The organism is Paenibacillus xylanilyticus (assembly GCF_013359935.1).
Taxonomy (GTDB): Bacteria; Bacillota; Bacilli; order Paenibacillales; family Paenibacillaceae; genus Paenibacillus; species Paenibacillus xylanilyticus.
Window position 1 is genome coordinate 461,371 of sequence record NZ_JABMCB010000192.1, and the last position, 57,671, is coordinate 519,041.

55 protein-coding genes (2 of these 55 only partly in view) are annotated in these 57,671 nt (G+C 47.0%); 50 read left to right on the forward strand and 5 right to left on the reverse strand.

What is annotated here, in order from left to right; all coding sequences use genetic code 11:
- Both pdxR and HP552_RS21955 read left to right on the forward strand, forming a co-directional pair.
- Window positions 1-592, forward strand: partial view of a MocR-like pyridoxine biosynthesis transcription factor PdxR gene (gene pdxR / locus HP552_RS21950; RefSeq protein WP_175397505.1) — the end only. Its footprint begins 929 nt before the window's first position; only the last 592 of its 1,521 coding nucleotides appear in the window; its start codon lies off the left edge, out of view; it ends in the stop codon at window positions 590-592.
- An 86-nt stretch (window positions 593-678) separates the two neighbouring features.
- On the forward strand, window positions 679-936 hold the full coding sequence (locus tag HP552_RS21955) for a hypothetical protein (protein WP_175397506.1): 258 nt from the start codon (window positions 679-681) through the stop codon (window positions 934-936).
- Between the two features lie 114 nt (window positions 937-1,050).
- Here HP552_RS21955 and HP552_RS21960 read toward each other — a convergent pair whose 3' ends face one another.
- A complete protein-coding gene (locus tag HP552_RS21960) occupies window positions 1,051-2,925 on the reverse strand; it encodes a S8 family peptidase (protein WP_175397507.1) in 1,875 nt (624 codons plus the stop codon).
- A 285-nt stretch (window positions 2,926-3,210) separates the two neighbouring features.
- Between HP552_RS21960 and HP552_RS21965 the strand changes: the two genes are divergently transcribed.
- The 6 genes from HP552_RS21965 (at window position 3,211) to thiI (ending at window position 8,085) form a co-directional block, all read left to right on the forward strand.
- The gene (locus HP552_RS21965; protein WP_175397508.1) at window positions 3,211-3,717 is read left to right on the forward strand and encodes a YpuI family protein; all 507 of its coding nucleotides are present in this window, start codon (window positions 3,211-3,213) and stop codon (window positions 3,715-3,717) included.
- A 168-nt stretch (window positions 3,718-3,885) separates the two neighbouring features.
- Window positions 3,886-4,104 (forward strand): DUF1540 domain-containing protein, encoded by a 219-nt coding sequence (locus HP552_RS21970; RefSeq protein ID WP_095289916.1) that lies wholly within the window; start codon window positions 3,886-3,888, stop codon window positions 4,102-4,104.
- 98 nt (window positions 4,105-4,202) lie between these two features.
- Window positions 4,203-4,556 carry a hypothetical protein gene (locus tag HP552_RS21975; protein ID WP_175397618.1) on the forward strand — a complete coding sequence of 118 codons (354 nt, stop codon included), beginning with the start codon at window positions 4,203-4,205 and terminating at the stop codon, window positions 4,554-4,556.
- 224 nt (window positions 4,557-4,780) lie between these two features.
- Window positions 4,781-5,527, forward strand: a complete 747-nt coding sequence (locus tag HP552_RS21980) for a lytic transglycosylase domain-containing protein (RefSeq protein ID WP_175397509.1) — start codon at window positions 4,781-4,783, stop codon at window positions 5,525-5,527.
- A 161-nt stretch (window positions 5,528-5,688) separates the two neighbouring features.
- On the forward strand, window positions 5,689-6,837 hold the full coding sequence (locus tag HP552_RS21985) for a cysteine desulfurase family protein (protein ID WP_175397510.1): 1,149 nt from the start codon (window positions 5,689-5,691) through the stop codon (window positions 6,835-6,837).
- Window positions 6,838-6,843: 6 nt separating this feature from the next.
- A complete protein-coding gene (gene thiI / locus HP552_RS21990) occupies window positions 6,844-8,085 on the forward strand; it encodes a tRNA uracil 4-sulfurtransferase ThiI (RefSeq protein ID WP_175397511.1) in 1,242 nt (413 codons plus the stop codon).
- Between the two features lie 98 nt (window positions 8,086-8,183).
- Here the strand turns inward: thiI and HP552_RS21995 are convergent, their stop codons facing one another.
- Window positions 8,184-8,885 carry a TerC family protein gene (locus HP552_RS21995; RefSeq protein WP_175397512.1) on the reverse strand — a complete coding sequence of 234 codons (702 nt, stop codon included), beginning with the start codon at window positions 8,883-8,885 and terminating at the stop codon, window positions 8,184-8,186.
- A 105-nt stretch (window positions 8,886-8,990) separates the two neighbouring features.
- Between HP552_RS21995 and HP552_RS22000 the strand changes: the two genes are divergently transcribed.
- From HP552_RS22000 to HP552_RS22025, 6 genes are all read left to right on the forward strand, one after another.
- Window positions 8,991-9,650: a TerC family protein gene (locus HP552_RS22000; RefSeq protein ID WP_175397513.1), complete on the forward strand. Its 660-nt coding sequence runs from the start codon at window positions 8,991-8,993 to the stop codon at window positions 9,648-9,650.
- Between the two features lie 298 nt (window positions 9,651-9,948).
- Window positions 9,949-10,443, forward strand: a complete 495-nt coding sequence (locus HP552_RS22005; protein ID WP_175397514.1) for a hypothetical protein — start codon at window positions 9,949-9,951, stop codon at window positions 10,441-10,443.
- A 178-nt stretch (window positions 10,444-10,621) separates the two neighbouring features.
- A complete protein-coding gene (gene typA, locus HP552_RS22010) occupies window positions 10,622-12,463 on the forward strand; it encodes a translational GTPase TypA (protein ID WP_175397515.1) in 1,842 nt (613 codons plus the stop codon).
- Window positions 12,464-12,768: 305 nt separating this feature from the next.
- Complete coding sequence (locus tag HP552_RS22015) at window positions 12,769-13,065, forward strand: YlaH-like family protein (RefSeq protein ID WP_175397516.1); 297 nt, start codon at window positions 12,769-12,771, stop codon at window positions 13,063-13,065.
- A 91-nt stretch (window positions 13,066-13,156) separates the two neighbouring features.
- Complete coding sequence (locus tag HP552_RS22020) at window positions 13,157-14,218, forward strand: LCP family protein (protein ID WP_175397517.1); 1,062 nt, start codon at window positions 13,157-13,159, stop codon at window positions 14,216-14,218.
- A 92-nt stretch (window positions 14,219-14,310) separates the two neighbouring features.
- Entirely contained in the window at window positions 14,311-14,763 is a 453-nt protein-coding gene (locus HP552_RS22025; protein WP_175397518.1) for a pyridoxamine 5'-phosphate oxidase family protein, read from the forward strand.
- Window positions 14,764-14,770: 7 nt separating this feature from the next.
- On the opposite strand, the gene HP552_RS22030 is transcribed toward HP552_RS22025, so the two are convergent.
- Window positions 14,771-15,466: a YhcN/YlaJ family sporulation lipoprotein gene (locus tag HP552_RS22030; protein ID WP_175397519.1), complete on the reverse strand. Its 696-nt coding sequence runs from the start codon at window positions 15,464-15,466 to the stop codon at window positions 14,771-14,773.
- Between the two features lie 241 nt (window positions 15,467-15,707).
- On the opposite strand from HP552_RS22030, the gene HP552_RS22035 reads away from it, so the two are divergent.
- Both HP552_RS22035 and HP552_RS22040 read left to right on the forward strand, forming a co-directional pair.
- Entirely contained in the window at window positions 15,708-17,042 is a 1,335-nt protein-coding gene (locus HP552_RS22035; RefSeq protein ID WP_175397520.1) for a PhoH family protein, read from the forward strand.
- Window positions 17,043-17,265: 223 nt separating this feature from the next.
- Window positions 17,266-18,549, forward strand: coding sequence for an ABC transporter substrate-binding protein (locus HP552_RS22040; RefSeq protein WP_175397521.1), 1,284 nt, complete (start codon window positions 17,266-17,268; stop codon window positions 18,547-18,549).
- Here HP552_RS22040 and HP552_RS22045 read toward each other — a convergent pair.
- Both HP552_RS22045 and HP552_RS22050 read right to left on the reverse strand, forming a co-directional pair.
- Complete coding sequence (locus HP552_RS22045) at window positions 18,541-19,620, reverse strand: hypothetical protein (protein ID WP_175397522.1); 1,080 nt, start codon at window positions 19,618-19,620, stop codon at window positions 18,541-18,543. The two genes, HP552_RS22040 and HP552_RS22045, sit on opposite strands and share 9 nt — an antisense overlap.
- Before the next feature lie 199 nt (window positions 19,621-19,819).
- Window positions 19,820-20,056 carry a DUF2626 domain-containing protein gene (locus tag HP552_RS22050; RefSeq protein ID WP_095289941.1) on the reverse strand — a complete coding sequence of 79 codons (237 nt, stop codon included), beginning with the start codon at window positions 20,054-20,056 and terminating at the stop codon, window positions 19,820-19,822.
- Window positions 20,057-20,370: 314 nt separating this feature from the next.
- Here HP552_RS22050 and HP552_RS22055 point away from each other — a divergent pair, with 314 nt between their 5' ends.
- The 34 genes from HP552_RS22055 to HP552_RS22220 all read left to right on the forward strand — a co-directional run.
- On the forward strand, window positions 20,371-21,021 hold the full coding sequence (locus HP552_RS22055) for an RsfA family transcriptional regulator (RefSeq protein WP_175397523.1): 651 nt from the start codon (window positions 20,371-20,373) through the stop codon (window positions 21,019-21,021).
- Window positions 21,022-21,163: 142 nt separating this feature from the next.
- Window positions 21,164-22,126, forward strand: coding sequence for a ketopantoate reductase family protein (locus HP552_RS22060; RefSeq protein ID WP_175397524.1), 963 nt, complete (start codon window positions 21,164-21,166; stop codon window positions 22,124-22,126).
- On the forward strand, window positions 22,126-22,500 hold the full coding sequence (locus HP552_RS22065) for a DUF3397 domain-containing protein (protein ID WP_175397525.1): 375 nt from the start codon (window positions 22,126-22,128) through the stop codon (window positions 22,498-22,500). The genes HP552_RS22060 and HP552_RS22065 overlap by 1 nt, the downstream gene beginning before the upstream one ends.
- Before the next feature lie 151 nt (window positions 22,501-22,651).
- On the forward strand, window positions 22,652-24,349 hold the full coding sequence (locus tag HP552_RS22070) for a peptide ABC transporter substrate-binding protein (RefSeq protein WP_175397526.1): 1,698 nt from the start codon (window positions 22,652-22,654) through the stop codon (window positions 24,347-24,349).
- Between the two features lie 190 nt (window positions 24,350-24,539).
- Window positions 24,540-25,472: an ABC transporter permease gene (locus HP552_RS22075; protein WP_095289949.1), complete on the forward strand. Its 933-nt coding sequence runs from the start codon at window positions 24,540-24,542 to the stop codon at window positions 25,470-25,472.
- A gap of 47 nt (window positions 25,473-25,519) precedes the next feature.
- Window positions 25,520-26,401, forward strand: a complete 882-nt coding sequence (locus HP552_RS22080) for an ABC transporter permease (RefSeq protein ID WP_376768976.1) — start codon at window positions 25,520-25,522, stop codon at window positions 26,399-26,401.
- A gap of 17 nt (window positions 26,402-26,418) precedes the next feature.
- Window positions 26,419-28,188, forward strand: coding sequence for an ABC transporter ATP-binding protein (locus HP552_RS22085; RefSeq protein WP_175397528.1), 1,770 nt, complete (start codon window positions 26,419-26,421; stop codon window positions 28,186-28,188).
- A 152-nt stretch (window positions 28,189-28,340) separates the two neighbouring features.
- Complete coding sequence (gene bshC / locus HP552_RS22090; protein WP_175397529.1) at window positions 28,341-29,972, forward strand: bacillithiol biosynthesis cysteine-adding enzyme BshC; 1,632 nt, start codon at window positions 28,341-28,343, stop codon at window positions 29,970-29,972.
- A 59-nt stretch (window positions 29,973-30,031) separates the two neighbouring features.
- Window positions 30,032-31,297 carry an adenosylhomocysteinase gene (locus HP552_RS22095; RefSeq protein WP_175397530.1) on the forward strand — a complete coding sequence of 422 codons (1,266 nt, stop codon included), beginning with the start codon at window positions 30,032-30,034 and terminating at the stop codon, window positions 31,295-31,297.
- A 273-nt stretch (window positions 31,298-31,570) separates the two neighbouring features.
- Window positions 31,571-32,008: a division/cell wall cluster transcriptional repressor MraZ gene (mraZ, locus tag HP552_RS22100; RefSeq protein ID WP_017687291.1), complete on the forward strand. Its 438-nt coding sequence runs from the start codon at window positions 31,571-31,573 to the stop codon at window positions 32,006-32,008.
- 18 nt (window positions 32,009-32,026) lie between these two features.
- Complete coding sequence (rsmH, locus tag HP552_RS22105) at window positions 32,027-32,977, forward strand: 16S rRNA (cytosine(1402)-N(4))-methyltransferase RsmH (RefSeq protein ID WP_175397531.1); 951 nt, start codon at window positions 32,027-32,029, stop codon at window positions 32,975-32,977.
- 27 nt (window positions 32,978-33,004) lie between these two features.
- The gene (locus tag HP552_RS22110; protein ID WP_175397532.1) at window positions 33,005-33,433 is read left to right on the forward strand and encodes a hypothetical protein; all 429 of its coding nucleotides are present in this window, start codon (window positions 33,005-33,007) and stop codon (window positions 33,431-33,433) included.
- A 12-nt stretch (window positions 33,434-33,445) separates the two neighbouring features.
- A complete protein-coding gene (locus HP552_RS22115) occupies window positions 33,446-35,767 on the forward strand; it encodes a penicillin-binding transpeptidase domain-containing protein (RefSeq protein WP_175397533.1) in 2,322 nt (773 codons plus the stop codon).
- 92 nt (window positions 35,768-35,859) lie between these two features.
- On the forward strand, window positions 35,860-37,824 hold the full coding sequence (locus tag HP552_RS22120; protein ID WP_175397534.1) for a stage V sporulation protein D: 1,965 nt from the start codon (window positions 35,860-35,862) through the stop codon (window positions 37,822-37,824).
- 124 nt (window positions 37,825-37,948) lie between these two features.
- Complete coding sequence (locus tag HP552_RS22125; protein WP_175397535.1) at window positions 37,949-39,436, forward strand: UDP-N-acetylmuramoyl-L-alanyl-D-glutamate--2,6-diaminopimelate ligase; 1,488 nt, start codon at window positions 37,949-37,951, stop codon at window positions 39,434-39,436.
- Window positions 39,436-40,851, forward strand: coding sequence for a UDP-N-acetylmuramoyl-tripeptide--D-alanyl-D-alanine ligase (locus HP552_RS22130; protein WP_312884331.1), 1,416 nt, complete (start codon window positions 39,436-39,438; stop codon window positions 40,849-40,851). Before HP552_RS22125 ends, HP552_RS22130 begins: the two co-directional genes overlap by 1 nt.
- Window positions 40,852-40,863: 12 nt before the next feature.
- On the forward strand, window positions 40,864-41,832 hold the full coding sequence (mraY, locus tag HP552_RS22135; RefSeq protein WP_095289967.1) for a phospho-N-acetylmuramoyl-pentapeptide-transferase: 969 nt from the start codon (window positions 40,864-40,866) through the stop codon (window positions 41,830-41,832).
- A 3-nt stretch (window positions 41,833-41,835) separates the two neighbouring features.
- Window positions 41,836-43,257: a UDP-N-acetylmuramoyl-L-alanine--D-glutamate ligase gene (murD, locus tag HP552_RS22140; RefSeq protein WP_175397537.1), complete on the forward strand. Its 1,422-nt coding sequence runs from the start codon at window positions 41,836-41,838 to the stop codon at window positions 43,255-43,257.
- Window positions 43,258-43,305: 48 nt separating this feature from the next.
- Complete coding sequence (spoVE, locus tag HP552_RS22145) at window positions 43,306-44,403, forward strand: stage V sporulation protein E (RefSeq protein WP_175397538.1); 1,098 nt, start codon at window positions 43,306-43,308, stop codon at window positions 44,401-44,403.
- A 7-nt stretch (window positions 44,404-44,410) separates the two neighbouring features.
- Window positions 44,411-45,520: an undecaprenyldiphospho-muramoylpentapeptide beta-N-acetylglucosaminyltransferase gene (gene murG / locus HP552_RS22150; protein ID WP_175397539.1), complete on the forward strand. Its 1,110-nt coding sequence runs from the start codon at window positions 44,411-44,413 to the stop codon at window positions 45,518-45,520.
- A gap of 140 nt (window positions 45,521-45,660) precedes the next feature.
- Window positions 45,661-46,566: a UDP-N-acetylmuramate dehydrogenase gene (gene murB / locus HP552_RS22155; RefSeq protein ID WP_175397540.1), complete on the forward strand. Its 906-nt coding sequence runs from the start codon at window positions 45,661-45,663 to the stop codon at window positions 46,564-46,566.
- A gap of 17 nt (window positions 46,567-46,583) precedes the next feature.
- Window positions 46,584-47,867: a UDP-N-acetylglucosamine 1-carboxyvinyltransferase gene (murA, locus tag HP552_RS22160; protein ID WP_175397541.1), complete on the forward strand. Its 1,284-nt coding sequence runs from the start codon at window positions 46,584-46,586 to the stop codon at window positions 47,865-47,867.
- A 65-nt stretch (window positions 47,868-47,932) separates the two neighbouring features.
- On the forward strand, window positions 47,933-48,700 hold the full coding sequence (locus HP552_RS22165; RefSeq protein WP_175397542.1) for a cell division protein FtsQ/DivIB: 768 nt from the start codon (window positions 47,933-47,935) through the stop codon (window positions 48,698-48,700).
- 295 nt (window positions 48,701-48,995) lie between these two features.
- A complete protein-coding gene (ftsA, locus tag HP552_RS22170) occupies window positions 48,996-50,279 on the forward strand; it encodes a cell division protein FtsA (protein ID WP_175397543.1) in 1,284 nt (427 codons plus the stop codon).
- A 149-nt stretch (window positions 50,280-50,428) separates the two neighbouring features.
- Complete coding sequence (ftsZ, locus tag HP552_RS22175) at window positions 50,429-51,541, forward strand: cell division protein FtsZ (protein ID WP_175397544.1); 1,113 nt, start codon at window positions 50,429-50,431, stop codon at window positions 51,539-51,541.
- A gap of 251 nt (window positions 51,542-51,792) precedes the next feature.
- Window positions 51,793-52,773 carry a sigma-E processing peptidase SpoIIGA gene (gene spoIIGA / locus HP552_RS22180; protein WP_175397545.1) on the forward strand — a complete coding sequence of 327 codons (981 nt, stop codon included), beginning with the start codon at window positions 51,793-51,795 and terminating at the stop codon, window positions 52,771-52,773.
- Between the two features lie 11 nt (window positions 52,774-52,784).
- On the forward strand, window positions 52,785-53,507 hold the full coding sequence (gene sigE / locus HP552_RS22185) for an RNA polymerase sporulation sigma factor SigE (RefSeq protein ID WP_095289983.1): 723 nt from the start codon (window positions 52,785-52,787) through the stop codon (window positions 53,505-53,507).
- Window positions 53,508-53,618: 111 nt separating this feature from the next.
- Entirely contained in the window at window positions 53,619-54,401 is a 783-nt protein-coding gene (gene sigG / locus HP552_RS22190; protein ID WP_095289985.1) for an RNA polymerase sporulation sigma factor SigG, read from the forward strand.
- 252 nt (window positions 54,402-54,653) lie between these two features.
- Window positions 54,654-55,046, forward strand: coding sequence for a YlmC/YmxH family sporulation protein (locus HP552_RS22195; protein WP_246310997.1), 393 nt, complete (start codon window positions 54,654-54,656; stop codon window positions 55,044-55,046).
- A 51-nt stretch (window positions 55,047-55,097) separates the two neighbouring features.
- Window positions 55,098-55,997: a peptidoglycan editing factor PgeF gene (pgeF, locus tag HP552_RS22200; protein WP_175397546.1), complete on the forward strand. Its 900-nt coding sequence runs from the start codon at window positions 55,098-55,100 to the stop codon at window positions 55,995-55,997.
- Window positions 55,998-56,003: 6 nt separating this feature from the next.
- Window positions 56,004-56,705, forward strand: coding sequence for a YggS family pyridoxal phosphate-dependent enzyme (locus tag HP552_RS22205; protein ID WP_175397547.1), 702 nt, complete (start codon window positions 56,004-56,006; stop codon window positions 56,703-56,705).
- Window positions 56,696-57,163: a cell division protein SepF gene (locus HP552_RS22210; protein ID WP_175397548.1), complete on the forward strand. Its 468-nt coding sequence runs from the start codon at window positions 56,696-56,698 to the stop codon at window positions 57,161-57,163. Before HP552_RS22205 ends, HP552_RS22210 begins: the two co-directional genes overlap by 10 nt.
- A gap of 7 nt (window positions 57,164-57,170) precedes the next feature.
- Window positions 57,171-57,434 (forward strand): YggT family protein, encoded by a 264-nt coding sequence (locus HP552_RS22215; RefSeq protein ID WP_281366150.1) that lies wholly within the window; start codon window positions 57,171-57,173, stop codon window positions 57,432-57,434.
- A gap of 19 nt (window positions 57,435-57,453) precedes the next feature.
- On the forward strand, window positions 57,454-57,671 hold the 5' end (the start) of the coding sequence (locus HP552_RS22220) for a YlmH family RNA-binding protein (RefSeq protein ID WP_175397549.1). It continues 565 nt past the right edge of the window; the window shows 218 of its 783 coding nt (coding positions 1-218); it begins with the start codon at window positions 57,454-57,456; its stop codon lies off the right edge, out of view.

The window sequence follows — 57,671 nt, forward strand, 5'->3', positions numbered from 1 at the left end:
CTTCCGCGAATCTCCACCGGCATCCATTAAATCGCTGGATGGTACCGGCCATGTCGTTTATATCAAAAGTTTCAGCAAGGTGCTGTCTCCAGGCTGCCGCGTCGCCTGTGCAATCGCAGATGGAAGCGTGCTGACCCGTCTGGTGGCAGCCAAATCCACGGCAGATCTGGGAAGTCCCCTGCTTACTCAAAAAGCTCTTCAATCCTTCATTCAGCATCAGTACAGCTCATACATTCCTCGATTAAGGGAAGAATTGTACACCAGGCTCCGGGCAGCATCCGATGTTCTGGAGAAACACGGTGTGCCGGGTATGTACTGGACTTTGCCTGAAGGCGGATTGAATCTGTGGATCCAGCTGCCGGATGGTCTGGATATGCGGGAGCTGCACCGTCAGTCCCTTGATGCAGGGGTTTCTTTTCTGCCGGGATCTGCCTGTTATGTAGGTGAGACGGATACAGCGAGTCTGCGTATCTGTTTTACGGTGACGAATCTGGAGCGCTTGTGTAAAGGACTTCGGGTATTGTGCAGCGTTATTGAGAAGGTCATGCCTAGGCAGGGTGGGACAACGGCGGACAGGCTGCCGCTTATTTAATTTTCGGGAACAAGGACATACATCCAATCCACTTTCGTCCTGATGCAATACGTTATAGTATCACTTGAAAGGGAGTTGGTTTTGAAATGAACCATTACTGTCCACCGCTTTGCCCGATTGTCTGTGACCCGATCCAGGTTGTTGAGGATTACTACGTTCCGCAAATCGTACCGGTAATTCACCCGATTGAAGTTATCAAAAAAACACACTGTGTGCCGGTTCATCACCACTTGTATCCTGTTGTTGTCAAAGAAGAAGATCCTTGTTATGTATCCAGCCATAACAGCAAGAAAAAAGCCGTGAAAAAATCAGGCAAAGCCCGCACAACGTCCCGCAAACGCTAGTCGCAGCGGGTGCCCCGGGGGAATAGATAACAGGCTAAAAAGCAGCATACGCCCCGGGGCGCAGCTGCTTTTGTTTTTTTTATCAACCCAATCGAAGAATGTTAACACATTCTGCTACTTGGTATATTTTTTCATCGTGTTATCCATCTGCTGCCTCACATGCTGAGGCCAAAACTGTAAGGGTGCACTGTTGCTTGAAGCGGCTTGAAGGGCTTTGTAAACATCGACCTGGCCATAACCATAATATTTGTCGTGACCTGGATCACCAAGGTCGATGACGCTCTGACGCATCAGGTCCATGACCTCCGTATTGGTGAGATCCGGATTCAACGAACGAATTAGGCCTGCAAGTGCAGCGACATGCGGACTGGCCATCGACGTTCCGGATAAGGCAGCATATTGATTATTGGGGTAGGTGCTTGCGATGCTGGAACCCGGCGCCATCACATCCACGTAATCCCCGTAGTTGGAGTACGAAGCTTTGTTCATATCCGGATCGGTTGCAGATACTGCGAACACTTCCGGATATGCGGCAGGGTATCCAGGTCGCTCGGTGTTGTCATTGCCCGTCGCAGCAATCAGGACAATATCCCGATCAAAGGCATACTTGATGGCATCATGCAGAAATTGGGCGTCGGCATAATTACCCAGACTCATATTGATGACCTTGGCCCCATGGTCTGCTGCCCAGATAATGCCTTCGGCAACAGCATATGTGGTTCCTGATCCCGAATTGTCCAGCACCTTCACGGGGAGAACCTTGTTATACCAGCTCATTCCGGCCACGCCTTCACTGTTATTGACTATGGCGCCAATGATTCCGGCTACGTGAGTGCCGTGGCCCACATCGTCAAGTGGTTTGCTTTTAGGTTCCACGACGTTATATCCCTCCAGCAGCTTGCCCCTCAAATCTGGATGATTCAGATCTACTCCGGTATCCACTACGGCAACAATGACGTCTTCTTTCCCTTTTGTAAGGTTCCAGCCGCGATTGGTTTCGATGGCGGGGAGATTCCATTGATAATCGGAGAACAAAATATCGTTGGGAATCGTGACATCGGTTTGTTCAGCTGCGGTCTCATTGGTTAAATACATGTAGTGGGGTTCCATATACAGCGGATTCCATTTGCGTTCGAAATAGGAATGCAGCTGCTCGTAATTCATGTGTTCTGAGCGAAATACGTAGGTGTATCCCAGCTTTCGCGCGGATTGGGTACGGAGATCGGATTTAATGATCCGCATATCCCGTTCACCCGGCTCCTGCCGGAAACGAATAACGATTTCATTTTCGTAAAAATGGCTGGCATTGGCGTTATCATGTCCTGTTTTTACAGTCACCTCGTTTAAGGTATCAGGATGCACGGATTCGATTTTGAATTTGCCCTCACGCGGGTAAGGAATCATGCGCAGGTTTTTGCGCTGATGCTGTTCCACCGCGTTCAGAACGTTTTGGCTAAAGAGTGCAATCACTGCTTTTTTGCCATCCTTGGAGGGCACTCCCATCACGAAGTATTTTTCTTTGCCTAAAGGAAATGAGGAAGATTCAAAGCTTTTGCGTTTCATAACGGCTTTTTTGGCAAGGTTAAGGGAGTGCTCCAGTTTTTGCTGCTCCACCTTGCTTCCTTCACCGGAGGCTTTCGCGAAATGTTTGCTGGTGGAGCCTTTGGTATCCAGTACATCGATGGATCTGATGTGTTCGTGTGTATGCTGTACATCTTGAATGTAACGGCCAAACTCAGCATCACTCATGGTGGCGCTCTTCTCAAGCATAATGCTGAGATGCTGCTTGGCATCCATACGAGTCAATAAATCTGTTGCTTTTACATCCTGAACTTTCAGTTGCTGTTTATTCGCATGTTCCTCATGAGGAGCATCGGGCATGGCACTGGGCTCAGGTGCAGGACGGTTGGATGTCGGAAGCAGCAAGGTCAGCGCAAGCGCTCCCGCACCAGCGGCAATGGCCCAGTTTATCCATTTAGGTCTGGACATGGGGGATATAACCTCCTCTTGTATTTTGGACAGCAGTCATGAGTTCTGTATTCATCGTTGTCCTTGGCATAGTTCTATCGTTAGGAAAAGAGGTTATTTTTATGCAGGTGAAAACGGAACAGACTTCTTATATTAGGTAAGGATCGTGGCGGTTATGTAAAGGATGATTAAGGGATACCGCTCGTCATCTTTTTATGGTAGGATAGTAGCTGAGAATTCAAGGTCAGGGGACAACCACCGTGGCCGGCCTATATGTAAGGACTTATTTAAGGGGGAGCTACCTTTATGTCAGCAGCCAATGTACAGAAAACTTGTGAGTCAACTAGGGAAAAGTTAAAACCTGCTATCGATCGGATCGAACAATTTTTGAATGAAAATGCTTTGCCTGAATTGGATCAGAATCAGACGGAAGAATCAACAACCTTCTACAAAGGATTTCTTTCGGATCTCCGTCATTTGCTTGTTTTTTCTGAAGTTTCTTACGAAAAACTTGGCGTTGTGCTGCGTCGTGCCAATTTTGATGTTGATTTTGCCGAAAAGGCTCTCTATAACACGTATCACCAATGTGTAAACAGCTTTTTCTATCCGAAAAATGAATGTTATTCCGAAGATGGAAGATATGCTTATACAGGTCAGGATGCGATTCGCTTCCGTGACAAGCCGGTTCGGGCAGTACGCGATGTTATTCTTGAAATTTCCAAAACATACGAAGAACTGCGCGATGATTTGGCCTATTATGAAAGTGACTATTTGACTCAGCGTCGGATGCAGAATCAACGCAATCACGCATAAACGTAACATTTAACTTACGATACAAAATGGATGAAACCGCCAGCAATGGCGGTTTTTTAGCGTGTTTTAACTATAAAAACAAATCCGAATGCATGTCATCATCTGACATCTCGCCAGAGAATAGCCGATTTACGCTGGGGAGACAATAGAGGTCGAGGTGATAAATAAATGAGCCAAGACAAGCCAATTGTCAAATGCAGCGTGTCCAACTGTCATTTCTGGGGAGAAAACAATTTTTGCCATGCTGATGCCATCATGATTGACATTGACCAACATGCTACCCGCCGCTTGCATGAAGAATTTGCCGGGGAAACGTTTGATTCAGATCATCAGGATCATGCGCGTACTTCCTCAGCAACATGCTGTCACACATTCAAACCGAAGTGAGCAGTCATCCCTATTCATAATGGAGGTGCTTTGAAGTGAAGAATGACAACAAAGAGGATTATCCATTTCATCGATCCAAAACCGCCACTCCGGCAAATGTGAAAAAACGTGAACGTGTGGATTATCCACGACGTGAACATCGCGAGGAGTACGGCGCAGAAGTAGCTCCTCCGGCTTCCGTACGTACAGAACGCCCGGAGCGTGCTGCAGCAGCCCCCGAAAAGCATGAAGCTGACCGCGTCATGGAGTCAACCGGAAAAGTCTCCGGTTATATTGGACTTGCTTGCGGGATTGCATCCTTATTCATGTGGTCCATCGTACTTGGCCCGGCTGCAGCCGTGCTTGGTTACTATGCTTATGTGAACGGCCGTAAAACGACAGGAGCTTGGTCCATTGGACTTGGCGCACTCGCTACGATCAGTTATTTTTTCATGATTCCATTTGCCCGTTAAATTCATGTCAGCAGTTGCAAAGAATAGAATAAATTTTTTCTAAATGATCAGTATTTCTAACCTTCTGCCTTCCCGTCAATACGGGCTATGGAGAAGGTTTTTTCATATTTGCGCAAATGTGAGGATAATAATGGATTATTTTCTGAAAACAATGGAACCTTTTTGTAAAACGATGTAGAATATAGGCATAATATACGTTTATTTATACGGGAGTGGGATAACAGATGCAGATTGATCCAAGCGGGTCACGGCAATTACTGGAATTGCAATTGTCCAATGTTGCCAATCAAACGAATGTGTCAGGTGAAACGACTGGTTCATCTGTGGACTTCGCCAATATGATGGACGGGCTGTTAAGTGCGGATACAAGCAGTAGCGAGGCATCTTCTTCAACGTCCGTTGGCCTCTCCAAAAGATCAAGTGACGGCTTGTTATGGTTACAACTGGGCAGTTTGTATAACTCGGATTCCAACACTATTTCCTCCAGCAGCAGTGAGAGTGTGTCTTTATCGTCTCTTACGAACACGGGGGCCGTTGATTCTACATCATCCGTACCGACGGATTTTGAATCTTTGATCGCCTCGGCGAGTGCCAAGTATGGTGTACCTGAATCTCTGATCAAGGCTGTGATTGATACGGAATCCGGATTTAACCCCAATGTGGTATCCTCTGCCGGTGCCAAGGGTCTGATGCAATTAATGGATGGTACAGCTGCGGGACTGGGGATAAGCAATGCCTTTGACCCTGCTCAAAATATAGATGCCGGAACCAAATATCTTTCCCTTCAGCTTCAGCGTTTTGGTGGCGAAGTGAAGATGGCGCTTGCGGCTTATAATGCCGGCCCAGGGCGCGTTTCCCGTCTGGGTGTGTCCAATGACAGTGAATTGATGAGCGTACTGCACCTTCTGCCTGCCGAGACCCAGGCGTACATTTCCAAAGTGGAAAAGGCACAGTCGAAATATACGGCTTAAGTCAAAGACTATTTTTTTACAGCGAGTTGAGGAAGAGATCAATTCAGGAGCATGCATGGAAAGCCGGCCTGTTCCTGTTTGGTCTTTTTGTGTTGGGGCGGGATCGTGTTACAATGCTCACTGTAGGTTCACGAGAACATCTGAAGGAGGTCTGACCTCATTTGAAATATTTTGATTATGCAGCAACGACTCCTCCTGATTCAGACGTGGTTCGAACGATGGCTGAAATTATGGAGGCTCATTATGGCAATCCTTCATCCATTCATGGGTACGGAGAGCGAGCCGATCAACTGCTGAGACGGGCACGATCCGGTTGTGCAGCTGCCATAGGTGTTAAGCCCGAGGAGATCGTGTTCACTTCCGGAGCAACCGAGAGCAACAATCTTGCGATCAAAGGGGCAGCATTAAGATATCAGTCGCGCGGAAAACATATCATTAGCACGGCTACCGAACATGCTTCGGTATACGAAAGTTTTTTGCAATTGCAGCAGTGGGGATGGGAAGTGACCTGGGTGCCCGTGGATTCCGATGGCCGCGTTAGCGCTCAGCAGATTATGGATTCATTAAGACCGGATACGGTTCTTGTGAGCCTGATGCATGTAAACAATGAAACAGGGGTCATCCAGCCCGTTGCAGAAATCGGCAATCGTTTAAAAAGAGAAGCACCTCGCATCCTTTTTCATGTCGATGGAGTGCAGGGATTTGGCAAATTGGAGGCAAAGCCCGCATCATGGGGTGCTGATCTGTACAGCTTGTCTGCTCACAAAATCCGTGGACCCAAGGGAGCGGGGCTTCTGTATGTACGGAATGGGGTCGAGCTTACTCCCTTGTTATCTGGTGGTTCACAGGAGCAGGGCATGAGGGCTGGAACCGAAAATGTCCCCTTACTTGTAGGTATGGCGAAGGCAATGCGTCTTGCTGAAGAACGGCAGTTGGATTTTGCTAGGCGTACAACCGTGTTGAGAGATCGAATTATGGAGACTATCGAAACGATTCCAGGACTCGTCCTGAACAGCCGTAAAGATGGTGCTCCTCACATTATCCATTTTTCTTATCCCGGCATGAAGGCTGAGGTGGCGCTCCATACGCTGGAACAACTCGGAATTACCGTATCTACGCAATCGGCCTGCTCCTCCAGGTCTGCCGAGCCTAGCCGGGTATTGCTTGCGATGGGAAGAGATGCGGCTAACGCTGCAGGTGGACTGCGGATCAGTCTTGGGGATGAACATACAGAAGAAGATGTGGCCTTGCTGGAGCAGGCGCTGCATCAGATGGTGGCGCAGCTGCGCCCGTTGGAAAGGCGGATGTAAAGTCAAATGAAATACGATATGCTGCTTCTCCGTTTTGGAGAATTTATGTTAAAAGGTAAAAATCGTGCACGATTCGAGAAAACGATCATCACTCAGGTGAGAGCACTGCTTAAGCCGTACCCCGGCGCAAGCCTGCGCAAGGAATTTGGGCGATTGTACGTGGATCTCGGTGGTGAATCACACACGGAATTGATCGCAGTACTGAAACGGGTGTTTGGTGTCATGTCCATTAGCCCGGTCAAAGTAACGCCTTCAGTGCTTGAAGACATCGTGGAAACGGCTGTTGCTTTTATGGATGAGAGGGAGCATGAGTTCAAGGAAGGCACAACCTTCAAAGTGAACACCCGCCGGGTGTGGAAAGAGTTTTCGCATTCTTCACATGAAATGAATCACATGGTGGGTTCCCCGATTCTAAGAAAATTTCAACAGCTTAGCGTGGATGTACGTAACCCGGACATCGAACTGCGAGTAGAGATTCGGGATCAAGGAACGTACATTTTCAATGAAGTGATTCCTGCCGTTGGCGGGTTCCCTCTCGGTACAAATGGCAAAGCAATGATGCTGCTGTCCGGTGGAATTGACAGTCCTGTTGCAGCCTGGGCTTCCATGCGTCGTGGACTGGAAGTGGAATGTGTACACTTTTACAGTTACCCGTTCACCAGCCAGCGTGCGAAGGAGAAGGTAATCGACCTTGCCCGAGCCTTGGCTGATCATGCAGGTACAATAAAGCTGCACCTGGTTCCTTTTACAGAGATTCAAACGGCTTTTACCCAGTTGGGACAGGACAATCTCATCATTACACTGATGCGTCGCTCCATGCTGCGAATTGCAACGAAGCTGGCTGAACGTGAGCGTGCCCTTGCAATTATTACCGGAGATAGTCTTGGACAAGTGGCAAGCCAGACGCTGCCTAGCATGAATGTCATTGGGCGTGCCACGGAACTTCCGCTTCTGCGCCCTCTGGTGATGATGGACAAACAGGAAATTATTACACTGTCCAAACAGATTGGGACATATGATATCTCGATTCTGCCTTACGAGGATTGCTGCACCCTGTTTGTGCCGAAATCACCTACCACGAACCCGAACCTTCGCATCGTGGATAAAATAGAAGCGACAATGAGCCAACTTCCTGAATGGATAGAGAAAGCTGTGGCTCAGACGGAAACCATCGTTCTTCATGCAGGTGAATCAGCCCCTGCAACCGATGAGAACAAAGAGAACGAGATCAAGGAAGACTGGTTCTGATGATCTGATGATGGTGGATGACATAATAAGGACTATGTTACCTTAAATGGAAAAAGGACTAGCCGATGGAAAATCGGTCAGTCCTTTTTGTTTGGTGCCTATGAGTATGAACGCTGCTGTTCCCCGCTGCGTCTATTGTTGCTTGAGCGTTTACGGTATCCTGCAAACACCACACCTGCAACGACCAGAACGATAAACAGAATGCGCAGTGCGGGATGCTCGGTGAAGAATGGCACAAGTCGGTGTTCCTCGGTAATCATGTGTGAGGCGGTATAACCAAGTACAATAGCCCCAACATAAATAATCCATGGGAAGTGATTGATCAGCTTGATGAATAGGGTACTTCCCCATACGATAATCGGGACACTGATCAGAAGTCCGATGATAACAAGCACCAAATGCTGTTCAGCCGCGCCTGCCACCGCAATGACATTGTCCAGTCCCATGGCGGCATCTGCAATAACGATAGTCCGTACAGCAACCCATAGGGAGCTGCCTGCCTTGATATCATTATGCTCCTCACCCTGGTCGGCCAATAACTTATAGGCAATCCAGATCAGCAAGATGCCACCAACCAGCAGCAGCCAAGGTACCTTGAGCAGCCAAAGTACAACGACTGTGGCTACAATCCGGATCACTAGGGCGCCTGCTGTCCCGTAGAGAATCGCCTTTTTCTGCACGGAAGGGTGCAAATTACGTGCTGCAAGACCAATAACGATTGCATTATCGCCAGCCAGCATGAGATCAATAAATACAATTTTCAACAAAGCAAGCCAAAAAACAGCGCTAAATAGCTCCATATGCTGTCACTCCTTCTATATGTCCGAACCCTAAAAAGCTTGTTCAATCGTTAAGAATAGCATGGACAACTTTGACATACAAGTAAGAGTGGGGGGAGGAGAAGCATGGATACATTGTGGCTGTTGACGGAAATTTTAATGATCAATCTGGTTTTGAGTGGAGATAATGCGGTAGTTATTGCTCTCGCGAGTAAGGATCTGCCTGAAAGGCAGCGCAAGCAAGCCGTATGGTGGGGGGCTTTTGGTGCCGTCGTACTTCGATGTGTGTTGACATTTGCAGCGGTGTTAATGCTGGGGATTCCCTTCATACAGGCAGCCGGTGGGATATTGCTTTTCTGGATTGCCGTGAAACTCCTGCTTCAAAATGAAGATGAAGTACATATTCGGGAAGCTTCCACGACTTGGAAAGCGGTTCAGACGATTTTGATTGCTGATTTTGTAATGAGTTTGGACAACGTACTTGCCATTGCAGCATTGGCTGAAGGGGACTTGGCACTTATCGTCATCGGAATTGCGATTAGCATTCCCATTGTGGTGTGGGGGAGTGGTTTAATCGTCGGTTTGCTGAAGCGATTTCCGATACTGGTGTTTGCCGGTTCAGGAATTTTGGCCTTCACAGCGGGAGAAATGGTGATGAGCGATCCGAAGCTGGGTCAATGGCTCGGCAGCTTGGCGGCTGAAGCCCACACTCTCCTTCCGGTAGCGATGGCGGGTCTTGTCATTGCGGTCGGAGGAGCGCATAAGTTTGTAAGGCGGAATGTATAAACTGGTGGTCTGGGTAGGCAGCAGAATAACAGCATACAGTGGAGGACAACCGTCTGCCGAGGGCGGTTTTTTTGTTGAATTCAATCGTACCATGTTGTAAAAATTGGTGGATGAGGGATGATCCAGCCCCCTTGGGGTAATACATGATAGAACTGTGACGAAATGCGACATCAAGTATAGTTTTTTGCAAAAACATGGGCTACACTAGAGGCAGGATTACGAAAGCTGGTCATCATGAAAAGACTAATTTGTTTAGCTTACAACCTACATAGCCAAATGATATAAGAGGTGAGTGCAGATGAACATGAGAAATGAAAAAGCGATCGGAATATTTATTGTGGCCGCAGGTATATTTATTTTGCTTGGCAAACTTGGGGTGTTTGGCTTTATTGGACGTCATTTCTGGCCTTTGCTTATTTTGCTGCCGGGAATTGCTCTCCACGCCCTGTATTATGCAAGAATATCCCCCGCCTGGTCGCTTTTTCCGGCAGGGATGTTAACCGTATATGGCATTTTATTCGGCATTACGAACACATGGGGTGGAGGGCTGATGAGCAGCCTGTGGCCTGCCTTGTTGCTGGGAATTGCCGTTGGTTTGCTGGAATATGGGCTCGCAGAACGCCATAGACCCGAGTTCGTGTTGCCAGCAGCATTGGCTATTGGCGCTCTGTCCATTGTATTGTTCGGTTTCACCTTGCTTCACACCGGAATTATCTATGTGTTAGCTGTCCTTCTCATTTTGGGCGGGATCTGGCTGCTGCTTGGACGAGGGCGTCCACGGAGGGGCTGGTAACATTCCCAGATGTTCCTCCAAGCGAAATATCTTGATTTTTAGCTATGATCAACTATAATATAAGGGATAAAGACATGCGTCGGGATATCACCGACGCTTATTTTGGGTGAGTAACCTGCAGAAAAGCGGGAAGTTTAGTAGATAAGAATTGAAATTGGAAAGGATATGGATACAAACCATGCATTCAAGAGAACACATTCGCAATATTGCGATTATTGCCCACGTCGACCACGGGAAAACAACGCTAGTCGACAAGTTGCTCCAGCAATCCGGTACTTTCCGTGATCACGAAACGGTACAGGAGCGCGCAATGGACTCCAACGATCTGGAGCGTGAACGCGGTATTACGATTTTGGCCAAAAACACGGCTATTACCTATAAAGACTATCTGATCAACATTGTAGATACACCAGGACACGCCGACTTCGGTGGTGAAGTAGAACGTATCATGAAAATGGTTGACGGCGTATTGCTCGTTGTTGATGCTTATGAGGGCTGTATGCCACAAACGAAGTTCGTACTTCGTAAAGCACTGGAGCACAACCTGACTCCGATCGTTATTGTAAACAAAATTGACCGTCCAGCGGCTCGTCCGGCTGAGGTTATTGATGAAGTACTTGACCTGTTTATCGAACTGGGTGCCAGCGATGAACAACTTGAATTCCCTGTCGTATATGCTTCCGCATTGAACGGAACATCCAGCATGGAAGACGATCCTGCCAAACAAGATGACAACATGATGGCGATCTACGATACCATCGTAAGTCATATCCCTCATCCAACAGAGAACGTTGAAGAGCCACTTCAATTCCTCGTTACGCTGATGGACTATAATGAATACCTCGGACGTATTGCTATCGGTCGTGTAAACCGCGGTGTGATTCGTCAAGGCCAATCCGTTACTGTTATTATGCGTGATGGCAAAAGCAAAACAGCTCGTATCGAGAAACTGTTTGGTTTCCAAGGTCTGAAACGTGTTGAGACAGAGGAAGCTGGCGCAGGTGACATCGTTGCGATCGCGGGTATTAAGGATATCAACATTGGTGAAACGATTGCTGACCCGAACAACCCTGAGGCTTTGCCGGTTCTGAAAATTGATGAGCCAACACTGCAAATGACATTCCTCGTAAACAACAGTCCATTCGCAGGCCGTGAAGGTAAATGGGTAACTTCCCGTAAACTGCGCGAGCGTTTGTTGAAAGAATTGGAAACTGACGTATCCCTTCGTGTTGAAGAAACAGAGAGCCCAGATGCATTTATCGTTTCCGGACGTGGTGAGCTTCACCTCGGTATCCTGATTGAAAATATGCGTCGTGAAGGATATGAGCTTCAAGTATCCAAACCAGAAGTTATCGTCAAAGAAATTGACGGTAAGAAAATGGAACCTCTTGAGCGCTTGTTGATTGATATCCCTGAAGAAAGCATGGGTTCCGTCATGGAGAGCCTGGGCGCACGTAAAGCAGAAATGGTGAACATGGTTAACTCGGGTAGCGGTCAAGTACGTCTGGAGTTCCTGATTCCTGCACGTGGTCTGATTGGATACAGCACCAACTTCCTGACATTGACTCGTGGTTATGGTGTAATGAACCATGCATTTGACAGCTACGCTCCAGTAGTATCCGGTCAAGTGGGTGGACGTCACCAAGGTGTACTGATCTCAACTGAAACGGGTACATCTACGTTCTATGGAATGATGGGTGTTGAGGATCGTGGTACACTCTTCCTTGAGCCTGGAACAGAAATTTACGAAGGTATGATTGTTGGTGAGCATACACGAGACAATGATATCGTTGTCAATATCTGCAAAGAAAAACAATTGACTAACGTTCGTTCTTCAGGTAAAGATGATACGGTTAAAATTAAAACTCCGATTATCTTCTCGTTGGAACAGGCGCTTGAATATCTGAATGAAGATGAATATTGTGAGATTACTCCAAAATCTATTCGTCTTCGTAAGAAGATCCTGAACAAATCCGAACGTGAGCGTGCAGAGAAACAACGTAAAATGGCTGCAAAATAACGCTTAATCATAACTAACAAAAAATAGTATGTATAAGTTAACGTTTGATGTCTTCCAAATGTATTTGGGTTAATGCTGCATATGTAGTGGAGGGAACGGAATCGATTCTGAAGAAGCAAAGCGTTCGCCTTTATCTCCGGATTTTCCCATTTGAGTAATGGTTCAAAAAATCTGGAGATAACAGCGATCGAAAGAACGATCCGAACCCGAAACGGTCACTAATGCTTGCTTGAATTCCCAATTACGTTTTGTTAAATCAACCAGATAACTTATACAAGCATGATCACGAAAGGAGCTGACTGTGCATGCAAGCATGGTTTGCATCAAACCCGATCGTAGCCTACATCGTCATCTTTGTGCTGATTACTTACGTATATAACAAGGTGTTTCGGGTACGTCAGAAATTGCCGCTTGTGAAGGAAATCTTTCTTTATCTATTGATGGCGATGGGCACATTCATGCTTCTTATTTTTCAGATCGACAAGCTGCCCATTATTCAATGTTTGCTGGTAGCGGTTGGTCTGATGTTGTTAGTGCGAGTGCGCTATTTCATCGAAGGTCGTCAAAAGAAAAAGGCGGAAGCTGCCGCCAGAAACTCATAAAATCTGTCTTTGTACAGACCATCCGTTTTCCTTCGGGAAAGCGGTTGTCTTTTATTTGGACAAAAACAGATGTGATAAAGGTGTTGAAGATATGAACTCGAATTCGAACGGACTGCCTCCCCGTAGACAGGCACCGACCAAATCCAGTGCTTCAGGGTCCAGCAACAGTAAAGGTAAACCACCCAAAAAGAAAAAGCGAATGCGTACTTTTGCTAAGCTCGTTTTGAGCTTGTTGGTGATTGCCATTGTTGTAGGAGGCGGTTATCTCTACTGGGTATACAACCAGGTGGCAGACACCGGCATAAACAAGCCAGTGCCTCCGGGGATGTCCGCAAAGACGAAGCCCATTACGATGCTGCTATTAGGTACGGACAACCGGCCTGAAACGGGAACCTATCTGTCCGATGTGGTCATGGTAGCAGCCATGAACCCGGATACGAAAACGGCCACGATTGTCTCCTTGCCTCGCGATACCCGGATTGAACTGGAAGGATACAAGGCAAATAAACTGAATTCATACTATCCCAAGTTTAAAGCCCAAGAGAAAACCTCCGGAAAAAATGCGGAGGATCAAATGAAAGAAATGATGGGCAAGTATTTCGACGTAGACATCAATTACACAACGGTGCTTAATTTTCAGGCATTCCGCGATGTGGTAGATGCTGTGGGCGGCGTGGATGTGACAGTGGATAAAAACATGTGTTACAGGGATACGGCTGATGGTACGGATATTAATCTGGTTGCTGGTGATCAGCACCTGGATGGCAAGCAAGCGCTTGACTTTGTGCGTTACCGTAAATCCAACTGTGATCCCAAAACGGATGAATCCAACGACTTTGACCGGAATAAACGTCAAAACCAGGTCCTGAATTCCATGCTGGATCAGATGAAATCACTTGGTGGTGTGACGAAGATCAGCAAAGTAATTGGTGCTGTAGATGACAACATGACAACGGATGTAGAGTCCGAACAGATGAAGAACTTCATCGCTACGTATTGGAATATTTCAAAATCGGATGTTCACTATACACCTGTGACTGGCGACTGGAGAAGTCCATATGTATATGTGAATGAGACGGAACTTGCCAATGCAAAACAGGCGTTGCAAGATACGCTCTCAGGTAAAGTAACGTCCTCGCCGGCGGGGGAATAGCTGGGGATTGGAAGCAAGTTTCCGGGTATGTTATAATAGCATAAATCATAGTATCAAGAATTGCATAAAGTAGGTTAAGGAGGGCTGGTTTAATGTCCGAAGCCGTCACACAATTGACTGAATCTCTTTTGCAGCAATTCAAGAATGAGACGTTTGTACTCCTAAACACGGTTGACATTGAATCAGGAGGCCCGACGTCTACTGCGATCTCCTGGATTTATGCGGAGAATGCTTCTACGCTTCGGGTCGCTTTGGATCATCGTTCACGACTGGTGAACAATATGAAACAAAATCCGTTGATTACGGTCACGGTATTTGGAGAAGAGACGGTCTATGCGATCAACGGACGTGCTTCAGTTCGACAGGATCCTTTGCAGGATGTTCCTTTTAATATGTGCTGTTTCGACATTTCAATTGAAGCGGTCAGGAATGCCCTGTTTTATGGAGCCCAGCTATCCTCTGTGCCTCAATATGTCAAAATATACGATCAGTGTGCTGCTGAGAAATTGGATGAGCAGGTTTTTGCTGCCATGAAAAAAGCCTAGTGAGAAATCACTGGGCTTTTTGTTGCTTTTTGTCCGTGGAATGCTGCTGCATTTGCTGTTCATCTGGAGCCTGTTCATCCGGATTTTGACGGACTTTGACGTCTTTCGGGAGTTGTGGAATAATTCGTCCCACCATGTCAGCTAGTTCGGAAGCAAAACCGGATATCGGATGCCCTTGGCGGATATGTTCTCCGATTTCGCGAATGCGTTCAGTGACATCCGCATCAGCAGTTACGATGGAATCAATGCCTTCGGGATCTTTGCGCAGCGCTTCTGCAACCGTGTATTTTATAGTACCAACGCGTGCACGTTCCAGTTCACCATCTACATCAATGCCGACAACAGCTGTATTGCCTAAGATGACGCAGTTGGCATCTTTGACACCTTCCACTTGCTTGGCAAGCGCTTTGAGGTGGTTAATCCGATTATCGTTCGTCATCCGGCCTGTTTGGTTATCATCAGCAACGTTCAGTTCATGAACTTCACCCGTATTTTCATTGAAGCGGTCAAGGCGTGAAGGATTCATTCGGTCATCCTCTGTATAAAGCATGTGAGATCCGTTTTGTTGATCTTGCTGTGTTGTAACGTTACCTCCGTAACTTCTTGGATGCGTCTTATATTGCTCCGGTGAAGCGCTGCGAGTGGTGTTGTTGCAACCTGTAAGTATAAAGATCAGAAGCAGCGTGCAAACCCAATATTTCATAAATGTTCATCCTTTCTTGGAGTTTTTCAGAATGGTTGACAATTATTTTGTCCTAGACGAATACATTTATGTATGGGAGCATGATTGTCCATGCCGCTGCTGAAAGATCACACTATCACAGATGAACTTGGGAATGGAAAATACGGACTGCCTTTGCATCGAAATACAATGATTGAATCCGGCATTCCCGAGTTCACGTTCTAGCCCATGCCTTTAACGACGCCGCTTTGGAGGGGATTGAATGAAAAAGATTTTTGTATTGGATACCAACGTGCTTCTGCATGACCCCAATGCCATATTTGCCTTTGAGGAACATGAGGTAATCATTCCCGCGGTTGTACTGGAGGAAATTGACTCCAAAAAAAGAAATGCTGATGAAATTGGCCGCAATGCCCGAAATGTATCCCGATTACTTGATGGTTTGCGTGAGCTTGGTCACCTGCACAGTGGCGTGCCTCTGGCGAATGGAGGGAACCTGAAAGTTGAGCTCAACCATCGCAGTTTTGTAAAGGTACAAGAAATGTTCGGGGAAGTATCCAATGATAACCGGATTTTGGCGGTGGCTCTCAATTATCAAATCGAAGAAAATGAGAAAGAAGTCGTGGAACGGCAGGTCGTTCTGGTCAGCAAAGATGTACTCGTTCGTATCAAAGCAGATGTGCTCGGTCTGTTCACTCAAGATTACCTGTCCGATCGGACAGCAGGACTCAGTGAATTATATCCAGGCTACACAGCCTTGAAAGTTCATCCGTCGGTAATCGATGAGTTTTACACATATCGTTTTCTGCCGATCAAACCATTGCAGTTGTCCTATAAGCTTTATCCCAATGAATTTGTGATTCTCAAGGATGAGATGGGGACCAACAAATCAGCATTGCTAAAGGTAAACACGGAGGGAACCAAGCTTGAGCCGTTGTTCCTAAGTAATGATAATGTATGGGGCATTAGTGCACGAAACGCACAACAGCGTATGGCACTGGAATTGCTTTTAAACGATGATATACCACTCGTTACCATTACGGGAAAAGCCGGGACAGGAAAAACCTTATTGGCACTTGCTGCAGGCCTTCTTAAGGTGGAAGACGATCATAAATATAAAAAGTTGCTGATTGCGAGACCGGTGGTCCCAATGGGCAAGGATATCGGCTATCTGCCAGGGGAAAAGGAAGAGAAACTGAGACCATGGATGCAGCCCATTTACGATAATCTTGAATTTTTGTTTGATACAAAAAAGGCAGGAGATATTGACAAGATTTTGATGGGGCTCGGCAGTATTCAGGTTGAAGCACTAACGTATATTCGCGGACGTTCCATACCTGGTCAATTTATTATCGTAGATGAAGCACAAAACCTGTCCCGTCATGAAGTGAAAACAATTGTTTCTCGTGTAGGCGAAGGCAGTAAAATTATACTGATGGGTGACCCTGAACAAATTGACCATCCTTATCTGGATTCCGCAAGCAACGGTCTAACGTATGTGGTGGAACGATTCAAGCAGGAAGGCATCAGTGGACATATTATGCTGGAAAAAGGGGAGCGTTCCAAACTGGCTCAATTGGCAGCTGATTTGTTGTAAGCTAAACGGAGTATATTTCCCGGGAAAATATAAAAAAAATGCCGGCTCGGTTGAGCCGGTTTTTTTGCTGAAAAATTGAAAAAGAGATATTACACAGAACTCTGTATTCTCTTAGTATGCAAAAGCTCAAAAATCTGTTTTTTGGCAGGATAGGACAGGAGCACTACTATTTTGTTACAATAAACTTTACAGGAAAAATATAGGGAGCGAGGAGGAGAAGTTAATGAAGCGTAGGCATCAGGTCGTATTATTCGCAGTGCTGCTGCTTTCTTTGACCATTCTGTCTCCGAGCTTTGACTTTAGAGGGACACCTCAGAACCAGGAAGGGGATCAGGATAATAGTTCGTTTCCTAATACTTCATCCCGCAATGAGAATCAGCAAGTCCCGGTTGAGATCGTAGTTTCCATGTCTGAGAAGGAGTTTCAGGTCTTTTCCAAGATTGCTAACCAAATAGCAGATGCGCGTATGGTCGAGATTGATCTTCGAAATCTGGAAACGGATACATATCAAAATGTGCTGGAGGATGAACTTGCGGTAGGGGACAGCGGGGATATTATCCTGCTTGATAGTGCGGAGGTGCAGGGTTATGCAAAAAGAGGGCATTTATATCCTCTGAATGCAACAAGCCTATCTAAAACACTCGGTGAATCAGTATCCCGTTTACGGGAAAAGACCGAATGGAATGGATATCAATGGGGGATGCCATTTGATTTTGACCCCTACGTGCTTGCATCACGGTCTGATGTAGCTGCAGAGGCTGGTTTGGAGAGATTGCCACAAAATCTGGACGAGTGGACCAAGCTGCTGAATCAAATGGAGGAGAAGACCAGAGGATTGCTCACTATTAACATAAATGATCCTTTTGCCGCAGATGCTTGGTTAAATGAATTTGGGCCGGGAGTTGCTCCATCTACTGTAAGAAATACACCAGAGGCATCTACAAATGTGGGAGATGAACAGGTGCAGAGGGTACTGAATCGGATTCAGCCTTATATAAAGCCTCTGGACGCTGACCCAGAGTTTAATGATTCGGCCATGCAGGAGCAATCATTGTTGATTGTGACACGGTTTTCCAAGCTGTTGGAGGGAGATCAAGGGCTAAACGGGGATAAAAGATCACCAACAAACCGGGTCATGTTTAAACCGCTCGCCGCTATAAAATCCAGAAGTTTTGTGATTACATCCGGTTCTCATGAAGCGGAGCAGGCAAGCCGATGGATCGAAGGCATGATATCCGCTTCAGCGCAGTCGGATTGGTACCAACATGCCCATCATCTGCCTGCCAAACAGCAGCAATTGAACCTGGAGTCCAAAAAGCTAACGGATGGAGGACAAATGATCGGTGGTCAGGAATGGTTTGCGTCCGAGACATCTGAGAATGATGTTATTGAGAGCCCCATGCAGTTGTTACAGTACAAGAAGAAGATTCAACAGTTCCTTCAAGGAGAAATTTCAGCGAATCAGTATGTGAGTGGCATTCTTCAGATACATCATTCATCAAAATGAGATGGCAAGTTTAACTTCCAGTACACCTTTGCTTGTGGATACATCTGTAGCTTTCACAAAAGATAAAATTTTCTGTGGATAAAAACCGAGATCGAATTCCTTTTCAAGCATTCGTCGTGTCGTATCCGGTAGTTCCAACTGGTTAAAAACGAGTTTATCTACATGAAAACGGATGGAGTTTTGTGGCTCGTTTTCTACCGTATAGTGACCTTCGATGCTTAATTGTAACTGATCACGTTGTCCGGAGGCCGTAATCCGGTCCTCGTCAAACTGAAAAGCAAAATCTTCAAAGATAGGGTTCTGCTCACGCAGGAATTGATTCAAATCATCTTGTCCAATTCGGATTGTATAAGCTGTTCCTGTCGTGGAAATTCCACCATTCTGTTCTTGTATAAACTCTGGCAGATTCTGCATGGCTGCTGCTAATGCCCTGAAATAGCGTTTAACCTCGTATATACCCACATTTTCCCAGTAAATCGTCAACTCATCCATCAATTTTTGGATGGCCGCCGGATTTCCACTGGCTGAAACTTGTCCGTCCACTTCCTTTTGCAATGCGACTACACGCTCCCGCTGACTCTCCAAATTGGTTTTTAATTCGTCCAGTTCTGTTGTGGTCTGACTGATTTTGGATGAGGTCTCCTGTATACTCTGATAACGATCCTGATATTTGGTCAGGACTGCCTGGTCTCTGCCAATGATAATTTGGTAGTAATCATAAAGGATGAACAGATCTTTAAGCGATCTGGCGCCAAGCACAGTCATAAGAAGGTTGTCCCGTTCTCCCGTGTAATAGGACCTAACTACAGCACCTGCCCGATCTTGCTGGATATGTATTTGCTCTTCCTGTTCCTTTAGCTGGATCTGCAGCTCTTGTTGTTGTAGGTCAAGTTCCTTTTGCCTGACCGCAATACGTTCAATTTCATGATCGATCTCCACGATGGACAGACTCTTTTGCAAAATTTCACGAGTTTCCTCTGGTGATGCTTCTCCAAAGGCATATGTCGATGTGAGCTGGACAAATAGTAAGGTGAAGATAAATAGGGCGCTAATGCTATATCGACGGTTCACCGCATCATTCTCCTTTCCATATTTCAATATCCATTGTACAGGCTTCTGTCTTTCAGACAATATATGAAATGAAATCTTAAAATATCCTTAGTGGATACATAACGCTGAAAACAATCATTTAATCAGATATCCTATGTATTGAGAAACAACAAAAAAGCGAACCGGCCTATGGCCGGATCGCTTTGATGCTGTTGGCGGATTAAAGCGGCAACCCCATTTGGAACACAGTCCAGTAGCTGAACCCTGTGAAGGTAACGATCATATAACCCCAGAAGAGCAATATGTACGTTCTTTCGGTAAATTTTAAATACCCCAAAATGACGAAAAACGCAGTCTGCAGGAAAAAAAGCAAAGCCATCTCGACCAGATCTCCCGCAAAAGCCATCAGGCCAATCGTAAGCGTGAAGAACCCGAGTACCCGAAACATGCGTGCCACGGTTAGTCCTCCTCTCTATGTACGATCATAGATTGTCTACACAACATTATACCGGGAAAGGAAAATGGTGTAAACAGAATTGGATATGAAAGCGAATTCTTTTTTTGCTTCTCAGGAGTGTTTATAGGACATCTTTTGCATATATAACGTATGAGTACTGGCGAATATGGAAATACATTTTAGTATGAAATCAATTCTATGAACTCTATGAGAGGCATAAGAATGAATGAAGCAGCTTTTATACCTAATTCACAAGCCGGGAAACCGGTAATGAGGACGGTTATTTTAGGATGTTGTTAGGAGGGTATTATAGCATGACTGCAGTGAGACAGGATGCTTGGAGTACAGAGGACGATTTGATCTTGGCCGAGGTAACTTTGCGGCATATCCGGGAAGGCAGCACACAATTGGCAGCATTCGAGGAAGTTGGCGAAAAAATAGGCAGAACTTCTGCCGCTTGCGGTTTTCGCTGGAATAGCTGTGTACGCAAAAAGTATGAGTCGGCCATCAGCAATGCGAAGGCACAACGTCAAAAGAGAAGTTATCTTCGAAAACAACCGGCGTTGCTTGGACCCCAGGTCGCAGCTCTAACCACACTTGATACGGAAGAAAACTTGTATAAGGCCGATGGAGTATCGGAAGACTCGCTTTCTATTGATGCCGTGATTCGCTTTTTGCGCCAATGGAAAGGCACTGTACAGGAAAATGGACGACAACTCAAAATGCTCGAGAAGGAGCTTCGTGAAAAAGAAGATGAGCTCCATGAACTTCGCTGTGAGAATGACCGTCTGTCCAAAGAAGTGAATGAAGTACAGACTGATTATCGTGTGGTGAATGACGATTATAAAGCGTTGATTCAGATTATGGATCGTGCACGCAGGCTTGCTTTCCTGGCTGAGGAAGAAGAGGAACTCAAAACCCGTTTCAAAATGGACGCAAACGGAAACTTGGAACGAATTGAATAACGGATCAAGCTCTTTGAATGATGATTTTTGATCTGACCCGTCACATCTCCGTTACAAACGGCAGGTAAGACGGGTTTTTTGTTTGAAGTTTTTGTTCTATTATATATAGAAGTGATTATTGAGAGTGGAAGAGGGATGTCCCATGGTTATTGACGTTGTAGGAGCAGGCTCACTTGGCCTTTTATATGGAGGAAAACTTCAGGCAGCCGGATATCCTGTGCGGTTTTGGACCAGGACATCAGAACAAGCCGAAAAACTGCGTATGTACGGGTTAGATATCATGGAGCAGGGAGCGAAGGTAAAGTTGCTTCCTGAGTATATTCAGGCTTATCCGATATCGGAATTATCTGCCCGTTGGCATCATCAGCCTGGGGACTGGCTCCTCCTCATGGTTAAGCAGACAAGTATAGATGAGGTCCTTCATATCATGAAGACAATGAAGAATCATCTCATTAACATAGCCTGTTTTCAGAATGGGATGGGCCATATAGAGAAGATACATGCAGCCATGCCGTTGTCCCATCTGTATCGTGCAGTAACTACTGAAGGTGCCAAAAGGGTGGAGAACGGGGTTGTTCGTGCTGGTGAGGGGGAAACCTGGATTGGCAGAGGTGTACATAGTACAGCACTACAAGAAGGCACAAAAGGAAATCTGGAAGACATAAGCTTGGAAGTACTATTGCAGCAGGCAGGATTTAACTGTACAGTGTCGAATCAAATCGATAAGCTGATATACAGAAAGCTGCTAATTAATGCTGTCATTAACCCTCTCACGGCCATCTGGAGAATAACAAATGGGGAGTTGCTTCAGAATGAGCAGCGTATAACGGTTATGCGCCAACTCTATGATGAAGCTGCAGCCATTTATAAAGCCAATGAAATCATATTGGATTTCAATATGTGGGAGGAAGTTTTGTCCGTCTGCCGATCGACAGCCACTAATACGTCTTCAATGCTTGCAGATGTTATGCATGGGCGGCGTACTGAAGTGGAATCGATCAGTGGGCATATAGTCAGCATGGCACAACGGACTGGTTTGACTGCTCCGCTGCATGAAACAATGCTTCATCTGATCGAAGGAATTAGGCCGGAAGGAGTGAGTTAATGGGATTTTTTATCGTGCTGAGCATACTGCCGTTTTTTCCGTTTTTTATTGTGTATTGGGCCATGTATGGGTGGAAAAAGGATAAACGAGCTTCACTTCGCACCGCGATGGATGTAACGACTGTATTTCTGATTTTCTCCGTATCGGCGTTATTCAACTTAACATTTGATTCGAATTTTGGTTTTTATTTGACATTATTACTCATACTAATTGCACTCGGATTGATTGGGGGAGCTCAAAATAGGCTGAAAGGGAAAGTTGATGGGGGTCGAATGTTCCGGGCCGTTTGGCGCATGGCCTTTGTATTGATGAGTTTTGGGTATGTCTTGTTTACTATATTTGGCTTATTTAGATACTTAATGAAACAGATGTGAGGTTACATAACGCAAAAAGGCTAAAAAATGTGTCGATTTTGTCGAAAACTGAAAAAAACATTACTTTCTGAAAAAGTAATGTAGATTTTTTTGACCGGTGGTTGTATAATCTATAAACATAAACCACATCAATTTAGGGGGAAAGTGTTAGATGAAAAGGAAAAGTCTATTAGTCCTTTTGACGCTGATTCTGGCGTTCGGTACCGTACTTGCAGCGTGCGGATCGAAAAATGAAGGCACAAGTAACACGGGAACTGGCTCTGCAGGCGAGGAAAGCGGTCTCGCAAAAGATCAAGTGCTGAAAATTAACCTGACAGCTGAACCTCCTACGTTGGACCCGGCTCAGGCAAAAGACAGCCAAACCAACACTGTTCTGAAATTCTTGTATGAAGGTCTTGTACGCATCGACGCTGATGGTAAAGAAGCACCAGGCGTTGCAAATGACTGGAAAATTTCCGAAGATGGTTTGAAATATGTGTTCAACCTGAACCCGGATGCGAAATGGAGCAACGGTGATCCAATCACTGCTGAAGACTTCGTTCGTTCTTGGGAACGTGCACTGAAACCTGAAACGGCTTCTCCGTACGCGTACCAATTGTACTACATCAAAGGTGCTGAGGGTTTCAACCTGAGCAAAGACGAAACTTACAAAGGTACTAAAATCACAGATTTCTCCCAAGTGGGTGTAAAAGCTACTGATGAGCACACACTGGAAGTAACGTTGGAAAACCCAACACCTTACTTCTTGGGTCTGACAGCATTCTACACGTACTACCCAGTACACCAATCTGCTGACACAAATGATAAATTCTTCACAGACTACAAAAACATGATCGTTAACGGACCATTCACTATGGATCAATACGCTAAAGGTCAAAAAATCGTAGTTAAGAAAAACGAAGGCTACCATGCAGCTTCTGATATCAAATTGTCTGAAATTAACATGTCCTTGACAAGCAGCAGTGCTTCCGAACTGCAAGCATACAAGTCGGGACAACTGGATTACACAGGTGCACCTAACGGTGAAATCCCAACCGACCAAATTCCTTCTGTAAAAGCGGAATTGCCGGATGAGTTCAAAGCAACTGGTATCGCAAGTACTTACTACTACCAGTTCAACGTTAACGAAGCACCATTCAACAATGCTAAAATCCGTAAAGCTTTTGCAATGGCGATCGAGCGTCAACTGATCGTTGACAAAGTTACACAAGGTGGACAAGTTCCAGCTTACGGCTTTGTACCTCCAGGTATCCGCGGTGAAAACGGCGAGTTCCGTGATGAGCACAAAGACGACTACTTCACTGAAAATGTTGAAGAAGCAAAAGCATTGCTTGCTGAAGGTATGAAAGAAGAAGGATACACAACATTGCCAGCAGTTACACTGATCTACAACACTAGTGATGCTCACGCGAAAATCGCGCTTGCTGTTGCTGACATGTGGAAGAAAAACCTTGGTGTTGATGTGAAAACAGAAAACCAAGAGTGGGGCGTATTCCTTGAGAACCGTCAAAACCAAAACTTCCAAGTGGCTCGTGCGGGCTGGTCTGCTGACTACAACGATCCGTACAACTTCCTGGAAATGTGGACTACTGGTAACACAAACAATGACTCCAAGTTCAGCAACGAACAGTATGACAAAGATGTTAAAGAAACTGTGAAATCTGCTGATCCAGCTGCTCGTATGGCTGCATTTGCTGATGCTGAGAAAATCCTGATTCAAGATGAAATGGGCGTAATGCCAATCTATTACTACACTAACGTATCTTTGACTAAGCCTTACCTGAAAGGTGTACAACTTGATTTCAGTGGAGCAATTGACTTCACTCGTGCATATCTGGAAGAGAAATAAGTTGTTCTGAAGTCTATATGATTACTTCGGGATATATATGTGGAATTCCATATATATCCCGATTTTTTTGTATGTGCACCGATTTTCCTTATAATTCTTGAAATTTCCGATAAATGGATTGGACTTTATTCATGTCTAATTCTACAATCGATTTGTATACAAAATATTGTTTTTTGGAGGTGTGCAAGGGTTGGTTAAGTACGTGCTGAAAAAACTGCTATTTATGCTGCTATCGCTTTTCATACTCGCATCAGCAACCTTCTTCCTGATGAAGGCCATTCCGGGTGACCCTTTTACATCCGAGAAAAAAGTATCGCCTGAAATTCGGGCACTACTGGAAGAGAAGTATGGGCTGGACAAACCGATGTATGAACAATACCTGAAGTATATGGGTGGAATTCTCAAAGGTGATTTTGGTGTTTCAATGAAATATCTGAATCAAGAAGTAACCGACATGATCACTCAAACGTTTACAGCATCTCTGAAACTCGGGATCTTTGCAATTGTGATCTCAGTAGTCGTTGGGGTTCTGCTAGGACTTATCGCTGCAGTTTACCATCGTAAGCTGATAGATGATGTCACGATGATCCTGGCGGTAATTGGTATCGCAGTACCGAGCTTCTTGCTCGCATCCCTGCTTCAATACGTTTTCGCCTTCAAACTGGGCTGGTTTAACGTTATGGGATTCGACGGACCGCTTGACTATGTACTTCCGGTTGCGGCATTGTCTGCATCCCCGATTGCCTTTATCGCACGTTTGACGCGTTCCAGCATGCTCGAAGTGCTGCACGCGGATTACATCAAGACAGCTAAAGCCAAAGGTCTGAAATGGCCTGCAATCATGTTTAAACACGTTATTCGTAACGGTATTCTTCCCGTTGTAACTTATGTGGGTCCGATGACAGCTAACATCATCACGGGTTCCGTAGTTATTGAGCAAATCTTTAACATCGGGGGAATTGGTAAAGTATTCGTAGAGAGTATCACGAACCGGGATTATACAATGATCATGGGGATTACGATTTTCTATGGTATCCTCCTGATGTTGGCACGTTTCCTTACAGATATCGCATATGTGCTGATTGATCCTAGAATTAAGCTGGAAAGCCGGAAGGGGGCATAACGTTGTCTGGCACGAACAATAACAATAAAGCAACGGCGAACACTGCCCTGGATAGTCAGGCAGCGGTGAAATCGCAAGAAAGTGTATCGTTATGGAAAGACGCCATGTACAGACTTGCAACCAACAAGGCCGCGATGATCAGTTTGGGCGTTCTGGTTCTTGTTGTCATTTTCTCTTTGATTGGTCCAACTTCGTTGTTTACAAGTTATAATTATTATTCTAATGATTTGCTTAATGCCAATGCAGCGCCAAGTGCGGAGCACTGGTTCGGAACGGACGAGCTCGGTCGTGATGTGTGGGTAAGAACCTGGGTAGGTGCACGTGTATCCCTTACTGTAGGTTTGGCTGCTGCCTTGATTGACCTTGTCATCGGGGTAATCTACGGAGCGATTATGGGCTTCTACGGCGGACGTGTTGATGGAATCATGAACAAGTTCTCCGAAATCCTTTATTCCCTGCCGTACATGCTCGTTGTAATCTTGTTGCTGGTTGTTTTGGAACCAAGTCTTACGACCATTATCATTGCCCTTACGATCACAGGCTGGATCAGTATGTCCTGGATTGTACGTGGTGAGATCATGCAATTGAAAAACAGAGACTTTATTCTTGCTGCACGGTCCATGGGTGCAAGTACAGGACGTCAATTGTTCCGTCACCTGTTGCCAAATGCAGTAGGACCAATTCTCGTAACGCTGACGTTGTCTATTCCAAATGCCATCTTTGCCGAAGCGTTCCTGAGCTTCCTCGGACTGGGTGTTTCTGCACCGAAATCTTCCCTGGGTTCTATGATCAATGACGCATTGACAGGCTGGACGCTGTATCCTTGGCGGATGTGGTTCCCTGCAGGTCTGATGGTACTCACAATGCTTGCATTCAACTTGCTCGGTGACGGTCTGCGTGATGCACTCGATCCGAAATTGCGTAAATAGAAATAGGAGGTGGGATTATGGAGCCAATCTTAACAGTCAAGGACCTAAGCGTGTCGTTTACAACACGTTCTGGTGAATTTGATGCCGTTAAAAATGTAAGTTTTGAACTTGGCAAAGGAGAGACGCTGGGGATTGTTGGTGAATCCGGTAGTGGTAAGAGTGTTACCGCCCAAACCATCATGAAGCTGATTCCCTCCCCGCCTTCGAAGGTCAAAAGTGGAGAGATTACTTTTCACGGGCAGAGCCTGCTTGGAAAAACAGATAAACAAATGGAAGCCATCCGTGGTAAAGACATCGGGATGATCTTCCAGGATCCAATGACTTCATTGAATCCTACAATTAAAGTCGGTAAGCAAATTACAGAAGTACTTCGCAAACACCAAAATATGTCCAAAAAAGAAGCTGAGAAGCGTGCTTTGGAAATGTTGGAGCTCGTGGGTATCAAAAATGCGGCAATTCGCATGAATCACTACCCACACCAATTTTCCGGTGGTATGCGTCAGCGTGCAATGATTGCCATTGCCCTGGCGTGCCGTCCATCCCTTCTCATTGCGGATGAGCCGACAACAGCACTTGATGTAACCATTCAGGCGCAAATCCTGGATGTCATGAAGGATATGCAGCAAAAGCTTGGAACATCCATCATGCTCATTACCCATGACCTTGGTGTAGTAGCTGGTATGTGTGACCGCGTTGTTGTTATGAAGGAAGGCGAAGTAGTGGAGACGGGAACGACAGCTGAAATTTTCAGCAATCCTAAGCATCCATATACAATCAAATTGTTGAACGCCTTGCCTCGTTTGGACGAGCCTAAGAAAGAAAAACCTACTCCGGTTGGTATTATCAAAGGTGCCAACAAGCCGCTAGTTGAAGTGAAGAACCTGAAACAATACTTCAATCTGGGTAAAGGTAACATTCTCAAAGCGGTTAATGATGTCAGCTTTGATATTTTTGAAGGCGAAACCCTTGGAGTTGTAGGGGAATCCGGATGTGGAAAATCCACAACGGGACGTACAATTCTTCGCCTTTATGAGCCAACAGGCGGAAATGTTAACTTTAACGGAACAGATATCTATAAGCTGTCTCCGCGCAAAATGAAAGAAATGCGCAAAGATATGCAAATGATTTTCCAGGATCCATATGCATCGCTGAATCCACGTTTCAACGTTATGGATATTATCGGCGAATCGCTTGATATCCACGGCCTGGCTTCCAGCGGTAAAGAGCGGAAGAGACGTGTAGAGGAATTGCTGGATCTCGTAGGTTTGAATCCAAGCCATGCGCTCCGTTATCCGCATGAATTCTCTGGTGGTCAAAGACAACGGATCGGTATTGCACGTGCGCTGGCAGTTGACCCTAAATTCATCATTTGTGATGAGCCTTTGTCAGCACTCGATGTATCCATCCAAGCCCAAGTAGTTAAGTTGCTTGAAGAGCTGCAGCAGCGTCTTGGTTTGACTTACCTCTTCATCGCGCATGACTTGTCCATGGTTAAGCATATCAGTGACCGTGTTGCGGTTATGTACATGGGTAAAGTAGTGGAGCTGGCTGAGAGTGAGGAGTTGTATTCCAACCCGGTTCACCCTTATACCAAAACATTGCTTTCTGCGATTCCCGTACCTGATCCGGAAGTGGAAGCAAACAAACGCCGCATTTTGCTGCCGGATGAACAGTCTGGTCCAATCCAAAATGCAGGCAGTGGTCCTGTAAACGATCCTTATAACCTGGAGAATGCTCAATTGATTGAGATTTCCAAAGGTCACTGGGTTTCAGAACCTTACGTATAAGAGATTATTACACCGCTTGAACTCATTTATGTTATCAAACCGTCGGCTTGTCCGGCGGTTTTTGTTTTTTCAATTACTTTCTTTTGACGAAGAGGCCTGTAATTCGGTACAATCAAGAAAGGCTCTTTGAAGCAGAATAGGAGGCAGACCTCATGAAGGCTATTACCGAGGCACTCCGCAGTGGAACGCAACTTGCAGAAGATTATATCTGCTCACGTGATGCTGCGCGGGGCCTTTACGAGTATGACATTCACTGGGAGTCTGGACTTCATGCGCGTGCCGAATGGTTGAATCAATCGGAGAACACACGTGTGAACCGCCAGAACCTGGTAGAGTATTTACGCATATATAACAAACGTTTGAATGATCACGAAGCTGTACATCACTCCATCTCCCGTCTGGCTGAGGAAGGTACGTTTGTGGTTACGGGGGGACAGCAGAGCGGATTGCTTACAGGTCCGCTATTCGTTATCTACAAAGCTGCGAGCGTGGTTGCAGCTGCCCGTGAAGCGGAGGCCACACTTCAGCGTCCGGTAGTTCCTGTATTTTGGATCGCTGGCGAAGATCATGACTGGGACGAAGTGAACCACACCTATCTGCCTGATCGCAATGGAGAAATGACCAAAGTCAAGCTGCATGGTCGATTTGATGGCCGGAATTCGGTGAGTGGTGTCGAAATTGCAGTGGAACAGTGGATGAACGTACTTGAGCAGGTGGAGCACCTGCTGCCGGATACTGTACATAAACCTGGATTAATGGAGATGCTCAATCGTATCCATCAATCCAGCTCGAATCTTAGTGATGCGTTTGCCAGAATGTTGTCAGCTTTGTTCGGCAATAGCGGACTTGTCCTTATGGATGCGGCAGATCCCGGATTACGCGAACTGGAACAGCCTGTATTTGAAAGATTGATTCGTGAGAACACCTCGTTGCGCGAAGCTTATTTGCAAGGGGCAAGCATGGTGCAGGAGTCGGGGTACTCCATGCCGGCCGAGGTTGCTGAAGACGGAGCAAATCTGTTTTATATTCACGATGGGGCTCGTTTGCTTTTATTCCTAAAAGATGGTTTGTATACGGACCGAAAAGGATTAGTGTCTTTTACGGAAGAACGACTACTTCAGGAGCTTGGAGAACATCCCGAGCGTTTCAGTAATAATGTATTAACCCGTCCGCTAATGCAGGATTCCGTACTACCTGTAGCTGCGGTAATTCTGGGACAGGGTGAGATTGCATACTGGGGATTAACCAGAACTGCATTTCGCCAGTTTGGTCTGCAAATGCCCATCTTGCTACCACGGTTGTCTTATACCATCCTGGAAGATGTACATCACAAACATATGAATCAGTACGAGCTCTCTTTTCAAGATGTGCAATACCGTATGGAAGAAAAAAGAGAGCAGTGGCTCGCTGGACAGGAAACATTCCAAGTCAAGGAACAATTTGAACAGGTCCAGCAAACATTTGCTGAGCTCTATCGCCCATTGCTCGATCAACTTGCGCAAATTCACGCCGGACTTGATCGGATCGGAGAGACGAATCTGAGGAAGATTAATGAACAGATTCAATATCTCGAAAAGCAAACACAGAAAGCGATCATGGACAAACATGAGGTCGGACTGAGACATTGGAATGGCATACAGAATTCTCTCTTTCCTATGAATAAACCACAGGAACGAGTGCACAATGCGCTCTTCTATTTGAACCGTTATGGAACAAAGTGGATTGAGGAACTGATTGAGAACGGACGTGAATTCCGTGGGCAACATCAAGTGATTACGTTATAACCATGTGCTTAGCAGAAGACCTTTATAATAGAAGAAACAGATAAACGAGGAGGATGTGCATGACTACATCTGCATTGCAAAACAGTATTGTCAAGGATATGGGACTTGCTTCTGAAGGTCATCTGAAAATTGATTGGGTTGAGGCACATATGCCGGTGTTGAACCGGATTCGCCGCCAATTTGAACAGGATCTGCCTTTCAAAGGTTTAAAGGTTGCCATTTGCCTTCACCTTGAAGCCAAAACAGCTTACCTGGCCAAAGTTATTCAGGCTGGGGGTGCAGAAGTTACCATTACACACAGTAACCCATTGTCGACCCAGGATGATGTATGTGCGGCTCTTGTGGAAGATGGAGTTACCGTTTATGCCAAATACAATCCGGGGCCTGAAGAGTTCAAACAGCTGCAGCTTCGTGCACTGGAAGTTAAACCTGATCTGATCATTGATGACGGTGGTGATTTCGCTACCATTATTGCCTCTGAACGTCCTGACCTTGCTGCTACCATTCGTGGAGGCGCAGAGGAAACGACAACAGGGATTATCCGTCTGAAAGCATTGGCGAAAGAAGGACAACTGCAATTCCCGATGGTGGCAGTTAATGACGCTTATTGCAAATACCTGTTCGACAACCGTTACGGTACAGGGCAATCTGCTTTTGATGGCATCATCCGTACAACCAATCTGGTTGTAGCCGGAAAGAATGTAGTTGTAGCGGGTTACGGCTGGTGTGGCAAAGGCGTGGCGATGCGCGCCAAAGGGCTCGGAGCAAATGTAATCGTAACAGAAATTGATCCAATCAAAGCAGTAGAGGCACATATGGACGGTTTCCGCGTAATGACTATGGTGGAAGCAGCCAAACTGGGAGATTTCTTTATCGCTGTTACCGGCAATAAGGATGTAATCACGGGTGAACACTATGATGTGATGAAAGATGGAGCGATCCTGAGCAATGCGGGTCATTTTGATGTGGAAGTTAATAAACCTGAACTTGCCAAACGGTCAGAATCGATTCGTACGGTGCGTCGCAACATTGAGGAATATCGTTTCAAGGATGGACGCAAAATGTACCTTCTGGCAGAAGGTCGTCTTGTGAATCTGGGTGCAGCTGACGGCCATCCTGCTGAGATCATGGACACGACATTTGCATTGCAGGCTTTGGGTCTGCGCTATGTGAGCGAGAACTATGCTGCATTGGGTAAGACGGTTGTTAATGTACCTTATGAGATCGACCAACAGGTGGCCAGCTACAAACTGGAAAGCCTGGATATTTCGATTGATTCCCTGTCAGCCGAGCAAGAAAAATATTTGGATAGCTGGAGATTTTAGTGTGATCCAATAATTACAAGCTGATGAACTGAGTCAAAGGGTATAGAATAGTGTATTGATGATATGGCTCATATGCGGTTGTATGTAGGATAACCATTACTGGGGAAACGCCTTTGATCCTGAGCGACAGGATCAAAGGCGTTTTTTGATGCTGCAGAATGAAAAAAAATCAAACTAGCAAGAAGGGTTTTGATTTTTTAGTGCGAATCTATTATGCTTAGGTGGTGGAAAGTGGGGCAAAGTGGGAGAAACGGGTGAGGAGTGAGTGGGCCAATGTTTATGGGGGAGTTCCAACATAGCATTGATGACAAGGGTCGGGTTATTATTCCGGCCAAATTCCGCGAATCTCTTGGACCCTCTTTCGTTGTCACACGGGGTTTGGACCAGTGTCTTTTCGTGTACCCCATGGAGGAGTGGGGGGTCATGGAACAGAAGCTCAAAGCACTGCCTTTGATGAAGTCGGATGCACGTGCGTTTACCCGCTTTTTTTTCTCGGGTGCTACCGAATGTGAATTGGACAAACAGGGCAGGGTAAATTTGCCGGGCAATTTACGGGAGTATGCCAAACTGGACAAGGATTGTGTTGTTCTTGGCGTATCGAACCGGGTGGAGATCTGGAGCAAAGGCATATGGGAGAGTTATTTCAATCAATCCGAGGAAGCATTCAACGACATTGCCGAAAAGCTGGTCGATTTTAATTTTGATTTATAAAGTCAGGAGGGGTGCAGGTTGTTTCACCACATAACCGTACTCAAAGAAGAGGCAACAGAGGGATTAAACATCAAGCAGGACGGTATATACGTGGACTGCACTTTAGGTGGAGGAGGACATAGTTCCGTCATTGCTTCCAAGCTCGGTCCAGGGGGAAGGCTTATCGCACTGGATCAGGATGATTGGGCTTTGGATAATGCACGTGAAAAGCTTGCTTCATATGGAGATCGTGTCACGCTGGTTAAAACGAATTTCCGCGATTTGGAACAGGTATTGAAAGAACTAAATGTTCCAATGAAGGACGGCGTGCCACAAGTGGATGGCATTTTGTATGATTTGGGCGTGTCATCACCTCAATTCGATGAAGGAGAACGTGGGTTTAGTTACAATCACGATGCTCCGCTGGACATGAGGATGGATCAGGATGCATTCCTTACAGCCAAAGAAATTGTCAACGAATGGCCTGAAGAGGAGATTGCCCGGATTCTATACCGTTACGGTGAAGAGAAATTTTCAAGACGAATTGCGCGTGTCATTGTGGAGAAACGAAGCCAATCTGTCATTGAGACCACAGGAGAGCTAGTGGAGTTAATCAAGGAAGGCATCCCGGCAGCTGCTCGCCGAACAGGTGGCCATCCTGCGAAACGCAGCTTCCAGGCTTTGCGGATTGCAGTAAATGATGAGCTGGGTGCGTTCGAGGAAGGATTGCATCAGGCGGTTCGGTGCCTGGCACCAGGTGGACGTGTATCTGTTATTACCTTTCACTCGCTTGAGGATCGGATTTGTAAACAAATATTCAGCAGTTATCTGGAGAAGTGTACATGCCCCCCTGATTTTCCGTTATGTGTGTGCGGCGGTAAGGGCATATTGCGTTTAGTCAACAGGAAGCCGCTGATTCCAACGGAAACAGAGCTGGCCGAGAACTCCCGTGCACGTTCAGCGAAGCTGCGCGTAGCCGAGAAACTGTAATCCAAGAGCGAAGGAGAGAGCCTTTGTATGGCATATACACGTGGTAACCTTGCAGTAAAAGAAAAAGCAACCCAGGAACGTGTGACACAGCAGCGTTACAAGGAAACCACCAAAGTGGTTACTCGTCGTACCGGTCTTCCGGCACGCGAGAAGTTTCTGTATCTGATGACATTAATGATCTGTATTGTTATTGGTGGTGCACTGATGTGGCGTTATGCTCACATCTATGATCTGAACAAGCAGGCTCAAGTAACGCTCTCCGAAATGAGAGAAGCCGAGAAAACTATTGCAGATCTGCAAGTGGAAAAAGAGAAGCTGAACAATCTGGTCATCGAAAATGCACGTGAACTGGGCTATGTGGAGGCATCCGACAAGGATGTAATTTATGTGCCTCGTTCAACAAGTGCAACAAGCTCGCAGGATACAGAGTCGTCTTCGGATACAGCAAGTAAGTAAAGAGGTGTACCGATGGTAAAAAGAATAAAGATGCGCACGCTGCTTATAGGGGGATGTATTACCCTCTTTTTTCTTGTACTGATAACCCGAATCTTCTTCATTCAAGTTGTGAACAGCAGTACCTGGAAAGGATATGCATCCGAACTTGTAGAACGTGAACAGACCATTAAGGCAAGCCGTGGGTCCATCACGGATCGGAATGGCAACATTCTGGCAACGGATGCACCGGCATATACGGTATCGGTGAATCCCGAGTTGATCCATGAGCTTGGGATTGAAGATGTCGTGACAACAAAGCTTGCAGCGATACTTGGTAAAAATGAGAGTGAACTGCGTGCTCTGGTAACTGCTAAGAATAAAGATGGCGAATTTTACAAACAACGCGAAGTTCGAAGCGAAGGTTATAAAATAAGCCCGGAGCTTGCAGCAAAAGTAACTGCACTTCGTGAGGAACTGAAGGAAGATTACAAGGCTCAGAACGCCATTGTAATGGCACAGGAGTCGAAGCGGTTTTATCCGGAAGAAACGCTCGCTTCGCATCTCCTGGGCTACATGAGCCGTGATGGAAAAGCTGTGAACGGGCTTGAGGTTTCTTACGATGAAGAGCTGACGGGCACGGATGGTTACCTGAACTATCAAAAGGATGCAAAAGGTGTCAAGCTTCCTGATTCCCAGGATAACTATCTTCCACCGCAGAACGGAAACAACCTGAAGCTGACGATTGATGATACCATTCAGTTTTACATCGAAGACGCCATAAAAGAAGCGGTTGCTCAGTACAATCCCCTGAGTATGACTGTTATTGCGGCAGACCCCAACACGATGGAAATACTGGGCATGGCGAACTGGCCGAATTTTAATCCCAATACGTACTGGGAAACACCAGACCAGAAAAACTTTATCAACCATGCAACACAGTCCATCTACGAACCAGGGTCAACATTTAAAATTGTTACACTTGCTGGGGCTGTAGAAGAAAAGCTGTTTGATCCGAATGCAACGTTTGAATCAAAACGAATTAATATAGGTGGATATTCAATCAGTGATAATGGTCATGCTTATGGTCGGATTTCATATCTGGAAGGCGTTAAACGCTCAAGTAACATTGCATTTGTAAACCTGGGTTACAGCATGCTTGGTGGCGAACGTCTGCGTCACTACATAGACGAATTCGGATTTGGCCAAAAGACAGGCATTGATCTGCCAAGCGAGTCGGCTTCACCGATCAAGCCATTGGTCTACAAGTCCGAAATCGCAACAGCAGCCTATGGTCATGGTCTGGTACAGGTAACCCCAATCCAGCAGGTGGCAGCTATTTCGGCCATTGCTAACGGCGGTAAACTGATGGTTCCACATTTGGTGAAGGAAATCATCAATCCAAATGACGAAACGACTGAAGTGATTAAGCCCAAAGAGGTTCGCCAAGTCATTTCCAAGGAATCTGCGAAACTCGTAAGTGGATATTTGGAACAGGTTGTAGCTGACCAACAGATCGGTACTGGACGCAACGCCTACATTGAGGGATACCGAGTTGCTGGTAAAACGGGAACAGCAAGAAAATGGGTGAACGGGGAAGGATATAGCAAAACCAAAGATGTCGTTTCTTTTATCGGTTTTGCACCTGTGAACGATCCCAAAATTGCCATGCTGGTGATGATTGACCAGCCCAGTGGTTCCAACATTGGTGGTGGCACCGCCGCTGCACCTGTATTCAAGAAAATTGTAAGTCAGACACTTCAATATATGGGCGTTCCAAAAGATACAGCCAAGACGACGGACAAAAAGGCATCTACGGTCATCCAGACGAAGACTCCTGACTTGACTGGGAAAACAGCCAAACAGGCCAGAAGCCAGCTTCTGAACGCAGGAATTGCTTACGAGACCCTTGGGAAGGGCGAGAGTGTTATTCGCCAGTACCCTGCGGCAGGCGAATTTATGAACCCGGGCCAGCGAATCTACCTGCTCACGGAAGACAGCAGCAGTATGAAAGTTCCTGATCTGACAGGCGAATCACTTCGTGATGCCATGGAAGTTCTTTCACTCATGAAAGTAGGAGTGATCGTCAAGGGTGAAGGCTATGTTGTGAGTCAGAAAGAGCAGGTCTCAGGGGAACAGCGGACCATACAGCTTACATTGCAGACAGCCAAAGCAGCGGTTACAGGGATAGCGGATGAAGATCCCGAGTCTTCCGATACAGCACTGGAGGATGAAGGCAAGGAGACATCAGAAGAGTCAGGCAAAACAGGAGAAACGAGCAGCTCTGATGAAACCAAGACTTCAACCAACGAGACAGAACCGTCTTCCGATGCCGCGGTCGATCCCGTCCTTCCATAGCAATCCTTTACAGCTTGTTCTAACCCCCGGTTGTCCCGAATATTCATGAATGAACGAGGTCATGATTTTGGGACGAGTGGGGGGATCTTTTCGTGAAGGGTTCAAGTGTAAATCTACGGCGCAGACTGTTATGGAGTTTGCTCATTTTGGTTTTGTTATTTTCGGCCCTGGTCATCAGGCTTGCTTATGTACAACTCGGGAAAGGACCGGAATTGTCTGCAAAAGCGGAGGAGTCCTGGCGGCGTAATATTCCTTATTCAGCCAAACGGGGAGAGATTCTGGACCGCAATGGTACCTCTCTTGCCTATAATGTGACTACTCCGACGATTATGGCAATTCCTGCTCAGGTCAAGGAAGCAGAGACTACGGCGAAAGCGCTGGCGCCTTTGCTTGGGATGACGGAAGAGAAAGTGCTGGCAACCATCAAGAAAAGAGAACTGATTGTAAGACTACAACCCGGCGGCCGCAAAATTACGATGGAGAAAGCTCAGCGCATTCGTGATTTGAAGCTTCCGGGTATCGTTGTTGCAGAGGATAATAAACGCTTTTATCCTTATGATGACCTGGCTGCTCATATTCTTGGTTTTACAGGTATTGATAACCAAGGATTGACCGGAGTTGAGAAAAGATATGACGAGAAGTTGACCGGTTTAAATGGCAGTGTGTCCTACTTGTCCGATGCGGCCGGAAGGCTTATGCCGGGCTCATCTGAGAAGTATGTGGAACCAAGGGATGGTCTAAACCTGGAGCTGACCATCGACAAATCAATTCAGTCCATCATGGAGAGAGAATTGGATCAGGCCATGGTCAAATTCCAGGCTAATTCCGCTCTGGCCATCGCGATGAATCCCAAAACGGGCGAAGTGCTCGGCATGGCCAGCAGGCCGGGGTATGAACCAGCGGATTACCAGCAGTACCCGTCTGAAATCTATAACCGGAATTTACCGATTTGGATGACATACGAACCCGGTTCAACCTTTAAAATTATTACCCTGGCAGCAGCACTGGAAGAGAAAAAAGTAAATCTGCAGCAGGATCAATTTTTTGACCCAGGATATGTTGAAGTCGGAGGCGCCCGCCTGCGCTGCTGGAAGAAGGGTGGGCATGGCAGTCAGACATTTCTGCAAGTCGTGGAAAACTCCTGCAACCCCGGGTTTGTGGCCCTTGGTCAAAAGCTGGGAAAAGAGTCCCTGTTCTCTTACATCAAAGACTTCGGATTCGGAACCAAAACGGGGATTGACCTCAGTGGCGAAGCGAGTGGTATATTGTTTAAACTGTCTCGAGTGGGTCCTGTCGAACTTGCAACGACTGCTTTTGGTCAAGGTGTCTCCGTTACGCCAATTCAGCAAGTGGCGGCTGTATCAGCGGCCATTAATGGTGGCAAGCTCTACAAACCTTATGTGACGAAGGCATGGGTTCATCCTGAAACGGGAGAAGTCATGGAAGAAGTCAAGCCTGAGCTTGTACGGCAGGTCATCTCCGAGGATACCTCCAAGCAGGTTCGTGAAGCTTTGGAAAGTGTTGTTGCAAAGGGTACAGGAAGACCGGCTTTCATTGATGGATACCGGGTAGGTGGCAAAACGGGTACAGCCCAGAAGGTTATTAACGGACGTTATTCCTCTACCGAGCATATTGTATCCTTTATTGGGTTTGCTCCAGCAGATGATCCGCAGATCGTGGTGTACACGGCTGTCGATAATCCCAAAGGGATTCAGTTCGGGGGCGTTGTAGCCGCTCCAATTGTACAGAATATACTTGAAGACTCGCTGCATTACATGAATGTCCCGGTACGTAAGGATCAGGTCGCAAAAGAATACAAGTATGGTGAAACAAAAATTGTCACCGTGCCCGACCTGACAGGTGCAACGGTTGAGGATCTGTACGAAGATCTCAACATGAACTTTATGCTGGCAAAGTCCGGCAGTGGGAAGTACGTAATTAACCAGGCTCCGAAGCCTGGAGCAAGGGTAGAGCAGGGTTCAACCATACGAATCTACATGAGTGATGTGCTGAATGATGCACACGAGCATACGGAAGAAGAAGGACAGGAGCCTTAACCGGCTCCGGTTCCTACCGCAACAAAATTCAAAAAGTTGCGTTTCATTAAATGGCTATATGGACGATATTAATAAAATGAATTGCCCTGTGCAGAAGTAAACTTGGAGAAGTGAGGTTATTCATGTGCTTTTAAAACAATTTGCATCAAAGCTGACAACTGCCCGCCTGATTGGCGAGCCAAATACAGAATGCCAGAACTTACAGACAGATTCCCGCCAGGTACAACCGGGAGATCTGTTTATCTGTCTTCCGGGACATACCGTAGACGGACATGATTATGCAGAGAAAGCTGTTAACGCTGGAGCTGTAGCATTGGTTGTGGAACGACAACTGGAATTGCCTGTGCCACAGCTGTTGGTCAAAGACAGTCGTTTTGCAATGGCTGTACTGGCGGACTCCTTTTTTGACTCACCAAGTCACAAGATGAATATGATTGGTGTAACAGGAACCAACGGCAAAACAACAACCACATATCTGATTGAAAAAATCATGAGTGATCATGGACAAAAAACGGGTTTGATCGGTACCATTCAAATGCGTTACGACGGCCGTACCTATCCGATGTCAGGAACAACGCCAGAAGCTCTTGATCTGCAGCGGAGTCTGTATGATATGGTTCAAGCAGGCACGAATTGCTGTGTAATGGAAGTTTCGTCGCATGCTTTGGAGCAGGGACGTGTAAAAGGAACGGATTTCCGGACCGCTGTATTCACCAATTTGACCCAAGACCATTTGGACTATCACAATTCCATGGAAGAGTACCGCGCAGCCAAAGGTCTCTTCTTTGCAAGACTTGGCAACGAGTACACTGAGGATGCTTCCCGTCGCAAATTTGCAATTATTAACGCGGATGATCCTTCTGCAGATTATTTCAAATCTGTCACCGCAGCTGAAGTGATTACATACGGCATGGAAGAGGGCGCTGATGTACGGGCATCCAAAATCTCGATCACATCACAGGGCACGTCTTTCCATGTGGATACATTCGCAGGCAGTACAGACATTAGCTTGCGCATGGTAGGAAAATTCAACGTCTATAACGCCATGGCTGCAATCTCTGCTGCACTTGTTGAAGGTGTACCATTGGAAGAGATCAAACGCAGTCTGGAGACTGTGCCTGGTGTAGACGGACGTGTTGAAGCCGTAGACGAAGGTCAGTCGTTTGCTGTCATTGTTGACTACGCTCATACGCCGGACGGATTGGAAAACGTGCTGCGGACGGTAAAGGAGTTTGCAGAAGGACGTGTCATCTGCGTGTTCGGATGCGGGGGAGACCGGGATCGGACCAAACGTCCATTAATGGGGAAAATTGCAGCAAAGTACAGTGACATTGTTTTTGTCACTTCCGATAATCCACGGACGGAAGATCCGGATCTGATCCTCAAAGATATTGAAGTGGGTCTGGTGGAAGAAGGTGTATCATCGGATCGTTACCTCATGATTGTAGATCGTCGTCAGGCGATTCATGAGGCTATTGAAATGGCAAGCCCAGCCGATGTAGTATTGATTGCGGGCAAAGGTCATGAGACCTATCAAATCATCGGAACAACCAAAACGGATTTTGATGATCGGATCATAGCCAAAGAGGCGATAAGGGGCAAATCCAATTGATAAAAAGAACATTGGCACAATTAGCCGAAATGTGCGGAGGAACATTAAGCGACCTTGCTGCTTATGGAGCAGTTCACGTTGAAGGCGTGTTTACAGATTCACGCAAGCCTGTAGAAGGCAGCTTGTTCATCCCGCTTGTCGGCGAAAGGTTTGACGGGCACGAATTTGTGCAAGCCTGTTTAGAAAAGGGAGCCGCAGGGGCACTATGGCAAAAAGACCATGGTGATGCCCCGCAGGGCGGTGGCGTCATTGTAGTCGATGACACGTTGACAGCTCTACAGACACTTGCATCTGCTTATTTAGCTGAAAGCAAAACCTCTGTCGTTGGCATCACGGGAAGTAATGGCAAAACAACAACAAAGGACATTGTGGATGCCATTCTGTCTACCACCTTCAAGGTGCATAAGACACAGGGCAACTTCAATAATCATATCGGACTGCCGCTTACGGTGTTAAGCATGGAGCAGGATACCGAGATTGTGATTCTGGAGATGGGCATGAGCGGCCGAAGAGAAATCGAGGCATTATCTTTGATCGCCCAGCCTGACATCGCCATCATTACAAACATTGGTGAATCCCACCTGCTGCAGCTTGGCTCCAGACTGGAGATTGCCAGAGCAAAAGCTGAAATTGCTGCAGGCATGAAACCAGGCGGACTGTTGATCTATAACGGAGACGAGCCGTTGATCAAGCAAGTGCTTGCTGAAGCGGAGACGAAGCAGCCCGAGGGTCTTGAGCGATTTACGTTTGGACTGCAAACAGACAATGATGATTATCCAACCGGACTCATGAATGCGCAGAACGGAGTTGTATTCACCACAAAACAATCCGGGGAACAGGCTCTTACGCTTCCTTTACTCGGCACACACAACGTCGTTAATTGTCTTGCTGCGCTTGCTGTTGCACGTCATTTTGGTGTGAAAGCTGAACAGATTGCTTCAGGGTTGTCGCAATTGAAATTGACGGGCATGCGCATTGAGGTTCTTCAGGGGGTCAGCGGACTGACCATGCTCAACGATGCATACAATGCCAGTCCAACCTCGATGAAAGCTGCTATTGATGTGCTGGATGGCCTGAAAGGGTATCGTTCCAAAGTAGCTGTACTTGGAGATATGTTGGAGCTGGGGCCTCAGGAAAAAGAACTTCACCACGGCATAGGGGAATATATAACTCCAGCAAAAATGGACTTGGTGTTGACCTATGGACCGTTATCAGCAAACATAGCTGAAGGGGCAAAACTTCATATGCCTGCAGAAGCTGTACATTCATTTGAAAACAAGGAAGAGATGACCCGTTACCTGCTGGAGAACTTGCATTCCAGAGACGTAGTCTTGTTCAAGGCCTCCCGGGGCATGAAGCTGGAGGACGTGGTCGAATCACTAAAAATAGCACCATTACAGAATCGAGTAGACTAGAGGGGTGAACCCATGGATTTTCAGGTATTACTGTTAACAATCGGTGTTTCATTTATTTTGGCGGTGATTGCCGCACCGCTTTTGATTCCATTACTGCGCCGAATGAAATTCGGTCAGCAAGTTCGGGAAGACGGGCCGCAGAGCCATTTGAAAAAAAGCGGGACACCGACGATGGGCGGGGTTGTCATCCTGCTTGCCTTTACATTAGCCTTTTTGAAATTTTCGGCAGTCAAGAATACGGATTTTTACGTCCTGCTCGTAGCTACGCTCGGTTTTGGACTGATTGGCTTCCTGGATGACTATATCAAAATTGTATTCAAACGTTCACTGGGACTGACCGCCAGACAAAAGATGCTGGGGCAATTGTTTTTCAGTGCGGTAATGTGTTTCTTGCTCATCCAGAATGGGCACAGCACAGCGATCTCCATTCCGGGCACATCGGTCTCCTTTGATTGGACTGGATGGTTCTATTATCCGTTTGTGGTGTTCATGATGCTCGCCATCACCAATGCCGTTAACTTTACGGATGGTCTGGACGGTTTGCTGTCCGGAATTAGCGCTATTGCTTTTGGTGCATTTGCAATTGTGGCGATGCAGGCAACTTCCATGCCGGCAGCCGTGTGTGCAGCAGCAATGATTGGTGCTGTGCTTGGTTTTCTCGTGTACAATGCGCATCCGGCCAAAGTATTTATGGGAGACACGGGCTCGCTCGGCATTGGTGGTGCCATTGGTGCAGTTGCCATTGTTACGAAGACAGAGCTTCTCTTTGTAATCATTGGCGGTGTGTTCGTCATCGAGATTCTATCCGTTATTATTCAAGTGGTTTCCTTCAAGACTCGGGGCAAGCGTGTATTCAAAATGAGTCCCATTCATCACCACTTTGAATTAAGCGGCTGGTCGGAATGGCGGGTTGTTATTACCTTTTGGGCGGTAGGTGCTATTTTGGCCGCTCTTGGACTTTATCTCAACAAGGGGTTGTAAATCATGAACCATCCTGAATCATATCGCGGACAACAGGTTGTTGTGCTCGGACTGGCCAAGAGCGGCGTGCAGGTTGCCAAAGTGCTGGACCGTGCGGGAGCGAAGGTCACAGTTAATGATAAAAAAGAGAGGGAACAGTGTCCCGAAGCATCCGAATTGGAGGCTTTGGGAATTTCTGTTGTATGCGGAGGTCATCCGGATGATCTGATTCACACCGGTGTGAAGCTGGTGGTCAAAAATCCGGGCATCCCTTATCAGGCACCTCCAGTGCAGCAGGCCCTTTCATTAGGAATTGAAGTCGTGACAGAAGTAGAAGTTGCATACCATCTCTGTGCTGCGCCAATGATTGGCATTACAGGCTCCAACGGTAAAACAACGACAACGACATGGGTTGGAAAAATGCTGGAGCAAGCAGGTTTGAAGCCAATCGTTGCCGGAAATATCGGTACGCCACTCAGCGAAGCCGCAGAACAGGCTGCTGCCGATAACTGGATGGTCGTTGAACTCAGCAGTTTCCAGCTTAAAGGGACTGTTGACTTCCGTCCTCGGATCGCGAGCTTGCTTAACGTTGCAGAGACACATTTGGATTACCATGGGGACATGGATGATTATGTGGCTTCCAAGGCCAAAATATTTGCCAATCAGGATCCCGACGATGTAGCCATTCTGAACTGGGATGATCCTGTGTGCCGGGGGCTGGTTCCTTATATTAAAAGCAGGCTGCTTCCGTTCTCCTTGACAGAGAAGCTGGATGCTGGCGTGTACGCTGATCCTCCTTACGTGGAAGGAGAAGATGATGATGTGAAGCGTCAGGTGATATATGCCGACGGGCAAGGCAATCATCACATTGTCATTGATGTGGAGGACATCGGCATTCCTGGACGCTTCAATGTGGGAAATGCGCTAGCCGCGGTAGCCATTGCTGTAGCGGCTGGAGCTGACCCTGCTGTGCTTGCGGGGCCCCTGTCCGAGTTTAAGGGGGTTGAACACCGTTTGGAGTATGTACTGCAGCATAACGGTGCAACGTACTACAACAATTCCAAGGCTACCAATTCGAAGGCTACAGTGATGGCACTGAACTCCTTCAAGGAGCCGGTTGTATTGATCGCTGGAGGACTGGATCGAGGCTCAGACATGATGGAGCTGTTACCTGTGTTCCAAGAACGGGTGAAAGCGGTCGTTGCTCTCGGAGAAACACGTCAGAAAATCGCCAAGGTTGCTGAGCTGGCGGGATTAAAGCAAATTAAGGTCGTCGATAATGAGGAGGATGCTGCCCGGACGTTAACCGCTGCAGTAACGGAAGCGTCGCTGCTTGCGGCCCCAGGTGATGTTGTCTTACTGTCACCAGCGTGTGCAAGTTGGGACATGTTTGCTTCTTATGAAGAGCGGGGACGCATTTTTAAAGAGGCGGCGCATAACTTGTAAGTAGGGGGGTGGAAAAGCCCCTACTTCCATGCAAGGGGTGGCCTCCTGATGAAACAGACGCGACCGGCGCCGGATATCTGGCTCCTGATTTGTATTGTGGCATTGCTTGCCATCGGCATTATCATGGTCTATAGTGCAGGCTCGGTGCTTGCCTTTCATGACTATGGCGATTCATTTTATTTTGTCAAAAGACAGCTGTTATTCGCAGGACTCGGACTGGCTGCCATGTTTGTTACAGCCAATGTGGATTACCGGGTCTGGCGGAAATATGCGAAGCCGATATTGATTGCCTGTTTTATTATGTTGATCGCGGTGTTGATCCCTGGGATCGGTGTGGTTCGAGGTGGGGCGCGAAGCTGGCTCGGCATTGGTTCATTCGGTATTCAGCCTTCTGAATTCATGAAGCTGGGCATGATTTTGTTTTTGGCCCATTGGTTAAGCAAGGAGCCGGGGAAGATCAAAACATTCACAACGGGCCTGTTGCCTCCGCTCGGATTGATTGGGCTCGCTTTCGGAATCATTATGCTGCAGCCCGATTTGGGGACAGGCACCGTGATGATGGGTGCATCCATGCTGATTATTTTTACGGCAGGAGCGCGGATGAAACATTTGCTGCTGCTTGCCCTTGGCGGCGCTGCGGGATTCGCTGCATTGATTGCGGCTGCTCCCTACAGATTGAAGCGAATAACGGCTTTTCTGGACCCCTGGTCAGATCCGCTTGGTGCCGGTTATCAAATCATACAATCGTTATATGCGATCGGTCCTGGCGGCCTGGCGGGATTGGGACTGGGGATGAGCCGGCAAAAATACAGCTACGTGCCTGAACCGCAAACGGATTTCATTTTTTCCATTTTGGCTGAAGAGCTTGGTTTTATCGGTGGACTGATTGTACTCCTCTTGTTCCTGGTGTTGGTCTGGAGGGGGATGCGTGTTGCGATGACCGTACCGGATCCTTTTGGCAGTTTGCTGGGTGTCGGCATTATCGGAATGGTGGCAGTACAGGTCATTATTAATATCGGCGTTGTCATCGGGCTCATGCCGGTTACAGGGATAACCCTTCCACTGATTAGTTATGGCGGATCATCCCTAACCTTGATGCTGACAGCATTAGGCATATTATTGAACTTATCACGTTATGCGAGGTGACTATGCGATGCGAGTCGTACTAAGCGGCGGCGGTACCGGTGGACATATCTATCCGGCCGTTGCCATAGCAAGGCAATGTGAGGCGGAAAATCCCGACTCGACATTTTTATATATTGGAGGTACCCGCGGGCTGGAGAGCAAATTGGTGCCGCAGGAGAACATTCCGTTTCAATCCATTGATATTACAGGTTTTCGCCGAAAGTTGTCCGTGGACAATCTGAAGACGGTGATGAGATTTATTCAGGGCGTTCGTAAATCGAAAAAAATGCTGAAGGAATTCAAACCTGATGTAGTCATTGGTACGGGTGGCTATGTATGCGGACCTGTCGTCTATGCGGCAGCCAAGCTTGGTATTCCAAGTGTTATTCATGAGCAGAATGCGATTCCAGGCTTAACCAATAAGTTTCTCACTCGTTATGTAGATACCGTTGCGGTTAGCTTTGAAGGGTCCGAGAAGGCGTTCTCCGGCGCCAAAAGAGTAGTATACACGGGCAACCCGCGGGCAACCACGGTAGCCAAGGCCAGTCGGGATCGGGGCTTTGCCACATTGGGTGTGCCGATGGACAGCAGAGTTGTGCTGGTTGTTGGTGGCAGCCGGGGGGCAAAAGCGATCAATAAAGCGATGGTGGACATGGCTCCCATGCTCGAGAAACTGGACGATGTACATGTGGTTTATGTAACGGGCGAATCCTATTTTGACGAAACACGGGAAGCGATCCGCAGTTCACTTGGAACGATGCCAAACCATTTGCATGTGCTTCCTTATGTTCACAACATGCCTGAAGTTCTTGCCTGCACTTCGTTAATTGTGAATCGTGCAGGGGCTTCATTCCTGGCAGAAATTACATCGCTCGGCATCCCGTCCATTCTGATTCCGTCACCCAACGTGACAAACAATCACCAGGAAGCCAATGCGCGTACTCTGGAAGGTGGGGGTGCGTCGGTAACCATGCTGGAGAAGGATCTGTCGGGAAAGGTACTGTATGAAGCTATTGCCAGCATCATGAATGATGAAACAGCACGCAAACGCATGGCAGCTGCTTCCCGGGAGCTTGGCAAGCCGGATGCGGCCGAGGTGCTGGTGAGTGAGATTCGAAGGCTTGCTGTACGCGAGTAAAGTGCGTTCTGGGCGATTGTCACACACAAGGCAGGACTGACATAAGATACCGTATAAATTGTGACAATCGTTCCATGGCGCCATATCACGGTTTGCTCAGAGACTGTGCTCGGCGGTTTGAGGCAAAGGAGGATTCAAGCATGCATCAGTGGATATCAATACTATCCCAGAATAATGTCGGTATGATCCTTGAAAACGAGCCGCTGGCCAAATACACCACATGGAAAATCGGCGGTCCTGCGGACGCGCTGGTTATACCGGAAAACAAGGAACAGATGGTTCATCTCGTTCAATTGCTGCATCACCATCAGATACCCTGGATGCAGCTTGGACGCGGATCAAACATGCTGGTGTCTGACAAGGGAATACGCGGCATTGTCGTGAAACCAGGGAATGGCTTCGATTACGCGGAGTTTCACGATGACGGTGTAACGGCAGGAGCAGCACATTCCTTTGTGAAACTCAGTGTGGTTGCTGCCAAAAAGGAGTGGACCGGACTGGAGTTTGGCAGTGGTATTCCCGGAACCGTCGGTGGAGCTGTGTATATGAACGCTGGTGCCCATGGATCGGATGTGTCACGCATATTTCATTCCGCTGAGATTGTGCTGGAGACAGGCGAATTGGTACGTTTCAGCAAGGAGGACATGGAATTTGCGTATCGCCACTCTGTACTGCATGAACGGAGAGGCATTGTGCTTGAAGCTACATTTGTCCTTCGGCAAGGCGAGCGCAAAGTCATTTCGGAAACGATGGCGGCTTACAAAGACCGCAGACGCCTAACCCAGCCACTGCAGATGGCTTGTGCAGGCAGTGTATTCCGAAATCCACCCGGTGACCACGCGGCCCGGCTGATTGAAGCAGCAGGGCTAAAAGGATTGACACAGGGAGGCGCACAGGTATCCACCATGCATGCCAATTTTATTGTCAATACCGGCCAAGCAACAGCAGAGGACGTTATCACCCTTATGCAGCAAATTCAGAGCACTATATCATCTCAAAACGGTATTAACCTGGTACCGGAAGTCTTCGTAGTGGGTGAGCGGTAAACCCCGGAGGTGATACATTGGACAAATTGGTGATTGAAGGCGGGAAACCCCTCTCAGGATCCATACGCATCCATGGAGCAAAAAATGCCGCTTTACCGATCATGGCTGCAAGTTTGTTGGCAGATGGAGAGGTTATCCTGCACAACGTTCCGCACTTGCTGGACATTGAAGTAATGCTGTATATCCTGGAACGGCTTGGATGCACGTGTCGGCATGAACAGGGAACAGTGACGATAGATACGTCGTCCATCCGGTCATATGATGTGCCTGAGGATCTAATGAAACAGATGCGTTCTTCCATTTTTTTGATGGGGCCATTGCTGGCTAAGTTTGGGCAAGTATCCGTGTATCAGCCAGGTGGTTGTGCTATTGGAGAACGCAAGATTGATCTTCACCTCCGGGGCCTGGAAGCGCTCGGAGCATCGATTGAAGAGCAGGATCAACAGATCATCTGCCGTGGACCTGAGCTGGTGGGTACCGATATCCATCTGGACTTCCCGAGTGTGGGAGCCACGGAGAATATCATGATGGCAGCCGTTATGGCTGAGGGCACAACTACGATATTCAATGCAGCCCGAGAACCTGAAATTCAAGATTTACAGCATTTTCTAAACGCTATGGGTGCAAGTATTATTGGAGCTGGTACCAATACAATCACGATTAACGGTGTGGATAAACTGAGTCCATGTACCTATGAGATCATACCTGATCGGATTGTGGCTGGAACGGTTATGATTGCAGCTGCAGCAACGCGAGGTAATGTCACCCTGACGCACTGTAACCCGGCACATCTTACTTCACTTATACATGTGTTGAAGCGCACTGGTGTTCAAATCACAGTCTGCAATGATATAATGACGGTGAGCTGTATGAGCCGTCCCAAATCCGTGGACCGCATTGTGACATCGCCGTACCCTTCGTTTCCTACAGACTTGCAGTCTCAAATCATGGTTTTGCTTAGTCTGGCGGACGGGTTCAGCGTGATGAAGGAGACGGTATTCGAGGGACGTTTCAAACACGTGGATGAGCTTAACGTCATGGGTGCAGATATTTCAGTCGATCTGAATGCAGCCTTTATCCGTGGTGTCCCCCGTTTATACGGAGCTACAGTTGAAGCAACCGACCTGCGAGCAGGTGCAGCTCTGGTTATTGCTGGCCTTGCAGCCCAGGGAAAAACGGTTGTCGAGCAAGTGCATCATATTGACAGAGGGTACGACCGCATCGAGAAGCTGTTCCAAAGTCTTGGAGCTTCGGTTGAGCGACAGTCCCCCGTTTCGAAACAGCTGGATTTTGCCAATTAACGTCCTTTGAGTCCCCTTCTTCGTGAGTTGCGGGAGGGGACCGAAGGCTTTGTGGAGCGCGACCTATGCCTAAAAGTCAAATTCCGGTTCTGAAGAAGAACCGGCCCAAAGGAAACACAAGCCGTAAAATTGTTCTTATTCTGTTACTTCTTTTTATTGTATTGCTTGCTGTGCTGTTCTTTCGCTCTTCCATGAGCCGGATTTCGAGCATTGAGATTACGGGTAATGTATACACGACAACTTCCGAACTACTGGAGAAAAGTGGTCTGAAGGAAGGCGATCAGTTTTTCGGGACAAGCTCCGCTGAGGTGATCGAGCGTTTGAAGATGTTTAAGGCGGTAGCGAATGTAACGGTGGATAAACAATTCCCTGGCATTGTTCATATTAAGATTCAGGAGTACCCGACCGTTGCCTATGAACTTGGCTCGGATGGTACACTCCAGGCCATCCTGGCCAGCGGGACAAGCTTGACCGTCCCGGCCAATATTGGAATTGCTGTGGAGAAGCCCATTTTGACACAGTGGAAAGCGGGTGATCCGCTCAAAGAAAAGCTGAGTGAGACTCTTGCCAAGATTCCAAATGAATTGACGACGGATATATCGGAAATTATTCCAAACCCGACGCCTTCATTCCCAGATCAGATCCGGTTGTACACCAAATCACAGTTTGAAGTGATTACCACGATCTCTAAGCTGCCGGATAAGGTGGAGTATTTGAACCAAGTTATTGAGACCGAGAGGCCAGGGAAGATCACGATGCTGGAGGCAGATACCTATGTGCCTTTCATCGCAGATGACCCTGAAGATGATGCAGAGCTGGGAGCAACACCCTGATGTTCTTGCTAATTAGCTGCGACAGGTAATCAAAAGTCCAAGCAGGGTCGGGGTTTGACCCTGTTTCATCCGTGAAAGTTATTCTTTCTGAGATGGAGAAAAAATGATACACTTGAACTTATGGCACATCAGTTGTCTCCTTCTTTTTTCTTCAAGGTTTTATGTCTCGCAACCAGATCTTGCCACCCAAAAAAATTGTAGAAAAAAGAGGGAAAGCCTAACGTGTGTTGAATATGTTTTAAGAGTGTTTAAACCCGAACGTATTTTACTATTGGAGTCAGGAGGTGCCACAGACTTGAGCAACAATGACATCATTGTTAGTTTGGACATCGGTACATCCAAAATTCGCGCTATTATTGGGGAAATTAATAATGGAACCTTTAATATTATTGGAGTTGGATCTGCCGACTCGGAGGGAATTCGCAAAGGTGTAATCGTAGATATCGATCAGACGGTGCAGTCGATCCGCAATGCAGTGGATCATGCAGAACGTATGGTAGGTATTCAAATATCCGAAGTATATGTTGGAATCTCGGGAAATCATATCGGACTGATGAGCAGTCACGGCGTCGTGGCAGTGTCTAACGAGGATCGTGAAATCGGAGAAGAAGACATGGAACGGGTGTTGAAAGCAGCCGAGGTGATTGCGGTTCCGCCGGAACGGGAAATTATTGATGTTGTCGCCAAGCAGTATGTTGTAGACGGCTTGGAGGGCATACAGGACCCCCGTGGTATGATTGGTGTTCGACTGGAAGTTGAGGCAACGATCATTACGGGTGCAAAAACCGCGATACATAATCTTTTGCGCTGCGTTGAAAAAGCGGGTCTTAAGGTAAGCGATCTGGTGCTCATGTCACTGGGAGCAGGTCAGCTTGCTTTATCCAAGGATGAAAAAACGATGGGATCTGTTCTTGTTGATATTGGAGCAGGTGCAACAACCATCGCTGTCTTTGAAGAAGACAGTCTTGTTGCAACGTCAACGCTGCCTATTGGCGGTGAGTTTGTTACGAACGACATCGCATATGGATTGCGTACGCTAACAGATCAAGCCGAAAAGGTGAAGTTGAAGTACGGTTGTGCATGGCTTGATGATGCTGCAGCCGACGTCATGTTCAAAGTAACACGAATCGGTAGCAATGTGGACAAGGAATTCTCTCAGGAAGACCTCGCCGCAATTATCGAACCGCGTGTTCAGGAAATATTCCAGATGATTTCCCAGGAAGTGAAGCGCCTGGGTTACACAGAGCTTCCCGGAGGTTATATACTAACGGGAGGGACCGTCTCGATGCCAGGTGTTCTGCAAGTAGCACAGCATGAGCTTGCTGCATCGGTTCGAATTGCAGTTCCGGATTATATCGGTGTACGCGACCCGGGCTACACAAGCGGGGTCGGCATTTTACACAGTGTAATTCGCAGTTTGCGTATTCGTCCATCGATCAGCAGCGGCGGTGGCAGCAACAATAATAACAACAACAACAAGAAACCGACCAACCGTGTTAAACCGAGTGCGTCTCCGGAATCGGAGCAAAAACCGGGTTTGTTCGAACGGCTGAAAAATATGTTCAGCGAATTTATATAACAGGTTGAATCTATTTCATACTTCTAGAAGCCGTCTGAATGCGCTGGTATTAATATATACGCTTTCGTTCGTCGATATATGAAATTGATTCGGTTCAATCAAAAAATTGGACGGGCCATCCATGCACATTGAGGGGGAGATGGAATAATATGTTGGAATTTGATTTCGAGATGGAGAGCTTGGCTCAAATAAAAGTCATCGGTGTAGGCGGCGGCGGCAGCAACGCAGTCAACCGTATGATCGAAAATGGTGTACAAGGTGTGGAATTTATAACGGTGAATACGGATGCGCAAGCATTGCATCTGGCTAAATCCGAACATAAATTGCAAATCGGTGATAAATTAACTCGAGGTCTTGGCGCGGGTGCCAACCCGGACGTAGGTAAAAAAGCAGCGGAAGAATCCCGTGATCTGATCATGAACACATTGAAAGGTGCGGACATGGTATTTGTTACAGCCGGTATGGGCGGTGGTACAGGTACGGGAGCAGCTCCAGTTATTGCTGAGATTGCCAAAGAATGCGGTGCACTTACCGTTGGTGTGGTTACTCGTCCATTTACATTTGAAGGACGCAAACGCTCCAGCCATGCAGAGCAAGGGATTGAGGCTCTCAAGGAAAAAGTCGACACGCTGATTGTCATTCCAAATGACCGTTTGCTGGAGATTGTGGACAAAAAGACACCAATGCTTGAAGCGTTCCGTCAAGCAGATAACGTATTGCGTCAAGCGGTACAAGGTATCTCGGATTTGATCGCTGTACCGGGTCTGATCAACCTTGACTTTGCAGACGTAAAAACCATTATGACTGAGCGTGGATCTGCCCTGATGGGAATCGGGGAAGCAACTGGTGAAAATCGTGCGGCTGAGGCAGCTCGCAAAGCGATCATGAGTCCTTTGCTGGAGACGTCTATTGAAGGTGCGCGCGGGGTTATCATGAACATCACCGGTGGCATTAACCTGTCACTCTATGAAGTCAATGAAGCCGCAGAAATTGTCACGTCTGCTTCCGATCCGGAAGTGAACATGATCTTTGGTGCCATCATTGATGAAAATCTGAAAGAAGAAATCAAGGTTACGGTTATTGCAACTGGTTTTGAAGACAAGCCTGTTTCACCACCACCAGGACGCAAACCGACACCTGCGAGTGAGCCTGCTGAAAACCGCTCGCCGAATCTGCGCCCATTCGGGAATCAGCCGAGCAACGATCAGCTGGATATTCCGACATTTTTGCGCAATCGTTCACGCAATAATAACAACGACTAAAACTGCATTTATTTTCAATCCAAACCCGGTTCTCCTTATGGAGATACCGGGTTTTTCTGTCTATATACAGCGTATCACACACGAATGAACAAATTCTGAACAATGGGCATGAGGAATTCCGACAAAAAAAGTTGAAACGATGCCCCCATGATTAGACAGACTTTGAACAGGGAGCTCCTTATACTTGTGTGTATGCTCATAGAATATCGGAACAACGTTAACCCGATATTTGGTACGAGGCAGGTGAAGAGTTGGTCGTTTATGTAGATCTTATTTTTTTGACAAACCTGTGTATTGACGGTGCACTCATCGGACTTACAGCCTGGATGCGCAAAACGAAGCTGGTCTGGTGGAGATGGCTGCTGTCTTCCATTGTGGGGGCCCTCTATGTCGTCATGATGTTTGTGCCGGAGTTTGATTTTATGTTCACCTTTTTGATCAAGTTTGGTTTGTCACTGGTGATGCTGTTTATCGCATTTGGTTTTAAGGGCCTCCAGGTTTTCATGAGGAATTTGGGCACCTTCTATGTCATTAACTTCGTCGCTGCCGGAGGCATTTTAGGGATACACTATATGCTTCAGAGTACAGGCGAGCTGTTTAACGGTATCTGGTTTACAGCTTCGGGCGGAATGACTTTTGATCTGAAGATCGCCTTCTGGTTTACCTTTATCGTATTCTTTGCCGTGCTATTTTTATTCAAAGCCGTGCAAAGTTCCAAGCGCAAATCAGACCGTATGACAACCTATCTGGGACAAGTGCAGGTTTTTATCGACGATGTAAATATTTCTTGTACAGGCCTCGTGGATACCGGTAATCAACTAACGGACCCTCTGTCCCGTTTACCGGTTATGGTGATGGAGGTTTCACTGTGGCAAGACATGCTGCCAGCTTCCTGGAAAGGAAGGTTGAAGGAAGAATCGCCGGACAACCTTATCATGGAGCTGGATCAGGAGGACTTCCGCTGGCAGGGTCGATTAAGACTGGTGCCCTATCGAGGTATTAACAAAGGGACTGCATTTATGCTGGCGATCAAGCCTGATCGGGTGAGAGTGACATTGGATCAAATGTGTTACGAGACAACAAAGGTTTTAATCGGGCTGGATGGCGGAGTATTGTCGTCAGAAGGAAAGTACCGTGCGGTCATTCACCCTGAGCTTGTGCAAGACGCTGCCTCTGCGCAGTCTACGGCTCTCTCTGCGGGAGCAACAGAAAAGCCGCTGAATGTGGTATAGGAGGAACGTACATGCTTGTGAAATGGAAACTGGTGGCGCAGCTGCAGTATTACCGTCTGTTATTTCTGCTTGGTTTGAAAAGTGAGGAAATTTATTATATTGGAGGCAGTGAAGCCCTGCCGCCCCCTCTGACACGGGAAGAAGAAGAGTTTTTGCTGCAAAAGCTCTCTTCAGGGGATGCGGCGATTCGTGCCATGTTGATTGAACGAAACCTTCGCCTGGTTGTGTATATCGCTCGCAAGTTTGAAAACACAGGCATTAACATTGAAGACTTGGTTTCCATCGGAGCCATTGGGCTCATCAAGGCCGTCAACACGTTTGATCCGGAAAAGAAGATCAAGCTGGCAACGTACGCCTCCCGTTGTATTGAGAATGAAATATTGATGTATTTGCGGCGTAACAGCAAAATTCGTACAGAAGTTTCTTTTGACGAACCACTCAACATTGATTGGGACGGAAACGAGCTGTTATTATCGGATGTCCTCGGAACCGAGAACGATACAATCTATCGGAATATTGAAGAGCAGGTAGATCGAAAGCTTCTGCACAAGGCATTGGAAAAATTAACCGAACGCGAGCGAATGATTATGGAGCTTCGCTTTGGCTTGACGGACGGGGAGGAGAAAACGCAAAAAGACGTTGCGGATCTGCTCGGAATCTCCCAATCCTATATTTCTCGTTTGGAAAAAAGAATCATTAAAAGACTCCGTAAGGAGTTCAATAAGATGGTCTGATGGAGAGTAATTTTTATAATGGGTATTAATGGCAGGGATGCCAGGGACGAATAAAAAAGCCTGCCCCGGAGATAATGTACATTAATGTTTCTCCTTGGGAGGTAAATCACGATGACCCGAAACAAAGTCGAGATTTGTGGTGTGGACACCGCAAAATTGCCTGTCCTTACCAACACAGAAATGCGGGAATTGTTCCATTCCCTTCAGCAGCACCATGATCGCTCAGCAAGAGAGAAATTAGTGAATGGCAACCTGCGGCTTGTACTCAGTGTCATTCAGCGCTTTAACAATCGGGGGGAGTTTGTCGATGATCTGTTCCAGGTTGGATGTATCGGCCTGATGAAAGCCATTGATAATTTTGATTTATCCCAGAATGTCAAATTTTCAACGTACGCAGTACCGATGATTATCGGTGAGATCCGTCGTTATCTGCGTGACAATAACCCGATCCGGGTATCCCGTTCTCTGCGGGACATCGCATATAAGGCGCTTCAGGTTCGTGACAGCCTGACCAATAAAAATTCTCGTGAACCGACAATATTCGAAATCTCCGAAGCATTAAATGTGCCCAAGGAAGATGTTGTTTTTGCACTGGATGCCATTCAGGATCCGGTATCACTCTTCGAGCCGATCTATCATGACGGTGGAGATCCAATCTATGTGATGGATCAGATCAGTGATGACAAAAACAAGGATGTGTCCTGGATTGAGGAAATAGCACTGCGGGAGGCTATGCATCGTCTTGGTCAGCGGGAAAAAATGATTCTGTCCATGCGTTTTTTCGAAGGGAAAACACAGATGGAAGTCGCCGATGAGATCGGAATTTCCCAGGCTCAGGTATCCCGTCTGGAGAAATCCGCGATACAGCAGATGCAGAAACACGTGAAGACGTAAACTTGTCTTAATTCATGAAGACGATCAAACGGGTGTGATACTCGGTTGGTCGTTTTTTTATTTATAATTATTCGACATCAGAAATGAAGATAATCACAATCCAATAAACGCCATAAACAAAATGCTCAATCTCAGATCAAGGATTACTTATTTCAGCGAGGTGCCGAAAAACAGGACATTTTTCGCCCATAAAACATATATTGTATAGAAGCGGTGAACGGTATAAGCGGATTAGGCAGGGGGCGAGTACAGATGAAAGTGAACACAGGTGAGTCGGCGGCAAGAGGAATGAAGATCTCGGATTTTCAGACCAAAGATGTCATTAACATAACGGATGGCAAACGTCTGGGTCAGATTAGCGATCTGGAGCTGGATTTGAAGCAGGGGCGGATTGAGGCCATCGTTGTACCTGGATACAGCCGTTTCATGGGGTTGTTCGGAGGAGGCACGGATCTGGTTATTCCATGGAGGAACATTGTTAAGATTGGTTCGGACGTCATTTTGGTCAAAATGGATGAAGTCAGAGAAACGACCTACGATGAGCGAGATCGTGAAGCTCGAATGTATGATGAGCAGCAAAGCAGCCGCGTGGAGCGGGTCGAACGCCTTGAGCGATTGGACCGCTCCCAGCGCCGAACGATATAATCGAGACAGAACGTGGCTCATTTGGTACACTGGAAGCTGTGAGGTGAGATAATGGAACCCTTTATTCTGAACAATCAAAATTTCGAACGGGCTGAGGATCAACAGTCAAATGGAGGCCCAGATCCGTTGTTGTTATATGTGGAACCGTGGAGGCAACAGTTTAACCGGATGACGGCGGGATTTACTACAAGGCAGGGCGGAGTCGGTAGTCAACCATACGCCAGTCTAAACTGTGCGTATCATGTTGGCGATGATCCTTCAGACGTACTGACAAACCGCCGTCTTGTGGCTGAGAAGCTGGGCTTCTCCGTGGAAGCGTGGACGTGTGGAGAGCAGGTGCATGGGAAACATGTGGCTGTGATAAGGGCTGAAGATCAAGGCAGGGGCTTGCTGGATCGACAGTCAGCACTGCAGGATACAGATGGTCTTGTCACCAATGTACCTGGTTTGCTGTTGACTTCTTTTTACGCAGACTGTGTCCCGCTGTATTTTTACGACCCAGTGCAGCAAGCTGTAGGGCTTGCTCATGCGGGATGGAAAGGGACAGTAGCCGGCATTGCCCAGTCGATGGTGGAAACGATGGAGTGTGAATACGGAAGTCGGCCGCAGGATATCCGTGCAGCCATTGGTCCGTCGATCGGGGATTGCTGTTATGAAGTGGATGAAGCCGTCATGCAGCATGTACGGGTTTGGTTTGAATCTTCTCCGGGTAATGATGAATACAATAATTCTGCGCATGGCCGTGTGTATCATTCATCTGGAAACGGGAAGACGATGTTAAACTTGAAAGAATGCAATCGACACATTATGATGAAAGCAGGAATATTGCCGGATCATATCGAATGTACAACGTGGTGTACAAGCTGCCACCCGGAACTGTTTTTCTCATATCGCAAGGAAAATGGAACAACCGGAAGAATGGCGAGCTGGATTGGGCTGGAAGAGAGGTGACCCTCTGTGTCATTGGAGGAGCGGATTCAACAGGTAAATCAGAAGATCGAAGCTGCGTGCCAGCGCAGTGGCCGTCAGCGCGAAGACGTGAATGTGATTGCGGTTACGAAATACGTCTCGCTTGAAACGACAGGCGCTGTGCTGGGAAGCGGCCTTGAGCATATTGGAGAGAATCGCTGGCAGGATGCACAGGACAAGTGGGAAGCATTCGGTCAGCAAGGGACCTGGCACTTTATTGGTCATTTGCAGACCAACAAAGTGAAGGACGTTATTGGCAAATTTCGCTACATACATTCACTGGACCGTTTGTCTTTGGCGAAGGAGCTGGACAAAAAGGCAGCTGCCTTAGGTACACAGGTGGAAACATTTTTGCAGGTGAATATTTCGGGTGAGGAGAGCAAATATGGATTGCAGCCTGAACAGGCGAGTTCATTTTTGCGTGAGATCAGTAACTTCAGCAACCTGAAGGTCATCGGTCTGATGACTATGGCTCCCCATGAGGAAGATCCGCAGCTTACACGTCCCGTTTTTCGTGGACTTCGTGAGCTAAGAGACCATTTGAATGGACAAGCCCTGACATCGGAACCATTGACTCAGCTATCGATGGGAATGTCCAATGATTTTGAAGTGGCCATTGAAGAAGGGGCGACATGGGTAAGGCTGGGATCAATTCTCGTAGGAAAAGAGGAGGGTTCACGATGGGCGTAATGAATAAATTTATGAATTTCCTTGGACTTCAGGAAGAGGAAGAAATTGTGGAACGCGAACGTCTGGCTGCACAAGAGGACTCAGAGCCGGATCAACAGGAAGCTGAAACCTCCAGTCTTGATAAACGTAGAAACCAAAGGGGGAATAATGTTGTGAGCATTCATTCCCAGAAAAATGTTAAAGTTGTCCTGTATGAACCTCGTTCCTATGACGAAGCTCAGGAAATTGCCGACCACCTTCGTTCACATCGTACAGTCGTTGTGAACTTGCAGCGGGTGCGCCAAGACCAGGCACTGCGTGTTATTGATTTCTTGAGTGGTACCGTATACGCACTGGGCGGGGGTATTTCAAAAATTGGCGGCAACATTTTTCTCTGTACGCCGGATACCGTTGAAATTCAGGGAGCAATTACGGAAATACTGGCTGACAGCGAGCAAGATTACAACAGAATGAGGTGAGCCGCTTTTGTATCAACTTCAACTCGTAGTGTTTTACCTGTTTGAGATTTATTTCTACATGATTATTGGATATGTATTGATGTCGTGGCTTCCGAATGCACGGGAGAGCGTCATTGGTGAGTGGCTTGCCAAATTGGTGGAACCGTATTTGAGTCCTTTCAGACGTTTCATTCCGCCTTTGTTCGGCATGCTGGACATTTCACCAATTGTTGCGCTAATTACTCTTCAACTGGCGAGATCAGGTTTGCTCTCGATCATCAGCTACTTCTGATAGGGTAGGGTGAACATAGATGAGTGGTGAAATTTACGAACATTTTAGCCATGATGAGCGTGATTTTGTGGATAAGGCCTCGGATTGGGTGGAACGTGCAGGCAAGCTTCATGACATGAAGCTAACGGATTTCCTTGATCCAAGACAGGCTTTTATATTGCAAACGCTTGTCAATCGTCGCAATGACGTCCAGATTCGTCTGGACGGAGGCTACGAGGGAGCTGAACGCAAACGTGC

Bases quoted from the DNA above. Each gene is read 5' to 3' on its own strand.
- HP552_RS21955 (WP_175397506.1), top strand. From the start codon at position 679: ATGAACCATTACTGTCCACCGCTTTGCCCGATTGTCTGTGACCCGATC.
- HP552_RS21960 (WP_175397507.1), bottom strand. From the start codon at position 2,925: ATGTCCAGACCTAAATGGATAAACTGGGCCATTGCCGCTGGTGCGGGA.
- HP552_RS21965 (WP_175397508.1), top strand. From the start codon at position 3,211: ATGTCAGCAGCCAATGTACAGAAAACTTGTGAGTCAACTAGGGAAAAG.
- HP552_RS21970 (WP_095289916.1), top strand. From the start codon at position 3,886: ATGAGCCAAGACAAGCCAATTGTCAAATGCAGCGTGTCCAACTGTCAT.
- HP552_RS21980 (WP_175397509.1), top strand. From the start codon at position 4,781: ATGCAGATTGATCCAAGCGGGTCACGGCAATTACTGGAATTGCAATTG.
- thiI (WP_175397511.1), top strand. From the start codon at position 6,844: ATGAAATACGATATGCTGCTTCTCCGTTTTGGAGAATTTATGTTAAAA.
- HP552_RS21995 (WP_175397512.1), bottom strand. From the start codon at position 8,885: ATGGAGCTATTTAGCGCTGTTTTTTGGCTTGCTTTGTTGAAAATTGTA.
- HP552_RS22000 (WP_175397513.1), top strand. From the start codon at position 8,991: ATGGATACATTGTGGCTGTTGACGGAAATTTTAATGATCAATCTGGTT.
- HP552_RS22005 (WP_175397514.1), top strand. From the start codon at position 9,949: ATGAACATGAGAAATGAAAAAGCGATCGGAATATTTATTGTGGCCGCA.
- typA (WP_175397515.1), top strand. From the start codon at position 10,622: ATGCATTCAAGAGAACACATTCGCAATATTGCGATTATTGCCCACGTC.
- HP552_RS22015 (WP_175397516.1), top strand. From the start codon at position 12,769: ATGCAAGCATGGTTTGCATCAAACCCGATCGTAGCCTACATCGTCATC.
- HP552_RS22020 (WP_175397517.1), top strand. From the start codon at position 13,157: ATGAACTCGAATTCGAACGGACTGCCTCCCCGTAGACAGGCACCGACC.
- HP552_RS22025 (WP_175397518.1), top strand. From the start codon at position 14,311: ATGTCCGAAGCCGTCACACAATTGACTGAATCTCTTTTGCAGCAATTC.
- HP552_RS22030 (WP_175397519.1), bottom strand. From the start codon at position 15,466: ATGAAATATTGGGTTTGCACGCTGCTTCTGATCTTTATACTTACAGGT.
- HP552_RS22035 (WP_175397520.1), top strand. From the start codon at position 15,708: ATGAAAAAGATTTTTGTATTGGATACCAACGTGCTTCTGCATGACCCC.
- HP552_RS22040 (WP_175397521.1), top strand. From the start codon at position 17,266: ATGAAGCGTAGGCATCAGGTCGTATTATTCGCAGTGCTGCTGCTTTCT.
- HP552_RS22055 (WP_175397523.1), top strand. From the start codon at position 20,371: ATGACTGCAGTGAGACAGGATGCTTGGAGTACAGAGGACGATTTGATC.
- HP552_RS22060 (WP_175397524.1), top strand. From the start codon at position 21,164: ATGGTTATTGACGTTGTAGGAGCAGGCTCACTTGGCCTTTTATATGGA.
- HP552_RS22065 (WP_175397525.1), top strand. From the start codon at position 22,126: ATGGGATTTTTTATCGTGCTGAGCATACTGCCGTTTTTTCCGTTTTTT.
- HP552_RS22070 (WP_175397526.1), top strand. From the start codon at position 22,652: ATGAAAAGGAAAAGTCTATTAGTCCTTTTGACGCTGATTCTGGCGTTC.
- HP552_RS22085 (WP_175397528.1), top strand. From the start codon at position 26,419: ATGGAGCCAATCTTAACAGTCAAGGACCTAAGCGTGTCGTTTACAACA.
- bshC (WP_175397529.1), top strand. From the start codon at position 28,341: ATGAAGGCTATTACCGAGGCACTCCGCAGTGGAACGCAACTTGCAGAA.
- HP552_RS22095 (WP_175397530.1), top strand. From the start codon at position 30,032: ATGACTACATCTGCATTGCAAAACAGTATTGTCAAGGATATGGGACTT.
- mraZ (WP_017687291.1), top strand. From the start codon at position 31,571: ATGTTTATGGGGGAGTTCCAACATAGCATTGATGACAAGGGTCGGGTT.
- HP552_RS22110 (WP_175397532.1), top strand. From the start codon at position 33,005: ATGGCATATACACGTGGTAACCTTGCAGTAAAAGAAAAAGCAACCCAG.
- HP552_RS22115 (WP_175397533.1), top strand. From the start codon at position 33,446: ATGGTAAAAAGAATAAAGATGCGCACGCTGCTTATAGGGGGATGTATT.
- mraY (WP_095289967.1), top strand. From the start codon at position 40,864: ATGGATTTTCAGGTATTACTGTTAACAATCGGTGTTTCATTTATTTTG.
- murD (WP_175397537.1), top strand. From the start codon at position 41,836: ATGAACCATCCTGAATCATATCGCGGACAACAGGTTGTTGTGCTCGGA.
- spoVE (WP_175397538.1), top strand. From the start codon at position 43,306: ATGAAACAGACGCGACCGGCGCCGGATATCTGGCTCCTGATTTGTATT.
- murG (WP_175397539.1), top strand. From the start codon at position 44,411: ATGCGAGTCGTACTAAGCGGCGGCGGTACCGGTGGACATATCTATCCG.
- murB (WP_175397540.1), top strand. From the start codon at position 45,661: ATGCATCAGTGGATATCAATACTATCCCAGAATAATGTCGGTATGATC.
- HP552_RS22165 (WP_175397542.1), top strand. From the start codon at position 47,933: ATGCCTAAAAGTCAAATTCCGGTTCTGAAGAAGAACCGGCCCAAAGGA.
- ftsZ (WP_175397544.1), top strand. From the start codon at position 50,429: ATGTTGGAATTTGATTTCGAGATGGAGAGCTTGGCTCAAATAAAAGTC.
- sigE (WP_095289983.1), top strand. From the start codon at position 52,785: ATGCTTGTGAAATGGAAACTGGTGGCGCAGCTGCAGTATTACCGTCTG.
- sigG (WP_095289985.1), top strand. From the start codon at position 53,619: ATGACCCGAAACAAAGTCGAGATTTGTGGTGTGGACACCGCAAAATTG.
- HP552_RS22195 (WP_246310997.1), top strand. From the start codon at position 54,654: ATGAAAGTGAACACAGGTGAGTCGGCGGCAAGAGGAATGAAGATCTCG.
- pgeF (WP_175397546.1), top strand. From the start codon at position 55,098: ATGGAACCCTTTATTCTGAACAATCAAAATTTCGAACGGGCTGAGGAT.
- HP552_RS22210 (WP_175397548.1), top strand. From the start codon at position 56,696: ATGGGCGTAATGAATAAATTTATGAATTTCCTTGGACTTCAGGAAGAG.